Origin of the sequence: Xanthomarina gelatinilytica, from assembly GCF_000348685.1 — a bacterium.
GTDB lineage: Bacteria > Bacteroidota > Bacteroidia > Flavobacteriales > Flavobacteriaceae > Xanthomarina > Xanthomarina gelatinilytica.
Window position 1 is genome coordinate 1 of record NZ_ANLA01000018.1, and the last position, 50,827, is coordinate 50,827.

34 protein-coding genes and 1 pseudogene are annotated in these 50,827 nt (G+C 36.9%); 15 read left to right on the forward strand and 20 right to left on the reverse strand.

Annotation, left to right across the window (positions count from 1 at the left end; genetic code table 11):
* The 3 genes from D778_RS11265 to D778_RS11275 form a co-directional block, all read left to right on the forward strand.
* Positions 1–5,544 (forward strand): HYR domain-containing protein (locus D778_RS11265; RefSeq protein WP_040492287.1); only part of this gene is annotated, 5,544 nt, incomplete at its 5' end.
* 911 nt (positions 5,545–6,455) lie between these two features.
* Entirely contained in the window at positions 6,456–7,262 is an 807-nt protein-coding gene (locus D778_RS11270; RefSeq protein ID WP_040492289.1) for a hypothetical protein, read from the forward strand.
* Positions 7,263–7,506: 244 nt separating this feature from the next.
* Positions 7,507–8,850 (forward strand): dicarboxylate/amino acid:cation symporter, encoded by a 1,344-nt coding sequence (locus D778_RS11275; RefSeq protein ID WP_007650756.1) that lies wholly within the window; start codon positions 7,507–7,509, stop codon positions 8,848–8,850.
* Between the two features lie 97 nt (positions 8,851–8,947).
* On the opposite strand, the gene D778_RS11280 is transcribed toward D778_RS11275, so the two are convergent.
* Positions 8,948–11,170, reverse strand: a complete 2,223-nt coding sequence (locus D778_RS11280; RefSeq protein WP_007650757.1) for an FUSC family protein — start codon at positions 11,168–11,170, stop codon at positions 8,948–8,950.
* A gap of 167 nt (positions 11,171–11,337) precedes the next feature.
* On the opposite strand from D778_RS11280, the gene D778_RS11285 reads away from it, so the two are divergent.
* Positions 11,338–12,114 (forward strand): YoaK family protein, encoded by a 777-nt coding sequence (locus D778_RS11285; RefSeq protein WP_007650759.1) that lies wholly within the window; start codon positions 11,338–11,340, stop codon positions 12,112–12,114.
* 90 nt (positions 12,115–12,204) lie between these two features.
* Positions 12,205–13,413 (forward strand): M24 family metallopeptidase, encoded by a 1,209-nt coding sequence (locus D778_RS11290; RefSeq protein ID WP_007650765.1) that lies wholly within the window; start codon positions 12,205–12,207, stop codon positions 13,411–13,413.
* Between the two features lie 38 nt (positions 13,414–13,451).
* Here the strand turns inward: D778_RS11290 and D778_RS11295 are convergent, their stop codons facing one another.
* From D778_RS11295 to mnmE, 13 genes are all read right to left on the reverse strand, one after another.
* A complete protein-coding gene (locus tag D778_RS11295; protein WP_007650767.1) occupies positions 13,452–17,117 on the reverse strand; it encodes a metallophosphoesterase in 3,666 nt (1,221 codons plus the stop codon).
* Positions 17,118–17,132: 15 nt separating this feature from the next.
* Positions 17,133–19,472 (reverse strand): hypothetical protein, encoded by a 2,340-nt coding sequence (locus tag D778_RS11300; protein ID WP_040492291.1) that lies wholly within the window; start codon positions 19,470–19,472, stop codon positions 17,133–17,135.
* Between the two features lie 20 nt (positions 19,473–19,492).
* Positions 19,493–20,659: a Pycsar system effector family protein gene (locus D778_RS11305; protein ID WP_007650776.1), complete on the reverse strand. Its 1,167-nt coding sequence runs from the start codon at positions 20,657–20,659 to the stop codon at positions 19,493–19,495.
* A gap of 243 nt (positions 20,660–20,902) precedes the next feature.
* Positions 20,903–21,382 carry a heavy-metal-associated domain-containing protein gene (locus tag D778_RS11310; RefSeq protein WP_007650778.1) on the reverse strand — a complete coding sequence of 160 codons (480 nt, stop codon included), beginning with the start codon at positions 21,380–21,382 and terminating at the stop codon, positions 20,903–20,905.
* A gap of 35 nt (positions 21,383–21,417) precedes the next feature.
* On the reverse strand, positions 21,418–23,187 hold the full coding sequence (locus tag D778_RS11315) for an efflux RND transporter periplasmic adaptor subunit (protein ID WP_007650779.1): 1,770 nt from the start codon (positions 23,185–23,187) through the stop codon (positions 21,418–21,420).
* Entirely contained in the window at positions 23,177–23,659 is a 483-nt protein-coding gene (locus tag D778_RS11320; RefSeq protein ID WP_007650782.1) for a DUF305 domain-containing protein, read from the reverse strand. Before D778_RS11320 ends, D778_RS11315 begins: the two co-directional genes overlap by 11 nt.
* Before the next feature lie 18 nt (positions 23,660–23,677).
* Entirely contained in the window at positions 23,678–26,194 is a 2,517-nt protein-coding gene (locus D778_RS11325; RefSeq protein ID WP_040492292.1) for a heavy metal translocating P-type ATPase, read from the reverse strand.
* A gap of 2 nt (positions 26,195–26,196) precedes the next feature.
* A complete protein-coding gene (locus tag D778_RS11330; RefSeq protein WP_007650787.1) occupies positions 26,197–27,423 on the reverse strand; it encodes a permease in 1,227 nt (408 codons plus the stop codon).
* A 2-nt stretch (positions 27,424–27,425) separates the two neighbouring features.
* Positions 27,426–28,721, reverse strand: a complete 1,296-nt coding sequence (locus D778_RS11335; RefSeq protein ID WP_007650788.1) for a TolC family protein — start codon at positions 28,719–28,721, stop codon at positions 27,426–27,428.
* Position 28,722: 1 nt separating this feature from the next.
* Positions 28,723–29,076, reverse strand: a complete 354-nt coding sequence (locus D778_RS11340) for a four helix bundle protein (protein WP_007650789.1) — start codon at positions 29,074–29,076, stop codon at positions 28,723–28,725.
* Between the two features lie 12 nt (positions 29,077–29,088).
* Complete coding sequence (locus D778_RS11345; RefSeq protein WP_007650790.1) at positions 29,089–32,904, reverse strand: efflux RND transporter permease subunit; 3,816 nt, start codon at positions 32,902–32,904, stop codon at positions 29,089–29,091.
* A gap of 107 nt (positions 32,905–33,011) precedes the next feature.
* Complete coding sequence (locus D778_RS11350) at positions 33,012–33,425, reverse strand: HYC_CC_PP family protein (protein WP_040492293.1); 414 nt, start codon at positions 33,423–33,425, stop codon at positions 33,012–33,014.
* A 68-nt stretch (positions 33,426–33,493) separates the two neighbouring features.
* On the reverse strand, positions 33,494–34,882 hold the full coding sequence (gene mnmE / locus D778_RS11355) for a tRNA uridine-5-carboxymethylaminomethyl(34) synthesis GTPase MnmE (RefSeq protein WP_007650791.1): 1,389 nt from the start codon (positions 34,880–34,882) through the stop codon (positions 33,494–33,496).
* A gap of 118 nt (positions 34,883–35,000) precedes the next feature.
* Between mnmE and D778_RS11360 the strand changes: the two genes are divergently transcribed.
* The gene (locus D778_RS11360; protein ID WP_007650792.1) at positions 35,001–36,128 is read left to right on the forward strand and encodes a TlpA disulfide reductase family protein; all 1,128 of its coding nucleotides are present in this window, start codon (positions 35,001–35,003) and stop codon (positions 36,126–36,128) included.
* Between the two features lie 56 nt (positions 36,129–36,184).
* On the opposite strand, the gene D778_RS11365 is transcribed toward D778_RS11360, so the two are convergent.
* Positions 36,185–36,835, reverse strand: coding sequence for a rhomboid family intramembrane serine protease (locus tag D778_RS11365; protein ID WP_007650793.1), 651 nt, complete (start codon positions 36,833–36,835; stop codon positions 36,185–36,187).
* Between the two features lie 62 nt (positions 36,836–36,897).
* Between D778_RS11365 and D778_RS11370 the strand changes: the two genes are divergently transcribed.
* Positions 36,898–37,788 (forward strand): lysophospholipid acyltransferase family protein, encoded by an 891-nt coding sequence (locus D778_RS11370; protein ID WP_007650794.1) that lies wholly within the window; start codon positions 36,898–36,900, stop codon positions 37,786–37,788.
* Positions 37,789–37,834: 46 nt separating this feature from the next.
* On the opposite strand, the gene glmM is transcribed toward D778_RS11370, so the two are convergent.
* Positions 37,835–39,217: a phosphoglucosamine mutase gene (gene glmM / locus D778_RS11375; RefSeq protein WP_007650795.1), complete on the reverse strand. Its 1,383-nt coding sequence runs from the start codon at positions 39,215–39,217 to the stop codon at positions 37,835–37,837.
* 87 nt (positions 39,218–39,304) lie between these two features.
* On the opposite strand from glmM, the gene D778_RS11380 reads away from it, so the two are divergent.
* The 3 genes from D778_RS11380 to D778_RS11390 all read left to right on the forward strand — a co-directional run bounded on the left by D778_RS11380 (position 39,305) and on the right by D778_RS11390 (position 42,498).
* Positions 39,305–39,913: an acyl carrier protein phosphodiesterase gene (locus tag D778_RS11380; RefSeq protein ID WP_007650796.1), complete on the forward strand. Its 609-nt coding sequence runs from the start codon at positions 39,305–39,307 to the stop codon at positions 39,911–39,913.
* On the forward strand, positions 39,910–41,637 hold the full coding sequence (gene ggt / locus D778_RS11385) for a gamma-glutamyltransferase (protein WP_007650797.1): 1,728 nt from the start codon (positions 39,910–39,912) through the stop codon (positions 41,635–41,637). The genes D778_RS11380 and ggt overlap by 4 nt, the downstream gene beginning before the upstream one ends.
* Positions 41,638–41,781: 144 nt before the next feature.
* Positions 41,782–42,498 carry a hypothetical protein gene (locus tag D778_RS11390; RefSeq protein ID WP_007650798.1) on the forward strand — a complete coding sequence of 239 codons (717 nt, stop codon included), beginning with the start codon at positions 41,782–41,784 and terminating at the stop codon, positions 42,496–42,498.
* 89 nt (positions 42,499–42,587) lie between these two features.
* On the opposite strand, the gene D778_RS11395 is transcribed toward D778_RS11390, so the two are convergent.
* From D778_RS11395 to D778_RS11410, 3 genes are all read right to left on the reverse strand, one after another.
* Positions 42,588–43,112 carry a hypothetical protein gene (locus D778_RS11395; RefSeq protein ID WP_040492306.1) on the reverse strand — a complete coding sequence of 175 codons (525 nt, stop codon included), beginning with the start codon at positions 43,110–43,112 and terminating at the stop codon, positions 42,588–42,590.
* Between the two features lie 116 nt (positions 43,113–43,228).
* Entirely contained in the window at positions 43,229–43,696 is a 468-nt protein-coding gene (locus tag D778_RS11400; protein ID WP_155949949.1) for a hypothetical protein, read from the reverse strand.
* Positions 43,697–44,212: 516 nt separating this feature from the next.
* Positions 44,213–45,007 carry a cation efflux transmembrane domain-containing protein gene (locus D778_RS11410; RefSeq protein ID WP_007650804.1) on the reverse strand — a complete coding sequence of 265 codons (795 nt, stop codon included), beginning with the start codon at positions 45,005–45,007 and terminating at the stop codon, positions 44,213–44,215.
* A gap of 373 nt (positions 45,008–45,380) precedes the next feature.
* Here D778_RS11410 and D778_RS11415 point away from each other — a divergent pair, with 373 nt between their 5' ends.
* From D778_RS11415 to D778_RS14825, 5 genes and pseudogenes are all read left to right on the forward strand, one after another.
* Entirely contained in the window at positions 45,381–45,824 is a 444-nt protein-coding gene (locus D778_RS11415; protein ID WP_040492296.1) for a MarR family winged helix-turn-helix transcriptional regulator, read from the forward strand.
* Positions 45,821–47,203, forward strand: coding sequence for a TolC family protein (locus tag D778_RS11420; protein WP_007650807.1), 1,383 nt, complete (start codon positions 45,821–45,823; stop codon positions 47,201–47,203). The genes D778_RS11415 and D778_RS11420 overlap by 4 nt, the downstream gene beginning before the upstream one ends.
* A 13-nt stretch (positions 47,204–47,216) precedes the next feature.
* Positions 47,217–48,173, forward strand: a complete 957-nt coding sequence (locus D778_RS11425) for an HlyD family secretion protein (RefSeq protein ID WP_007650808.1) — start codon at positions 47,217–47,219, stop codon at positions 48,171–48,173.
* A gap of 7 nt (positions 48,174–48,180) precedes the next feature.
* The gene (locus D778_RS11430; RefSeq protein WP_007650809.1) at positions 48,181–49,341 is read left to right on the forward strand and encodes an ABC transporter permease; all 1,161 of its coding nucleotides are present in this window, start codon (positions 48,181–48,183) and stop codon (positions 49,339–49,341) included.
* Positions 49,342–49,714: 373 nt separating this feature from the next.
* Positions 49,715–49,996, forward strand: a pseudogene (locus tag D778_RS14825) (transposase); the annotation flags it as partial.
* A gap of 103 nt (positions 49,997–50,099) precedes the next feature.
* On the opposite strand, the gene D778_RS11440 reads toward D778_RS14825, so the two are convergent.
* The gene (locus D778_RS11440; RefSeq protein ID WP_007650812.1) at positions 50,100–50,783 is read right to left on the reverse strand and encodes a toxin-antitoxin system YwqK family antitoxin; all 684 of its coding nucleotides are present in this window, start codon (positions 50,781–50,783) and stop codon (positions 50,100–50,102) included.
* Between the last annotated feature and the right edge of the window lie 44 nt (positions 50,784–50,827).

Sequence of the window (50,827 nt, forward strand, 5' to 3'; positions counted from 1 at the left end):
ACCATAACCTGTCCTGCTGATATTACCCTAAGCAACGATGCTGGTCAATGTGATGCGATTGTAACTTGGACGGCGCCTACCGGTGCTGATAACTGTGCTGGTGCTGTGGTAACCAGTTCGCACAATCCTGGGGATACCTTCCCGATTGGGACAACTACCGTAACCTATACCATTACGGATGCGGCTGGCTTAACAGCTTCTTGTTCCTTTGACGTGACCGTAAACGATACTGAAAATCCAACCATAACCTGTCCTGCTGATATTACGGTAAACAACGATGCTGGGCAATGTGATGCGGTCGTTACCTGGACGGCGCCTACGGGTGCTGACAACTGTGCTGGTGCTGTGGTAACCAGTTCGCACAATCCTGGGGACACCTTCCCGATTGGGACAACTACCGTAACCTATACCATTACGGATGCGGCTGGCTTAACAGCTTCTTGTTCCTTTGACGTGACCGTAAACGATACTGAAAATCCAACCATTGCTTGTCCTGGAGATCAAAATGTAATATTTGATACTAATTGTGAGTTTTCACTACAAGATTATACTGCTTTAACATCCACATCTGATAATTGTGACAATAACATAACCGTAACCCAAAGCCCTGAACCTGGAGCGCTTATTACTGGGGTTGTAACTGTTACTTTAACAGCAACTGACGATGCAAATAATTCTAGCACTTGTACCTTTGATGTTATTCCTTCTGATAATGAAGTTCCTACTGCACAATGTCAATACATTACAGTGGTATTAAGTGCTACTGGCAGTTATACTATTAGTGCATCAGATATAGATAATAGTTCATATGATAATTGTGGCGTGGCTTCAATAAGCGTATCTCCTGATACATTTGATTGTAATGATATAGGTGATAATCAAGTGACATTGACCGTTACCGATGTGAATGGACTTACTTCACAGTGTACTGCAATAGTAACTGTTCAAGATAATACAGCGCCTAACATAACTAACTGTGGCAATATTACCATTGGTCCTTTAACCTTAGATGATGTAACTGGTGAAATAAGTGTAACCCAAGCTCAAATTGATGCCGCTTATACGGCAACTGATGCCTGTGGAATTGCTTCTGCAACGCTATCACAAACCACTTTTGGATGTAATGATATTGGAACAAATAATGATGTTAATTTAACAATAACCGACATAAATGGTAACTCAAGTACTTGCTATGGCATAACGGTTATCATTGAAGCACCAACTATAGATGGTGGAACCATTGAAGGCTATATAGATGTACCTAATCCAGATCCTGCGAGTGACATTATTGAATATTCTTATTGCCTTTATGATGAAAATGGTAATATCACGCAGCAAGATGTTGTTTTTAATTTAACAATTGATCCTGCATTAAATTTTATTGGATGGGAAGTTGCAACTCAAGATCCAAGCACCCAAATATGGAGTTGGACACCTTATTCAATAAATCCATCAAATCCATTACAACTAATTTTACCTGATATTGATGAATCTTTATTGGTAAGAGCTGTCATTCAATCTGGTACTTGTATTGCTTACTCTGCTGAAGCTGTTTTAATAGTTCTGCCTCCTGAAGAACCACCAATTATTATAAATGTTTCCAGTGACAACAGTTGTTCACCACCTGAGTACACTATCGTTGCAGAAAGTTTTTTTGAATATTACGGACAATTCGGAGAAGGAGGCCTCTTCAATCAAGCAAACCTTAATAATTTAGGCTGGCTTGTTGATGGTGTGGCTGTAATGTCTGCTGGTGGAAACAATACTTCACAGTCAACTTGGAGAGAAGTATCTCAATTAACGCCACTTGCAGGCATTTATCATTATCCTCAAGAAGGCTCTAAATTTGGTACTGTATATGGCCCAACCGATTCCGCATTAGAAACACCTATTTTTAATACTGTTGGCATGACTGCTGCAGAAGCTCAAGTAGAATTTTATCAAGCTTTCTTTTTATGTGATGGGGCAAGTGCTGTTATAGAATTATCTTTGGACGGCGGTCAAAATTATTCGGAAACTTTAGCAACCTATACAGGAACTACTGATACAGGCCTTGAAATATTTCGTCCTAGTGGGAATCAGAATAATTGCGATAGTTACAAAATAAGACAAGATGGTTACGAATTCGTTACATTAGATTTATCGTCCTATCTAGGCGAACCTAACTTAAGACTTAGATTCTCTTATTTTGGAATAACTGCAGGGTCTTGTAATGTAACAGTTAACGATGTCGATAATGTTATTCCTAATAACTTACCATGTGGTACTGGTATCACCAAAACAGTATCTAGTTCTTGGGCTATTGATGGCTTAAGAGTCCCTTACGACCCTATTGATACAGAATTAGAATGGACTGATGAAAATGGAAATGTTGTAGCCACTGGTGAAACTGTAACAGTTTCTCCAGTTACTCCAGGAACCCAAGAATATGGGGTCACCGCTTTAGTCGATCAATGCAGAGTAGCAGGAGATGAAGGTACAGAGTTTGTAACACTAGATTATAGTTTAGCATATGCTGGTCAAGATTTCACTCCAACGTCTGACACATGTGGTCAATCAAGTATTGATCTCAAAGCCTATGACAACACTATTAGAGCCAATGAGAATTTAGCATATTGGAACAATATAATGCCTGATAAACCTGGCAGCCCAGGAACTCCATTGTTTACTGCACCTCCTCTTGATGATAATGGTACGCCTGGAGATAATTCGGATGATACTTATCCAACGAATTATCCAGGAACTGGTATGACAGGCTCTTGGAGTTGGACTGCAGTATTACAGGAATGTGCTACTTTTACACCTACCTTTACAAGTAACACAGATCCTAGAGCAACCTTTACCGCGCCACCAGGTGTATATAATTTAACATGGACACTCCAAAATGGCTGTTCTGATACTGTACAAGTAACAATTAACAGTTGCACTAATTTAGATTTTGATGGCATCAATGATTATGTAACTTTTAAAAACAATTATAACTTAAACAGTAATTTTAGTATTGAAGCTTGGATTAAACCAAATGCCATTTCTGGAACTATATTCTCAAGAAAAGATAATACAGTAAGTACTGCTGGTTACGATCTAAGTTTATCAGGTGGAAGTTTAGTATTTAATTTTGGTTCTGGTTCCATTTCAACTGGAAATATTATTAATACAAGCAGATGGTTTCATGTTGCTGTAACTTTTGATGGTTCTTATAAATTATATGTTGATGGCGTACTTAAAAATACCGTTTCAGGTAGTGCCCCTCAAACTACGCCAAATAATATTGAAGCAATTCTTGGAGCCATAGACCAATCCCCACAAGAACAACCTGTTAATTATTATTCAGGATGGATAGACGAATTTAGGGTATGGAATAGAGCTTTAAACCAACAGCATATTCGACAGATGATGAATCAAGAGATTAAAGAGTTAGGTGGTAATGTAGGCGGCGAGGTAATTCCTACTAAAATTTATGGTGTAGATACCAATCAAGATGGTACCGAAGAAGATTTACTGACTTGGGCACATTTAGACGGATATTATCGTATGGCTGTGGATTGTGGTTATTTAACGGCTTATAAAGGAGTAAGTGGTAGACTTCGAAATATTACTTCACAACAAACAGAAAATGCACCTATTCCATACACAACAAAACAAAACGGAGATTGGGACAATATTAACACCTGGTCTGAAAGTGTTTGGCACATACCAAACAGTACAGAGCATGGAACAAAAATAGATTGGAATATTGTAAGAACAGCACACAATATTTCGTCTGGAGATAAAGATATAACCGTTTTAGGTTTACTGGTTGACACCAATGAGTTCAGTATAGAAGATCCAAATACGCCATTAAACGAAAACAATGAGGGACAAATGCTCTGGGTAACAAAATATTTAAAACTCGATGGAAAATTAGATCTTGTAGGAGAATCTCAATTAGTTCAAAAACGCTATAATACCATACAATTTGAAGATAGTGCTTTTGACAACACTAGCACAGGTTACATAGAACGAGACCAACAAGGTACATCAAATCCCTTTAATTACAACTATTGGAGTTCTCCAGTAGCACCAAATAACGCAGCTCTAGATAACAGTAATAGTTATTCTATTGGTAGTGTCTTAAGAGATGGCACCATAACTGTTCAAAACCCTATAAACAGATTTATTGCTTGGACTGGAAACTATACAGCTTCCGCCAGTAATCCTGCTCAAATTAGCAATCGTTGGCTCTATGCTTATATCAATAACCCTTCAAATGATTATTATTCTTGGGAATACATAAGTAATACAGGAACCATTCCAATTGGCTTAGGTTTCACAATGAAAGGTAGCGGTAACGCAACTGCAAATCAAAACTATGTGTTTTTAGGTAAACCAAACAACGGAACCATCTCTTCCCCTATTGGTGCCTTACAACAATCTTTGGTTGGAAACCCATACCCTTCTGCAATAGATTCAAAAGAGTTTATTTTAGACAATGGCCCTTCAGGAACAAATAGTATTACTGGAACTTTATACTTCTGGGAACATTATACCTCTAATGCAACACATATCACCGAACTATATGAAGGTGGCTATGCTGCTTTAAATTTTACAGGTGGTGTTGGAGCTGTACAACATCCAGATTTAATTATCAGCAATAATGGAACAAAAATTCCTGAAAGATATATTCCAGTTGGACAAGGTTTCTTTGTAGAAGCTAGTACAACTAATGCTCAAGTGACATTCAAAAATAGCCAAAGAATTTATAAAACAGAAGCCTACACAACAGATTCTTATGAAGGTTCTGTATTTATTAGAACCTCATCAGATAACAATGAGAATGCTACTGAAGAAATTACAATTAAACGACTCCGACTTGAATTTATTTCTCCTGAAGGAGCACTAAGACCCTTGCTATTGGGTTTTGTTCCAAACGGTACAGCTACAGATGGCGTAGATTGGGCATACGATGGTAAGAATAATGATGAGTCAACCATTAGCGATTTATCTTGGATGATAAGTGATGAGAAATATGTCATTCAAGGTGTTGGTGAATTCGATGTAACTAAACAGTATCCTTTAGGTTTATTCCTTAAATCTAAAGGCAATATAAACATTAGTTTAACTGATTTAGAAAACTTTGAAACACCTATAAATGTATTTATTTATGATAGTTTACTAGATACCTATACACAAATTAACGATACCGATTTTAATTTAGATATGGATGCAGGTGATTACTTAAACAGATTCTACCTAACATTCCAATCTGAAACCTTAACGGTAAATGAAGATGAAATCTTAGATCAATTTTTAATAAACTATTTAAACAATTCAAACGAAATATTTATAAAAGTACCAAACAACATGACTGTTAAACAAGTATTTTTAATTCAAATCCTCGGCCAAACTGTAAATTCATGGGAAATTACTGATGCACATGCTTATCTGTCATTACCTGTAATAAGAATCCCTGTTAAAGGTATAACAGAAGGAACATACATTGTTAAAATTGTAACAAAAGACAATAAAGCTATTAACAAAAAAGTCATTATCATGCAAAACTAAATGGCTTGATGAATCAAACAAATCCCCATAGACTATGTCATGGGGATTTTTTTATGTCTATTTATAAAACAGCAACTGCATAGCTTAAGTATGGCTCAAGTTTAGATGGTGCATGAGAGTGACTAGCCCTAAAAAAACCATACAGATTAATAAATAAATCCTTATAAAATTTTAAAACCATTTCTTAATCCTTAAATGACTATACAGTTATTTTAAAATTTGCCACTTTATAATATGGACTGTGTTAAAGCTCCCCTCTTCAGATGAAGAGGGGTGGACAGACAAAGTCTGGACGGGGAGTTTGATTTTATCATTTAAAAACCAATAAAAAAACGAATTAAAAAGAAGAGACGCTATATACTAAAATCTAGATAAATAGAAGTGACCCGTCCTAAAACAGCCATACAGGTTAATAAATAAATCCTGATATAATTATACAACGCTTTTTCTTAATCCTAAAATGACTATACAGTTATTTTAAAATTTGCCACTTTATAATATGGACTGTGTTATAGCTCCCCTCTTCAGATGAAGAGGGGTGGACAGACAAAGTCTGGACGGGGAGTTTGATTTTATCATTTAAAAACCAATAAAAAAACGAATTCAAAAGAAGAGACGCTATATACTAAAATCTAAATAAATAGAAGTTTCTTATAGCTTTCCTATGGCTTTCCCATGGCTTTCCTATGGCTTTCCTATGGCTTTCCTATGGATACTCCATGGATAGTGTATGGATAGTGTATGAAGCCCAGCGTTTTTTCCTACAAAAATCAATTTTTTGAAGTTTCAAAGCTCAAAATTTATAAAATATCATGTATTTCATCGATTTTTTTAGTATTTCGTAGATTAATTTCAATATTTTACTATATTAGCTATCCCAAATCATATCCATTCATTTAAACCCAAATAAAATGAATAAATTAACCTACTTATGCCTCATGGTGTTGCTTTGTAGCTTTTCTGCAAATGCGACATCACATTCAACAAATACTACAGAATCTTATGCTTTTAACGACATACAACGTGTAAGAATAGATTTTACCATGCCAAATGGCTATGTGCGTCATTTACTTTTAGCCTTTACCCCAAATAATGCTGCAACCGATGGTGTGGATTATGGTTATGACGCTTTAAACATCGATAATTTTCCAGATGATTTAAATTGGATGATTGAACATCAGCGTTATGTGATTCAAGGGGTTGGCGCCTTTAACGATACCAAACAGTATCCCTTAGGCATGTTTATCACAAACCCTGGAGAGATTGCCATAGCTTTGGATACTTTGGAAAATTTTGATACTGATATCAATGTTTTCCTATATGATGCTTTACACAACACCTACACTTTGTTAAATGAAATTGATTTTCAAGAAACCGTTACTGCCGGAACTCACTTGGATCGTTATTTCATCGCTTTTAAAAATAACACAAACGGAAGTATCATTAACCAAGCAACTACCTTGCTTTCCATTGAGGACATGGCAACCCAGGAAACATCTATTTCTTTTTTAAGACAATCTAAAGAGATTTATATATATTCCAACCAAAACATTGACAAATTAGAAGTATATAATTTATTGGGAAAACGTATTTTTAGCCAAGAAGGTATTCACTTAAAAACATTAAGGTTACCAAGCCATTTCACCAACGAAAAGTATGGCATCGTGAGAGTGTACACCCAACAAAGTGCCACAAATAAAAAACTGATCCTGAACTAACTCTAAAGATACCCAAATTGGTATGTAACTGCATTTTAAAAAGGATAATCCTATTTGGATTATCCTTTTTTTTTGTTCAAGAACGATTTTCTTTAAAATAAACACAAAAGATAGGATTGCTTGTTTATATGGTTTTGTGTTGCCAAGACTGACCAATATCATTGATATAACAATTGCTTACTACTACTTTTGAACTCATATTGGACAGTTTTAAAACAACCAACCCTAATAAACTTCAATTTTCATGGAATTTAGACCATTAACTGCTTTATCGGTACATTTAGAAAGTTTAATAAAAGGACGTTTATGGCTTCAGGTAATTGTTGGCTTACTTTTTGGTGCTGCACTTGGACTGTTATTAAACCCTTCCACTGGGTTGGTCTCTGAACGTGTAGGTTCTTGGTTGGCAAATTGGCTGGAGTTACCAGGACAAATCTTTATGCGATTGATACAAATGGTAATGATTCCATTGATATTTGCCTCCATTATTTCGGGGATTGTAAGCAACACCTCAGACAATTTAAAAACTTTTGGCCTACGCTTATTTCTGTATTTCGTTTTTACAACTACAGTGGCCATAATCATTGGGCTTTCCTTAACGCTTCTCATGAAACCTGGAGAATATGTACTGTCCCTAGGCGGTTTTCCCGAAAGTAACGAAAAACAGATCCTCCCAACTGAACAGGCAAATCTTATAGATAATATTCCCATGGCCATTTCCAATCTCATTCCCAACAATCCGTTGGAATCTATTTTAATGGGTGAAATGCTGGGAGTGGTTATTTTTACCATCATCATTGGGATAGCCATCACCCAACTTAAGGATGTAACTGCGCAACCTATCATCCGGTTTACGGAAGCCATTCAAAAAATATGCATGATAGTTGTTTCCTGGGCCATGAAATTGGTTCCTTATGCTGTATTTGGGCTTATGGGAGCATTATTGTCCAGAATCGGCATCGGAATTTTTCTCGGACTTGGTTATTATATGTCGGTTGTGATTATTGGCTTACTTATTTTAATGTCCTTTTACCTCCTATTGGTCTTATTTGTTGGTAAAAAAAATCCGTTTAAATTCTTAAAAGCCATTAAAGAACCTCAATTATTGGCGTTTTCTACCGCCAGCTCAGCTGCAGTCATGCCTGTATCCATGAAAACTGCTGAAGAAAACCTTAAAATCCCTTCAAACATCAGCGATTTCGTCATTCCTATTGGTGCTACCATCAATATGGATGGAACTGCCCTATTCCAATGTGTAACTACCTTGTTTATGGCCCAAGCTTATGGTATAGAACTTTCATTAATAAATTTAATATTGATGACTGCTACAGTTATTGCAGCGTCCATAGGAACACCTGCCATACCTGGTGGTGGTGTCATTATATTGGCCACAGTCCTGCAAAGTGCTGGTATTCCTGCTGATGGATTGATAGTGATTATTGGTATCGATCGTATTTTAGGGATGTTTAGAACTGTTGTAAACGTAACTGGAGACCTAACAGCTTGTCTGGTTTTTAACAGGTTCTATGGAAACATCAAGCCTCTGGATACCATGGACCCTAAATTACAACCCTTGGCAAGCACTTAAGGAGAGGGTTTAAAATGTGTTTTAAATTAATTTCCAAGACTTGTGGACGAAAGGACTGTAAAAATGATGTTACCATTAAAACCAAGCCATCATAAGCTTAATTAATTTTAATGGAACTGGTTATTTTCAACATGTTTCTACTTATGGCATAAAGCCATTGAAGCTGCTCCCAAACCAAATGGAATTCTTGATATTGTCTTTCCAAATGCTTATCTTTTGGATTTAAAAAAATCATATCGTTTATAAGTTGTTCATTTTCAGAAAGTGCTTTTTGTACCAAGTGAGCAAGTTCTTCAGGAACCTCCTTTTGTAATGTTTTTAATACCAGGCTTAAATAATTATCTATTTTATGGGTAGCTTCCTTAAACATCTCTGATGCTTCGGTTGTTGGATGGTTTTGAATGTAGGTACTCAAGGAAGCCAAAGACGACAAAAACGTATGGTTCAATTCTACCAACTCATAAATTTTATCCAAATGTTTTTGTTTAGATTTTGGTTCTTGAGCCATTCGTTGAAAAGCTGAATTTAAATTGGACGTTTCCAAAAAAGCTGTTTTCCTGGCTACTTTATAACTGGTTGGAACCTGACCTTTTTGTTCATAATACAAGCCTATCTCATTTAAAAAATCCTTGTTTGCCTGGACACTCATTTCAATAGTTTCATGGATATCTAGAAAACTCCATGCTGGCCACAAAAACAACATTGCAACATAGGATAATGCTGCTCCCAAAACCGTATCTATAATTCGGTATTGAATAACTGTTGAAATATCAGGCTCTATAATCCCGTAAATAAAAACCACACTCAAGGTTATAAACGTTGCAGAAGCTTTGTAATTCCTTTGAACCATGGAAAAAGCAATGATTAAAGACCCTATTCCCAACACAGCATAGAGATATGGATTTTGAATAAGTAAAACCATTCCTGCAGCCACAGCGCCTCCTATTAGGGTTCCAATTATCCTGTCTTTGGAACGAACTTTGGTAAGTCCGTAACTAGGACGCATAATCACGATAATGGTCAAAAGTATCCAATACGGATTTTGAAAAGCGAAAACATGACCCAATATGTAACCCAAAACTACAGTGACAGCCAATCGCAAGGAATGTTTAAAGATATTGGACTTAAAACTCAAGTTCCTTAACAGGATATTCAAACTGTAATCTTGAGATACAATAAAACGCTTGGATTCATTGGAATCTATAAAGTCTTTGGTATCCATATTTGGATTGCCTAAAAGCCATTTTATCCGTTTGATTTTTAAGAATTGCCTTTTTTGATATTCCAAATAGTTTTGAAGTATTAAAAAGCCCTCATAATCTGACTTGTTATTGGAGTTTTTTAGGGCTTCCACTTCTTGTTCCAACCTCTCTAGGTACAAAATCAATTGTTTATTGTTAGGTAATTGCCTTTTATTGTACCTTGTTTTTGAAATAGACTTTAATTGCTTGGCAACTTCAAAAATAAAATCCTGGAAACTTTTAACATAGTTAGGATGATACTTTAAAAACACATCCATTTTATCATAGTTTACCGGATTTGCAATGGCAGCTTCCAATATTTCTACAAGCTGAACAAAAACCAATAATCGCTTCCCTTTATAATGCGATAGCCCTGATTTTTTTCTGGACTGAATTAAAATCTCCCGTAATGTAGCATGTCGTTCTACCAGTTCGGCCTGTAAATCCAACAGCTTGGCCTGTAATTCGTCCCTGTTAGGCTGAGGACCAACCAGTTTGCCTCTGGTTTCAAGAAATGCTGCTGTAAGAAGAAAGGTCTCTGCCAAAATCTCTTCGGTGTGCGCTTTCGGATTGATAAAATACCAGATCACCACCAACAACAAATACCACAGCCCACCTAAGCCAATTAAAAATGCATATTCATACATTTCCAAGGTCTCGCTTATATGGGCAAAACTCAATACCAAAGCCAACAAACCAGAAAAACTGATCAACGAAGCCCTAAATCCATACACTGAAATAAAAGCAATGCTAAAAGTTAAAAATCCAAGCACAGGTATTATCAACCATGTTTGGTAATGTAGGTAGCCTCCCAAAAAACTCACTATCATAATCAATAAAGCCGAAAGCAAAATACCGTTTATTTTGTGTGTCAATTTTCCACTAACATGACTTGGAGAACACCAAAAAGCACCAAAACCAATGGCCAAACCTATTTCCAATTGATTGAAAACCAAACCAAAAACTATAGGCAATGTAATGGCTATCCCAATAAGAACAGCTTTTGAGAAATCGTTGCTTTTTAAAAACTGGAAGAGTTCTTTAATGTTTGTTGAAATAATTTGACTGATTGGCTCCAAAGTAATTTATTAAGCCTCAAAGGTACAATTTAGCAACCAAACTGAACACTTTTTACAGTTCATATACCTTTAGGGATTATCTGAACAAAAGCATAAAAAAGTGAGTTTAATCGCAATCATGACTTGTGTTTTTATGTACTTTAGCATGACACAATAATACAAATGGCATGTTTAGACATCAAGGAAAAAGCAGAACATTAAAACACAATATCCATCTGGCAACGATTTTGTCTTTTGTTGCTGGTTTGGTTAATGTTACTGGCTTTTTATCTTTTAAACAGCTTACAACAAACGTAACAGGGCACTTTGCCCTTTTTGTTAACGATGTGTCCCATTTCGAATTCTGGAAAGGCACCATATACTTTTTATATATCTTTTCATTTTTATTTGGTTCGTTCACCTCGGCTTTTTTGTTGGAAAAATTTAACGAGACCAAAAAACTGAATGTTTTTGCGCTTCCAACCCTCATGGAATCCCTTATTTTGATAAGCATAGCCCTTTTAAGTCATGTTACTGGCTTACTAAATCCAGATCTAGTGGTTTGCATGTTGTTATTTTCCATGGGACTGCAAAATTCTTATGTAACAAAAATTTCAAATGCTGTGGTTAGAACCACGCATTTAACCGGATTGTTTACAGATTTGGGCATAGAGCTGTCACAATTACTTTTTCCTATAACAAAACTAAAAAGAAACAGTATTAAAGCTACCATTAAATTACGAGTGTACATAATTGGATTTTTCTTTTTAGGAGGCTTGGCAGGTGGCTTTTTCTTCTCTACAATGAATTTAAAATTGAATACCTTACTCATTGGAGCCGCCATTCTTTTACTGAGCCTGTTTTACGACGATTTTAGGTTTTGGTATTTAACCTCTAAAAGAAGGCATGTTAAAAAACAGCACTGTCAAAAAGGGCCTCCTAAGCAAGCGAAAAAAATTAAATAAAATATTGACTGAGGTTTCTTGCTTTTATACTTTAGGTATTTGTAAATTTACTTAAGTTTTTAAACCCAATATTTTAATATCTTATCCAGTATGAACAGTAACAGATCCTATGGCATTGGTGGTAGTACAGCCGAAACAGAACTTTCCAAATTAAGTGAACCAAGCGTTAAGCCTGCACCTATTAATTCCTTAGAATTTCAAAACAGATTGGATAAAGCCTGTCACGCGCTAAAGACAAAAGGCCTAGATGCCTTGTACATTAATGCTGGAACCAATTTGTATTATTTTACTAACACCACATGGAATCCATCAGAACGTATGGTTGGTGCCTTACTTTTTGCTAACGGACAACTAAAATACATTGTTCCAGAATTTGAAATTGGGACTTTTAACGATTATAAAGGCATGGATGGGGAACTTATTGCTTGGGCAGAGCATGAGTCTCCAGTTCAAAAAATATCAGAACATGTTACAGAAGGCATACGATTGGCTGTTGATGATTCAACAGCATTTACAATGGTTTCCCGTTTTCAAGAGCATAAAAAATTTAGAATTAGCAGTGCCGAAGAGTTTATTAGGAACATTAGAATGCTTAAAAGTGAAGCTGAAATTGCGCAAATTCAATATGCCATGGATTTAACCATGCAAGTGCACCAAGCCACAGCTAGGATTTTATCTCCTGGTATCAGGACTACCGAAGTAGAGGATTTTATCCATAAAGCCCATCAAAAATTAGGTGTTGCCAGTGGATCTTACTTCTGTATTGTGTTGTTTGGCAAGGATTCCAGTTTTCCCCATGGCGTAAAAACCCCAAAACCTCTTGAAGAAAACGATATGGTTTTGGTAGATACAGGAGCCAGATACAATGGCTACCTTTCAGACATTACCAGGACCTATATTTATGGCGATGCCACACAGAAGCAACAAAACATTTGGGCTAAGGAAAAGGCTGCACAGTTAGCGGCCTTTAAGGCTGCTCAATTAGGCAATCCTTGTGGGTATATTGATGACCAAGTGCGCGTTCAATTGGAAAAAGACGGACTAGGTCCAGATTATGCGCTTCCAGGTTTACCACACAGAACAGGGCATGGCATAGGATTGGATATTCATGAACATCCTTATATCTTGAGAGGAAACGATATTTTGCTCCAAACAGGCATGACTTTTAGCATTGAGCCCATGATAGTGGTTCCTGATGAATTTGGAGTGCGATTGGAAGACCATATTTACATGACCAATAAAGGTCCTAAATGGTTTACTCAACCAGCACATAGTATTGAGAACCCTTTTGGTGTTTAAAAAAAAACAAAGTAGTCTCTTTAGTGTTGGCATTTTATTTAGAAACCAAATCCCAAACCAAATGCTACCCGAACACCATCAGTAGAATGAAAGGCTCCAATATTTGCAGACAAGACCTCTATGGCATTAATAAAGAAACCTCCTCCATAGGTATTATGCCATTTTTTTGAACTGTCATTTTCCAGCCAAACCCTACCATAGTCAAAACTCCCATATATTCCCATTCTTATGGGAATGACAGGTGTTTTGATACGACTGAAACTATAACGTAAATCGGTGTTTTGGTAAAGGGAGTTTTTTGCTGTAAAACGTTGGTTCCTAAAACCACGAAGACCATCTTCCCCTCCTATGGATGCTGCCTGATAAAATTCATATCCATTTCCAAAATTAATATGGGTTTTTACTTTTGATGCCAAAACCAAACGGCCTGAAGGGTTCAATTTTCTTGCTATTCCCAACTCTGTAATAAGATAACCAAAGTTGCGATTGCTCACTTCCAAATTATCTTTAAAACCTGCTTCCAAAGAAAAGAGCAATCCATTGGTTGGGTAGGCCTTACTATCGGAATTGGAATAATCAAATCTGGCATTAAGCCCTATAAAGTGCTCTTCATCAAACAAATATTCCGGAAGTATATCAGTATTGGATACATAGCGGTTATCTGCATCATGGATTTCATTCACTTCATAACTCAATCCAAATTGAATGATGCTTCCTCGTTTGGAATTCCAGATCAATTGTGGACTAATGGTAAACATTCTGGTTTTAACACGATTGTAATCCATTCCAAATTCTTCATCAAAATTTTTGGTTTCATTTCCATAACCAAAGAAATTAATGCTGTAATTTGGACTCTGAAAGTGTGATTGTAAGCCAAAATTCAAATTACCAACCACATTGGCAAACTCGCCTTTGTAATTTAACTCATAACCATGGGTTGCAAAATAATAGGCTCCTTTTATTTGGTGCTGCGATGTAAACGGATTGCGTTCAAATCCGTAAACTGTATAAGTATTGATGAACCCAAGTTTTAGTCCATCGTCTGGGTTGGCTCCCAAAAGAGGCAAAATTTGATTGGTGTTGTTCCTTATTTTTCTATAATCAAATACATTGGTGTTATAATCATCTGTTAATTTAATTCTAGCTTTTGTTGCTTGGGATAAATTGTTGTTTTTCGATTTGTAATCGTATATCACAATGTTTTTACCATGTGTTACTTTATAATCGTCGTTGTTTTGTCCCCCAATCAGACGAATTTTAATTTTGGACACCTGTCCTTGCACGTCAAAACTATCATCATCATCCAAACCGTAAATCCAAATTTCCTTGGTTGCATTTGCTTGGTAGATTTTATGATGAAATCGGTCCTTAATGGTGTCGTCCTTTTTTCGATACATGGACACTTCCACAGTTCCTTTATCCAATGCTTTTACAAGAATATAATCATCTTTATTGGTGGCTGTTAAAACAGCATGTTTGCGAATAAGTTTAAGGTACCTATCAGCTATTTGTTGTAGGTTTTTACGTCTTTGCTTTAAAATGCCTTTAATGGTTACAAGGGTATTGGCATCTACTTCCTTTGGCATGGAATTAAAAGCCTCATCAATGACCTCATCTGTTATTTGGGATTGAATTGCCTGTACTTGCTCATCCCAATCAGATGAATTGGAATTTGTTATAAATGCAACATCCAAAGGAAACACAGACACATTAAAGCCTTTCACATCTTTTAAATCTGGTTCGTATTTCCTAAACTTTCTGGCTGCTGGAATAAGTGCCACGCCTGCTCCAAACAAAAATCCATCGGACATTTTAGAAAAAGCCAAATCCCTATCCCGAGGCAAAGGCTTATAAACTGTTTTATTGTCTTCCTCAAAAACCATCCAACGCCATTGGTCTTGATGTCTGTCGGCATCTCCTATGAGCATATCAAACAAACGCGCTTTTATAAATTCTTGTTCATCGATCACCTTGGATTCGTCACTAAGCACCTCTGCCAGCATATCGACGGTATTTACTATCTCTCCCGTAAAATTCCCAGTGGCCAATTCTAAATGCCCATCAGAAGCATGTTCTTCTAAAAGATACAGCTCGTCTCCAAAATCCTCATTATACAAACCTAAAGCATCCTGCTTGGGGATGTAGTACAGTTTAGGGTTTAAATGCGATAAATTAATGGCATCTGATAAGGTGGCTAGTGTAAAAGGCGCGTAAGGGTGTGCTCCTGTAAAAACATCTTCTATCAAACCTTCGGAAGCTGTATTTTTAAATTGTCCTTCAACATATTGATCTTTAAATATAGCGGCTTGCAAAAATTGATCTGCTTGTTTTTTCATGGCACGCATCACATAACGTTTTCCATCTGATGCCTGCAAATGCAAGGTTTTGGACTGTGTACCTCCTCCTTTTCTAATAGGTTTTAATCCACCCATCAACGTATCTAAATAAACCACTTTTGCCGAAATAGCTTGGCTGTAATCCGCTCGATACCTTTCTCCCCAAAGAAATTTATAGAAGCCTGATTTATCGGTTTCGTTTAACGAATAAATGGAAGCACTAATGGAATCCAAATCAATTTTTGGATAAGTGGTTTTACCTATGGTTTTGGGTTTTATAATTTGTTTGTAGAACTCGACTTGTTGGGTGTTTGAATTTACAAACTGTACATCTACTGCCTTTTCTTTGCTAATATTCAACAAGGCATAACCTGGAACTGCATGTCCATAATTATTGGAATTACGCATTCTAACGGGTGTTGTTTTAGAACCAGCACCACTTATTACCTGAACCACATTATCAAATTCCAGGTATTGTAAGCTATGTTCATGCCCTGAAAGGAAAATAACCTGTTCGTTTTGTTGAGCTACAGCTATGAGATTTTTTCTTAATTCGTTATAAAACTGATTTGACAAATCGGCATTGACAATACCACTTGTGGATCTAATTACATTTTTTATGGTCCCTAAAATAGGTACAGGACTCAAGTGCTCCTTAGCATCATACCTTCCATTGTGAGGGCCTTCGCTATGCATGGGATGATGAATGGCTACCAAAGTAATTTTTCCTCGGGCCTTTTTTATTTCGCTTCTAAATTCGTCCAGAAAATCTTCCCTGGTTTTTATGTCGCAATCTTCATTCATGGTAGGATGCCTATTCCAATTGGTAATGTACCAATGAGAATCCACTATCAGCAAAACGGTATCTTCGTTTAATTTTACTTTTTCAATAGGACAGCCATTTTCCGGTTGAAACGTGTTTTTGCCCAAAGCCTCTTCCACCATTTTTTCTTGTAGTTTTAAACCTTTTAATCCACTGTACCAATCGTGGTTTCCTGGAATAAAATACACCTGACCAGGAAAGGTTTTGGCAACATGTAATTGAAGGTTTAAGGCTGTTTTGGCATCTTGAATCGCTTTGTCTCCTTCTAAGGGAATGCCTTTTGGATAAATATTATCCCCCAAAAATAAAAGCAAGTCGTTTTTGTCTGCTTGATTAAATTGCTTTTCAAGACTGGTTAAGGCTTTAGGAGCCGTTCCGTCTGGGTTTGGCATTCCTGCATCTCCTATTAAAAAAACATTGGTGGTTTCTTGATCTATACCAACAAGTTGGTTTTGCTTGACATTAGGGTTATATGGCTTGTAGGTAGCACAACTGCTAACAATCCATCCCATTAACAGTAAACTTCCAAAAATGCTTTTTGTCATAGTTGATACTTGCTTTTAAACCGTTTCTATATCCTCTAAGGTGAAGATACTGGATACTTTTTGTAAGTCTTTATTTAAATCCACGCGAATGGCCTTGAGACCACTGGCTCCTTGAAGTTCTTCCAGTTCCACGATTTCCATATGTTTACCAACATAGTTTTTGGCTTGCAGGAATTGAAAATAGGCTACATATTCACGTTCTATAGCTGTACTTGAATAAACCACACACAGTTTATGAGGTTGGGTTAAACGTTCGTTGGTGTTTTTAATATGCGCTTTATCTATACGCTTTTTTATCATTTCATAACGCACATTATAGGCGCCATCCACATCAAATTGTTTTTCGTCAATTCGGTAACGAATCGTTATGGGAACATCATAAGCCAATATCAAAGAAGCAACTTCCAGTTGTAGGGGAAATTCTTTTTGTTTTTCATAATACATGGCTTCCATCTCGCAAGTTACCTGAAGCTGCCATAAACGCAAATTGTACAGAACCGTTGGATGATATTTTAAATGTTTGGTAATGGATTGCCCAACATATAAATTGTGCTCGATGCCATCTGTATTGAATTTTTCAAAATAATGTGGAAAAATCTCTTGAGCTTTTGCTTGTTGTTTTTCCAAGAATGCCGACAAAGCCTTATTGCCCATGTTAATGGTCTCATCGTAGGCCTTTCTGGCGTCGTAAAGGCTATTGGTAGTCTTGTCTATAGCTTGAAGAAACGCCATTAAATCCTTTTTATTTTTGGATTGACTTTGAAAATGTTCAAACAAAGGTATGAGTTGTTTTTGAAAAAACTGATTGATTTCCTGTTCTGAATTGGTATGGAAATGTTCCTTTATTTCAAATAAATAATTGTCTATTTGAAAAATCAATTGCTCGTAAAACGGCAAATTAATATTGGTTCTATCTATAAGGATCTGTTTGCTTACTTCCAATTGTTTGGTTAAATCCAATTGGATTGCCTCGTTTCTGGCATGCGATGAACTCACCACATCCACTTGACCAAATAGGGGAATGACATCTTTAAATACAATTTCATGAAAAACCGGATTTTCCCCAAAGTTTCTTTCCTGAATATACTGTCTGGCTTCTTCCTCAAAACGCCATTGAACTGATGGATGAATGGCTGTACATTCTTGTTGTATTACAGCACTAATTTCGTTTTGATATTCTGAAAACGTGCGTCTGGAATAACTTAAAATAAATGGCATAATGGTATCTAACTTTACCATGTTAATGGCATTTAACTGGTTTGGCTTAAATGCTGCCAATTCCACAATAAAACCCAATTCCCCATTAATGGGAATAGGAATTAAAGCCACACTTTTCAAGCCTCTTTCCAATAAAATTTTACTTAACCTGTTCCCTTTGGTTTGTTTGTGATAGGTTTCAACATTTGCAATAATGGACGGTTTACAGTCTTTAAACAATTCGTTGTTGATATGGGAGCAGGCGTATTTTCCAACAGACATATGTTCATCTGGCAATAGGGTAAGCATATCAAAATTCTTGTCAAAAGGTGGCGTAATCATGTTTTCTAACACGCTATAACTTCCAACTTGTAAATCTGGAATATTGAAGATGCGCCTAATGTCCTGAAGAAGGTGTTGAAAACTTTCTGTGTTGGGTTCAATTAAGTGCGTTTTAAAATCGTCTATTCGTTCATCTAAAGAGGTGTCAATGAGCGTAACCAATCCAAAACCTTCAATGGTCCAAGAGTTTTTGGGGAAATACTTTTCCCAAATTTCAAATTTATCGGCATGGCTCAATAATTCATCCAATATGTCTGGAGTAATGTCTATGGCGTTCTTGTTGGGATAGATATCAATAAAATCGGCATTAAAAACAACACGATAGCGCTTTCTGTCTCCATTTTTATCTATAACAGACAAGGTTTTTGGTCTTTCAAAATCTACTTGATATTTGTAATACACATTAAGTATAATGGCATAGATAAACAAATCGAAAGAGTCTTCATAGTCCTTGTACAGATCATGAAAAATATTGTTGTCTGTTTTTGCATTGTTAATGATATTTTGCAGTCTGGTGCTGCAATAAATCACATCGTTGGTATAGGGTGTTACAGCTGCTTTTATTTCGTTTTGCGTTAAAGCTGTTGGAAATATAAACGACATGACTTGATCTAGTATGTCTTTGTGTTTAAAAAAATCTTCTTTTGAGTCTGTGCCTAACGTTAAAACAGGATGTGCATCAAACAATTCCAAAGCTTGTTTAGCTTGAGTTTGCACACTGGAGTTGTTGGAGGAACTTATCAAGTCTTCAAACTTTTCCTTCAACAAACGCAAAGACATAATAACTTTAAAAGGTCCTGTATTTTTTATTCTCATTAGCCTGTTTGTATTTTGTGTTACACAGAAAAATATACATAATAACTATAAATAAATGCTGCTGCCGAAATAATGATCCCAAACATAAAAACGGTATAGGTAATCCGTAACAACTTATATTTTCTGTTAAGTACGAGACCTAAATAATACAAATCCTTAGTAAGCGAATTGTATAAGGTTTCTTCGTTTTCCATTAAATAGTCGATTCCCCATTCAAAATCTTGCAAACTCATTTTTTGAAAGTTCCCAAAAAATAGAATGTTGGTTTTCTTTTCTTTGATCATCTCCTTGGTGATGGCCACATTGGATATTTTTGGTCGTGTGGACAAAACGGACAATACCACTGAAGCTACGCTAAACAACATTAATATTAAAGTTGGATATACTAAAAATAAATTAGACGGACTATCCAGTTTTGGGATTAAGTTGGACAGGGCAACCGAAATAATAATGGCATTTACCGATAGTAAAATATTGGCTTTGGTATCGGCAATGGCACTTAGTTCTATATGGTTTTTTAATTGAACCCGAAACATGGTCTCTATACCTCTACCAAATCTTGAACTTTTATCTTTTTTCTTTTCTTTGGCCAACAGTTTATCTATTTTTTTCTGAACTTCCAATTGGTTGATCTCTTTTTTAGGTTGCCACAATTGTTTTGCAGAATTGGAATAAAACGAGTGGTTTTTAAGAAACACCAAATTTTGTTGCAACCATTCTATTTCAGAAATATGCTTATGGTTTTTGGCATTTATTTCTTTCATTAAATTACCCGAAATCTCTATAAAATTTTCTGAAGCGATATGACCACAATCGGCATCTTTAATAATTGCTTCTAATTTATGTTTGGGCTTAAACTCACTTTTAGTGGCCAAAATCAATTGTTCCACTAGGCTTAACAAGTCTTCAGGCACCTCTTGTTGCTTTAAAAAAGAAATGGCTATTGTTACACTCTCTTCTTCGTGACCTTGATCTGTATAGATATAGCCTACATCATGAAACCAAGCTGCAAGCTTTAAAGCCATGGTTTCTTGTTCTGTACAAGCTTCCAGGCTTGCCAATTCTTCAATATTGGCTACCACACGTCTGGTATGAATGGCATTATGGTAATAATTTGTAGCTGCCAGCTGTTTGTTTAACAGGTCTACGACGTAGGTTTCCACTTGGAGTAATAGCGCTTCTTTCATATTACAAATTTACAAGGTTTGGTATTTAAAAACACAATGTCTGTCATCTTTTAAGGTTTTATTTGACAAAGCGTTCCCTAAAATACTATAAATAGGAATGATATAAAATAACAGTCCAAATTTGTTTTTCTGTGCATCAAACTTATTAGACGAAACAAACTCTGAAAACTTATGATAATTTAAAAATAACAGTAAAAAAAAAGAACTCTTACAAGTCCTTTTTTTTCTGTAATTGATTGTTAATTAATGAACCTCTGCTTTTATTTCACCTGACTGGTTCATCATCATGCTGTGATCGTATTTACAACAGTCTGGTAGATTTTTGTAGGCTTCTTCACTTCCAGTAACCTTTTCGGTATCATAACCAGATGCAGCTATGGCATGGTGAATAGCCATAACATCGGTTTTGGTGTCATCAAAAGACACATCTATTTTCTTTTTATCCACATCCCAAGTGGCTTTGGCAACTCCTTCAACGCCATTGGCAGCTTTTTCTATGGTTTTTTTGCACATGCCACAATTTCCCCTTACACCAAAAGATACATCTGTAAATGCCATGTCTTTACTCATTTCGGTGCTTGGTGTTGTTGTTTCTTGTTTCGCTTCATTTTTACAGGCCGTTACACCTAATACCGCAATTACAGCGACACTTAAAATTGCTTTTTTACTCACGTTGATTGCATTATTGTTTTTGTGTTCCTGGTTTTTGTTTAAAAAATTCATTGTTTTAAAATTTAATTGTTATTATTTGTCTTTACTTAATCTATTACTTGTTTGACTTCGCCACAGGTGAGCATGGCTTCACCAAAATAAGGATTGATTACCTTTTTTTCTTTGCTTAACCAATACGCACCTTGGTTGTTATCTGCCATAGGACAAAATTGAAGATAGGCCGTTTCATTGATGCCAAATACTTCCAGGGCTTTTGTTAATTTTGCTGATAACTGTTTAAAGAAGTCTCTTTGTGAAGGTATGCTTGAAGCTTTAGAAATTGAAACAGCCGATGTTCTCAAGTCGTTTTCCAATGCCATCCATTGCTTGTGTGCTTCACCCTTTAAAAGTTCCATATCTATTTCAGATAAATGGCTTAGGAAATTATTTGAAGCTGTTACAACACGTTTGGAATCTTCCTTAACCAAAGCATCTTTTAAAGCAATATAATCATTAAAAACAAGACTTAATTGTGCTTGAAAGTCCCCTGACACTTCCATACGTTCATGTATATTAACCTGTTTGCTGTCTGTATTGGAAGCATGGTCTCCCGAATGTTCTTGGTGACCTGTCATTGTTTTGTTTCCCTCCTTATTCATCATGGATTTTTTACCTTGCAATTGTGCTGCAGCATCCACAGTAAAAGTTCCATGAGTCACTATCTCATTTCCAACAAACACGCCATCCACAACTTCATAAGTGTCTCCTATTTTATTACCTAAAACCACTTCCTGCATTTCAAAAACAGGTTGGTTTGGCTGGGTTTTTAAATACACTACAGATCGTTTACCAGTCCATAACACAGCAGATGCAGGAATTGTCAATACATCCTCATTTTTCTTTAAACCACCTTCAATGCTGGCAGTAACAAACATGCCTGGTTTAAATTTAAGATCCTTATTATCTAGTACCACACGGAGAGTTACGGTTCTTGTCTGGGTATTTAATACTGGGTTTATAAAATCTACTGTTCCTGTGAATTCTTTATTGGGATAGGCTTTGGCAGTAACAATTACCTGCTGTCCTCTTTTTAATAAATCAATCTGATTTTCATACACATCAAAATTGGCCCATACCGAATTGAGGTTGGCTATCTTTAAAAGAGGTTCTCCTTGTTTAACATAATCGCCTTGTGCCACCAATTTTTCAGTAACCGTTCCAGAAACAGTAGCATAAACAGACACGTTTTCTTGTACTTTACCAGTGGTTTCAATGTGATTGATTTGACTTTCAGATAGTTTCCATAATTTCAACTTATTCCTAACTGCTTGATATAATTCGGGTTGTGAATTTTTTATTGACGCTGCTGTTATCAATTCTTGTTGTGCTGCATACAGTTCTGGTGAATAAATGCTTGCCAATAACTGACCTTTAGAAACCGTTTCGCCTGTAGCGCTCACGTACAATTGTTCTATTCTACCTGAAACATAACTTACCTGAACGGCATTGGCCTTTTCATTTTCAGCAATTTTACCTGATAATGTCAAAACATTACCTTCTACGTTGCCTTTACCAATAATACTGGTTTGAATATTGGCCAAGGCCATGGCATTATCTGTTAACTTAAACTGGTTTGCCAACAAACCATCACTTCCTGTTTCGGCAGGAATTAAATCCATACCACAAATAGGGCAATCACCTGGTTCTGGCTGCATAATTTGTGGATGCATGGAACAGGTCCACATTTGATTGGTTTCTGCAACAGCTTCGTGATTATGGTCTGTTTCATTTTTTGAAGAACCACCAAATAATACCCAACCCAAAAGTATGCCTGCCGCTAGCAAACCTATGTATATAACTATTTTATTATTTTTCATTTTCCAATCGTTTAATCATGGCTTTCATTTGCTCAATTTCCTTACGTTGTGCTTCAATAATTTCATTAGCCAACTTCTTCACCTCTGGGTCTTGAATTGCTGCTCGTTCACTGGTTAAAATAGCAATGGAATGATGTGGTATCATGGCTTTCATCCAAAGGACATCTCCAATTATTGGCGCTTGCATCCTTACCAATCCCAATGCACTTATAAATAGTATGAAACTACCTGCCAATATGGCGAGGTTCTTTTTTTTATCGTTATACATGTTACGCATAAAAAACCACATGATAACTGCCATAGTTGAAATACCAAGACACGTCATATAGAATCGTGTTAAGCTAAACCATACATGGTCTATGGCATAGGTGTTTAGATACATGGTGACGTACATGGCCACAAATGAGCAAGCCAACATGATAAAGAAGGTTTTGTAATTTCCTTTATTTAAGTGTTCTTTTGAATTTTCCATTTTAATTTGTTTTAAAAGTTAAATATTAACTGTTCTTAATCGCAGTGCATTGGCAATAACCGACACCGAACTAAAGCTCATGGCCAAAGCAGCAATCATGGGCGACAGCAATATTCCGAAAACCGGAAATAAAACACCTGCAGCCACTGGCACTCCCAAGGTGTTATAAATCAATGCGAAAAATAAATTTTGTTTGATGTTTTTCATTACAGCATGACTTAGGTTTTTGGCTTTTACAATGCCGTGTAAATCGCCTTTAACCAAGGTTATCATAGCGCTTTCAATAGCCACATCGGTTCCTGTTCCCATGGCAATACCAACATCACTTTTTGCCAATGCTGGTGCATCGTTAATGCCATCTCCAGCCATAGCAACCACTTTACCTTGTTGTTGCAGTTTCTCTACTTCTTTGAGCTTGTCCTCTGGCAGCATACTGGCTTTAAAATCTGCCAGATTTAATTCTGTTGCCACGGCTTGTGCAGTATCGTGATTATCTCCTGTAAGCATAATGACTGCTATCCCTTTATCCTGAAGGGTTTTAATAGCCTTGGCGCTGGTTGTTTTTATTTTATCGCCAATCACCACATAACCAACTACAACTGTATCAATTGCCAAATACGAAACCGTTTTGCCTTGTTTTTGATAGGTTTTTGCCTCATTCTCCATTTCTGAAGAAATTTTAGCGTTGGCATGCTGCATCATTTCTGGGTTTCCTAAGGCTATGGGTTTTCCATTTACTTGTCCTTCCACTCCTTTACCTGTAACAGCACTAAAGTTTTCAGATTTTAATATTTCTGTTTTCTTTTCTTTACCATATTTTACGGTAGCCTCAGCCAGTGGATGTTCTGAATTACTATTTAACGACACAATATATTGCAGTACCTCAGCTTCGGTAAAACCTGCCTTGCCAGCAGGCAGGTCATCTCCAAAAGCACCTATTTTTTCAACCGTTGGTTTGCCTTCGGTAATGGTTCCTGTTTTATCAATGATTAAAGTGTCCACCTTGTCCATTTTTTCCAGTGCTTCGGCATTTTTAATAAGCACGCCATTTTGCGCACCTCTACCCACTCCTACCATCACAGACATTGGTGTGGCTAATCCTAAAGCACACGGACAGGCAATAATTAGCACTGCAATGGCATTTACAAAGGCGTACACATAAACAGGTTCTGGACCCCAAAGTGCCCAAACTATAAAAGTTAACACTGAAATAATCACCACAGCAGGCACAAAATACCCAGATACTTTATCGGCTAAATTTTGAATAGGCGCACGACTTCTGCTGGCATCGTTCACCATGTGGATAATTTGGGAAAGCAAAGTGTCGCTCCCAATTTTTTCGGCTTTCATCAAGAACACTTGATTCCCGTTTATGGTCCCACTGCTTACTTTATCATTAACCGACTTGTTTACGGGAATGGGTTCTCCTGTAATCATGGATTCGTCAATGGTGGTTTCACCTTCGGTAATCGAACCATCCACAGGAATTTTATCACCTGGTCTTACTTTTAGGATATCTCCTAATTCAATGTGATCGATACTCACTTCCACATCTTCACCATCCACTACCTTTATGGCTTTGTTTGGCGCCAATTTTAACAGTTCCTTTACTGCCGAATTGGTTTTGCTATGAGCTCGCGCTTCCAACAATTGCCCTAATAATACGAGTGTTAAAATTACTGTCGCTGCTTCAAAATAGACGTGCACTGCACCAGATTCCGATAAGAACTGCTCTGGAAACACCTCTGGAAAGAACATGCCAAACACGCTAAACAACCAAGCGACACCTGCTCCAATCCCAATAAGGGTGAACATGTTTAAGTTCCAAGTTTTGATACTTCTATATGCACGTTCAAAAAACATCCATGTGGCATAAAATACCACTGGAATGGACAATACAAATTGAATCCAGTTCCAGTTTTTTTGATGCATGATTTCAAATAGTGGATTGTTGGCAAGCATTTCACTCATGGCAATGATGAAAATGGGCAATGTGAATATGGATGCAATCCAGAATTTCTTTAATAGCTTTTTATAAGTTTTCTCTTCAGAAGACAAATCTGCTTGCATGGGTACCAAATCCATATCGCAAATAGGACATGAACCTGCTTCATCTTTTACTACTTCGGGATGCATGGGACAGGTCCATTGCTCGGATTGGGTTGACGATAAATTCTGTTCCTCAACCAAATCCATACCACAAACCGGACAATCGCCTGGTTTGTCATACGTTTTATCACCTTCACAATGCATGGGACAATAAAAGGTGCCTGTGCCTTTACCTTTGGGTGTTTTTACTTTTTTATCTTGAGTTGGTTTTTCGTCAAGCTTATGTATACTGTATCTGTCACCATCATTTTTTAAGGCTTCTTGAAAAGTTTCTAAAGGAATATGTGATGCCATTTCGATTGTCGCTTCTGCTTTTTCTAAATCGACTGTTGCTTTTGAAACACCTTTTACTTTAGAAAGTGTTTCTTCTACGTGAGTACGACAACCATTGCAGGTCATTCCGTGTATGTGATATGTGTGTGTCATAATTACTGAATAAAAAATTTAACAATTAAACCTCCTGCCAGCCAAACATAGCAGAAGAAAGCAGCATATTTTAAAATAGATTCAAGTAGTTTGCTTTTGGGTGCCATTTCGCTCATATTATGCTCTACATCTTTCTTTTTAAAAAACCCTAAATAAACCAAATATGCTGAAATAGCTAAAAAAGCGAGGTTTAAAAAGAATGTGTAATCTAATTTAAAATATTCACTGTCTTGAATCTTAACTTGTGATGGATCTGGTAAGATTTGAAACAAATCAAACGCATAGTGCAATGCCAGAGACGTCCCTATTAAAGCTGTAAAAAGCAAAAACAGAATGAACAACGACATTTTCCATCCATAATAACGTGCATTGATTCGCAATACTGGAAAAACCACTAAATCGCTAAATATAAAAGCCATGACGCCAGCAAAACTGACTCCTTTTCCAAATAATAACGCAGCCAAAGGAATGTTCCCCATGGACCCGATAAACGTTAAAAAAGCTGCAATAGGCCCTACAATGATATGTTCCAAAATCTCAAAAAAAGTAAAATCGGTATTTCCATTGCCACTATTGATAAAGAGCGTTTGAAAGAACGAATCTGGCACAAAAGCGGCCACTATACCTGCAATGGTAAACCCAACTGTTACATCTTTCCATACCATCTGCCATTCCATCTTGTACTTTTTGGCAACTCGTGCCCAACTATTCTCACTTTGGATTTGTTGTTTCCAATCCTTTTTATCCATGCTCTCATCATCACTTTCACTTTCAAGGTTCTTTCTGGCTTTTGCTATTAATTTTTTAGGATTGATTACACGTATAAGAATCCAACATATAACAATCAATAAAATTCCTCCAACATATTCGCCAACTACAAATTGCCAACCCAGAAAAATGGAAATAATTATTCCCAACTCAATCACCAAATTGGTTGAGGCCAATAAAAAGGCCATGGAAGACACAAAACTTGCCCCTTTTTTAAAGATCGATTTTGCAGAAGCCAATGCAGCAAAACTGCACGAACTACTGATGAAACCAAAAAACGTTCCCAAAAGCACACTCTTGCCTTCATCCTTTCCCATGGTTTTTTGCATACGTTTTTCTGTGACAAAAATTTGGATCATACTACTAATAATATACCCTAAAATAAATGCCCAAAGCGCCATCCAGAAAAACCCTGTGCTTGTGTAAGCAGCTTCAGCCCATTGTTTTAAAAAATTGTCCATAATCAGTTTGTTAAATAATTAATAATCGCTGTTTGAACATAGTAGGTTTTAATGGCTTCTATTTGATTCTTTTGAAACTTTAGTTGCAACTCTTGAATGTCTAAAACATCATTAAAATCTATTGTACCTGTTTCATAGTTTTTAATTAATATATTCTCTGCATCTTTGGCTTGTTTTAGGTTTTTCTCTTGAGTAACAAACTTAATTCGCGATTGATTTCGTTGCGAAATGGCTTTTGATAATTCCGATTTCAACATATTCAGTCGTTGCTCTTTTTGCGATTGGATTTCTTGTTTTCGTAATTCGTTTTGTTTGGTTTGAGAGCTATATTTTTTATTGAAAATAGGTATGGAAACCGATAGCATGGGCATGACCATATCTTTATAGGAACTGGTAATCATTGGACTGTTGTCTTGACTGATATATTCCACACCAAAACCAAGCATCGGAGCACTTTCTTTTTGATTTAACAATTCGGATTGCTCTACCGATTGATACAACTTATCAAATTTGAACAACTCTGGGTTTACTTCCAAACTTTCATAACCATTAAAACTATCATCTTCTGGAATTCCCATGGAAGAAACAACTGATACCGCTTCATCATGGTCCCGATTCATCAAACTATTCAAAGCAGCTTGTATGCCTTTATATTGCTGAATCAAAATATCTTTTTCCTGTTGTAGTTCATTTTGTCTTATCTGCAATCGTAACACATCCACAGCTGATGCTTTACCTACTTCTAAAGAAGTGAGCGCTAGCTTTTCGTAAGATTGTAATAGCGCAATGTTTTTGTCCAAAACATCCTGTTTGGCTTTAATTTCATAGAGTTGATAATAGAATTGCGATACAGAAAGTACCAGTTTTCGTTTTGCTATCGTAATTTCAATGTACTGCGCATCTGCCATGGACGTTGCATAATTTTCTCTTGCCGTTATGGTGCCAAACCAAGGTAGCATTTGCATAACGGAAACTCGAAAACGTTCCATAGGCATTTCCATTTCTGGTTTTATGGCCATAACCCCCAAATTGAATTCGGTATTAGGCAAACTGTTAACCTCATTCACTTTTTCAGAAGCAATACCATACTGTAATTCAAACTTTTGAATTTCCGGATTGTTTGCAAGGGCAAATTCTGTTAATTTTTGTAAACTCTGACTGCTTGCAAAGTGAAAAATGAAAAATGCAAAGCTAAAAATAATGACACTTTGGAAATGAAAAGTGAAAAGTGAAAAGTGAAAAATTCTACTTTCATTTTTCTTCTTCAACCTTTGTTTGTATTCTTCAAGTAAATTCATATTATAGTTTTGATTTTGTTGTTTTAACCGAACTCACAAGCATCGCAACCAATTCTTTGTTTAATTTGAAATGACTTTTATGTGCTTCTTCTGTTATATAATTTGTGTCTTTTAACAAATCTAACCAGTACAAAGTTTCATTAGCCTCTTTTAATGAAATACTCATTTTATTTATAAAGTCTGCTTTACTTTGAGCAAATTCAGCTTCGCGAATTAATGCTCCAACAGCAGTTCCACTTCTTAAAAGTTGTTTACTTAAAACATATTCCTTTTTATCATTTACTAATGATTGAGACAGTTTTACAATCAAGATTGCGAATGCATGACTCTTTTCTTTTAAAATATTTTTATTCATAACTTTTCACTTTTAGTTTTTCATTTTATACTCCGCTCTCCAGCTGTATAAAACTGGAACTACAAATAAGGTTATTAAGGCTATGAGCATGCCTCCAAAACTTGGGATAGCCATGGGGATCATGATGTCGCTTCCCCGTCCTGTGGAGGTCAATACTGGCAATAAAGCCAGAATGGTAGTTGCAGTGGTCATCAAACAAGGTCTGATTCGTTTTTCTCCAGCCTCCACAATGGATGCTCTAATTTCTTTCTTGTTTTTGGGTGCATTTCTTCGGAAGGTTTGGGTTAAATAAGTTGCCATGACCACACCATCATCGGTTGCAATTCCGAAGAGCGCAATAAACCCAACCCAAACTGCTACACTTAAATTAATGGGATGCATTTGGAACAAATCACGAAGATTTTCCCCAATGAAATTAAAGTTTAAAAACCAATTTTGACCATACAACCAAATCATGATAAAACCTCCTGCAAATGCGACTGCAATACCTGTAAATACCATCAAGGAAGTCCCAACCGAACGGAATTGGAAATACAGAATTAAGAAAATGATTGCCAAGGCTAATGGCACAACAACCGATAAGGTTTTTTCTGCACGTAATTGGTTTTCATACGTTCCAGTAAACTGATAATTAATGCCTTTTGGAACTATCAATTCACCAGAATCTATCTTTTCTTGAATTAATGCTTGTGCATTTTCAACAACAGTTACCTCAGCAAAGCCATCCCTTTTATCGAACAACACATAACCCACCAAAAAGGTATCTTCACTTTTAATCACTTGTGGCCCTTGCTCATAACGTATGCTTGCCAATTCGTTTAAAGGAACAGGATTGCCTTTTTCAACAGGTATATAAATTTGTTCCAAATCAGTTGGATTGGCTCGTAATTCCCTTGGGTATCTCACACGAACACCATAACGCTCCCTACCTTCAACCGTTTGGGTCAACACCATACCACCAACGGCTACTTTCAACACATCTTGCACCTCTTCAATGGTAATGCCGTAACGTGCAATCTTCTCTCTATCAATATCTATAAGCAAATACGGTTTACCAACAATACGGTCTGCAAAAACAGCTTCTTCTTTAACCCCTTCTGCTTCCTTGATAATGTTTTCCAATTGTACGCCGAACGCTTCAATTTGTTTTAAATCCTGACCTTTTACTTTTATTCCCATTGGTGCTCGCATTCCTGTTTGAAGCATGACCAATCGGGTTTCAATAGGTTGTAATTTTGGTGCTGAAGTAACACCTGGTAATTTGGTTACTCTTACAATTTCATTCCAAATATCGTCAGGTGATTTGATTTCCGGTCGCCAGTTACGGTAGAATTCACCATTCTTGTCTTCAATTAGTTGAGACCTTTCAACGAAGCCTGTACTGAGCGAAGTAGAAGTGCTCAAGGTGACATTATCCGAATTATTTGGATTAGCTATAAATCGTCCATCCTTTAACTCAAATAAACCGTCATCATTCACTTTGTAGCGTTGTCTTTCACCATTCTCATTTAGCATATATTCTGATTTGTACTGAATGATATTCTCATACATGGATAATGGTGCTGGGTCTAAAGCCGATTCGGTTCTTCCTGCTTTACCAACAACGGTTTCAATTTCTGGAATACTGGCCACAGCCATATCCAATTGTTGCAAAACGCGTTTATTTTCTTCCACACCAGCATGAGGCATGGAGGTAGGCATCAATAAAAATGAGCCTTCATTTAAGGATGGCATAAACTCTTTGCCAGTATTGTTCATAATGAAAAATCCTGCGATGACAATCGCTGTTGGAACAGATAAAAACAATAATTTGTTATTTAAACACCATCTTAAAATACGTGTGTAGTATGAAATGAACAATGAGAAAACACCTAATAAACCAAAGCAAATCACACTTACAAATATCAGGTTCCAAAAAATACTTTTATCAACTCCCAATGGTCGCCAATACTCGGCCAACAGGAATACTATCGCAGATCCAGAAATAATGATGTTGACAAGATTAGTTAGTTTGTCAGTTATTTTATTTTGAAGATTGAGAAGTGCTATAGTTCCAAAAGCTATCAGTATTAACCCTAACCAATAACCGTATACTATTGCTATAATACCAAAAGCTATTAAAGCGCCATTTAAAATAGTTTTAAAACTGGTTTTAATACGTTTTCTTCGGAATAAAAAAGCTGCAAAGGGTGGGATTAAAAATAAAGCCACAATTATTGATGCTGTTAGGGCAAAGGTTTTTGTAAAGGCCAATGGTCTAAATAGTTTGCCTTCGGCACCAATCATGGTAAACACAGGAATGAAACTGATAATAGTAGTCATGACTGCTGTTACAATGGCTCCAGAGACTTCTGCTGTGGCGTTATAAACGATTTGGTTTATGGAACGTTTGTTATTCTTAACAGCGTGAAGAATCTCATCCTGAGATTTAGCTTCGCTGAACTCACGTTTCTCGTTGCTCGTACCTCTCTCTGTCGGAAGGACATTTTCGTTTTCATCTAAATGCCGAATGATGTTTTCAGAAAGAATAACACCTACATCGACCATAGTACCAATAGCAATAGCGATACCTGATAAAGCAACAATATTAGCATCAACACCAAAGAGCTTCATGGCTATAAACACCATTAATACCGCTACAGGCAACAATCCTGAAATTAACACTGAGGCTCGAAGGTTAAAGACCATAACAATAATCACCAGAATGGTAATCAATATTTCTAATGTCAAGGCTTCGTTAAGGGTTCCTAAAGTTTCTTGGATGAGTTCTGTTCTATCGTAAAATGGGACAATGGTAACTTGCGATGTTCTTCCATCTGCCAAGGTTTTGGAAGGCAACCCAGCACTTATTTCATTTATTTTTTCTTTAACGTTATTAATTACCTCTAGCGGATTTGCACCATAACGCGCCACAACCACAGCTCCTACAACTTCTGCCCCTTCCTTATCCAAGATGCCTCTTCGGGCTGCTGGACCAAGCGACACTTTACCAATATCTTTAATTCGGATGGAAGTAAAATCCTTTGAAGTGACCACAGCATTTTCAATATCTGATATCGATTTTACATAACCCAATCCACGCACTAAATATTCTGCTTGATTAATCTCTAATGTTTGTGCTCCAATGTCTTTGTTGCTCTCCTTTACTGCCTTTACCACTTGGTTTAATCCAATACGGTATTGACGCATCAACTCTGGATTGACATCTATTTGATATTCCTGAACATAACCTCCTATGGAAGCCACTTCAGACACACCACTTGCAGATGACAATGCATATTTTACATAGTAATCTTGAATACTTCGCAATTCATGTAAATCCCAGCCACCTGTAACGGTTCCGTTATTATCACGACCTTCCAAAGTATACCAGAAAATTTGTCCGAGTCCAGTAGCATCTGGTCCCAAGGCTGGATTGACTCCTTCTGGCAACAAACCATTTGGTAGGGAGTTGAGTTTTTCTAGAATACGACTTCTACTCCAGTAAAATTCTACATCTTCTTCAAAAATGATATAGATACTTGAAAAACCGAACATGGACGAGCTTCTAATGGTTTTTACTCCAGGAATCCCTAACAAGGATGTGGTTAATGGATAGGTAATTTGATCTTCTATATCTTGTGGCGAACGACCATCCCATTTAGTAAAGACGATTTGTTGGTTTTCCCCTATATCTGGAATAGCATCCACAGCAACTGGGTCTTTGGGCAAAAAGCCAGTCTGCCAATTAAAAGGCGCGTTTACCGTTCCCCAGCCCACAAAAAGAAGGAGCAAAAGAACAGCTACAAGTTTGTTTTCTATTAAAAATTTGATGCTTTTATTGAGCATGAGTTTTGATAATTAAACAGTTAGACATTGGCGTATAGAAAACACCGAATACAAAAAATCATCCTAATGAATTGAATCACTGGATAATACAGTCTATTGTTTAAAAATCAAATTAAGTAAGTCTCGTCAAGTTTGAAGATCTCTTTGGCGACGAGGGGTGGTTTATATGCTTCGAAAGACGTTTTCTTTTTATCAACACTTTCAAAAAGGTTGATATAGCTGTATACAAATGAAGCTATAAAAACTTGTTGCTCAATCGTGATTTGCTCCGCATGAAGTTGTAATTCATCTTGACCGTCTACAACAACCTGCTCATCACTACAACAGTTCTTTTTAGTAACAGAACAACCTTCCGTTAACGGGTTCTCCATTTCCATACCACAAGTTTTAACTTGTTGGAAAATAGCTGTATCCATTAATGTATCTCCACAAAAATGCATATCAATAGTAAATGACATTGTAGAGAATAACACTACAATCGCCATGGACAAAGACACTATTTTATGGATTAGTTGTTTCATATAAGTAGCAAAGATAGTGAATTTTAATATTACTTGATTTTGTTTAACAGTAATTTAGATAATATGGGTTATTTCCCGATGCAAAAATTTGCAAATATATTTCCCAATAGCTCATCATTGGTTACATTGCCTGTTATAAGACCAAATTGGTAAAGCGCTTCGCGTATGTCTATGGCCAACAAATCTCCAGATATACCAGTCTCCAAACCGTACTTTACCTTTTGCATTTCTTCAAAGGCCTTTAAAAGCGCATCGTAATGCCTGGTATTGGTTACAATGGTTTCATTATTTCTCAAAGCTCCTGTGTTTATAAGCTTTAAAAGGGAGTTTGTTAATGGTTCCACACCAAAGCCTGTTTTGGCAGATAACAATTGGATTTCTGGGATTTCGGCCTGCATCTCAGCAATAAGCGTGTCTGCTACTTGGTCTATTTTATTGGCTATAACTATAAGTGGCTTTAAGGGGTATTTATTTTTTATTTTTTCCAATTCAACCTTAAATTTTGAACCTTGAACCTTGAATTGGGTGGCATCAAACAAATAAATGACCACTTGGGCTTGATCTATTTTTTCAAAGGTTTTCTTAATCCCAATACTTTCTACCACATCTTTGGTGTCCCTAATTCCGGCAGTGTCAATAAACCTAAAACCTATACCTCCTATGGATATTTCATCTTCTATGGTATCCCTTGTGGTTCCTGCAACATCAGATACAATGGCTCTTTCTTCATTTAACAAGGCATTCAACAAAGTGGATTTTCCCACATTGGGTTCTCCCACAATAGCAACAGGAATCCCATTCTTGATGACGTTTCCTACAGCAAAACTATCAATCAATCGTTTTAAAACAAATGTAATACGTTCTACCAAGTCTTTAAATTGGGTCCTGTCTGCAAACTCCACATCTTCTTCTGCAAAATCGAGTTCCAACTCAATCAAAGACGCAAAATTTAAAAGCTCTTCTCGTAGTTTGGCTATCTCCCCAGAAAAACCTCCTCGCATTTGCTGCATGGCAATTTGATGTGACGCTTCGTTGTCACTGGCTATCAAATCGGCTACAGCTTCAGCTTGGCTCAAATCCAGTTTTCCATTTAAAAAAGCCCTTAAGGTAAATTCACCTGCATCTGCCATTCGGCAACCATGCCTTAAAAACAATTGGATAATTTCTTGTTGGATATACACAGAACCATGGCAGCTTATTTCCACCACGTCTTCGCCAGTATAGGATTGAGGGTTTTTAAACAAAGACACCAAAACTTCATCTATGGTTCGGTTTCCATCCATAATATGCCCTAAATGGATTGTATGGGTTTGCTGTGTTGTTAAATCTTTCCCATGGATGGATTTAAACAATTTGGAACTAATAGCAATGGCATCTTTTCCAGATAGCCTTATTACAGCAATAGCACCTGCTCCAGAAGCTGTTGCCAAGGCAATAATGGTATCGTCTTGTGTCATCCTACAAAAATACTAAAATACCAATACAAACACAGGACTTTTTATTAAGCTATTCTTAACAAGTTTAATTTGTTAAACCTATTATATTTGCAAAAAATATTTTTAAACAAATCTTATTATGTTACGAAACTTTATCCCCTTTTTTTTAATTCTATTGACTCTTAATTCCTGTAAAGAGGAACAATCCCACAACGGATTTATAATAAATGGTAAAATTGATGGCCCAAGTAAAAATTACAAGGCCAAACTAATTAGTTTCAATAACAACAAAGAAGTGATATTGGATTCCACCACAGTAGTGGATGGAGCGTTAACATTGAAAGGAACCGTTGAATCTCCAGATCTGTATTATTTAGCCATTGATGGTCTTGCTGGATTTATGCCTATTATGGTAGAGAATGAAAAAATGGAGGTTACCTTGTACAAAGATAGTTTACAAAAATCTGTTGTAAAGGGAAGTGAAGAAAATGATCTTTTGAAAATATATCAAGACGACTCTGAAGCATTAAAAATGAAAAATGCCCAATTTGGACAAAGGTATAGAACGGCACAAACAAATGGCGACACCCTGAAAATGGAAGAAATCAAATCTGAGTTTAACAAACTCATGGAAGAAACCAATGCCAGACACATTCAGTTAATAAAAGACAATACCCATTTGGTTACAAGTGCCGCCATACTTGGAAATATTCTTATGGCAAAAGGAATAAGCAAAGCGGATGCTGAAAACATTTTCAATACCCTCTCAAAAGAAGTCATTGACAGTAAATTTGGAAAAACCATTGATGAGATCCTCTCCAAGGCTTCAACCGAAGTTGGCAATGTAGCGCCAGATTTCTCTGCTCCAAATCCAAATGGCAAACTCATTACTTTATCTGATATTAAGGGTAAAGTTACCATTATTGATTTTTGGGCAGCTTGGTGTGGTCCTTGTAGAAAAGAAAACCCAAATGTGGTTAAAGTATATGAAAAATATCACGATAAAGGTCTTGAGATCATTGGAGTTTCTTTGGATGGGACTCCAAACCAAAAAGATCCCAAAGCTGCTTGGATGGATGCCATTGAAAAAGACAACTTAACTTGGCATCAAGTGTCCAATCTTAGTTATTTTAACGATCCAATCGCTAAACTTTATAGCATTCAAGCCATTCCTGCCACCTACATTTTAGATAGTGAAGGCGTTATCGTGGCAAAAAACTTAAGAGGTGATGCCTTGGAAGCTAAAATAGCCGAGCTTCTGGATTAAAAATATGTTTCGTTATTACAAGAAAGCCTTTCATTGTTTGAAAGGCTTTTTTGTTTTTATAGTTTACCTAATTTTTTCAATACAAACAACAACACAATAGGGATTGCCAATAACACTATCATCAACAAATGCTCTTTAAACAACCAAGAAGCTAGAATTAAGGTAATTGCATACCCACCTATGGCACCTCCAAAGTGGGCATCGTGGCCAATATTTCCCAATTGGTTTTTCATTCCATAAATGGAATACAGCAAATATCCTATACCAAAAACATATGCTGGAATTGGAATTGGAATAAAAAATAAATACAAGCTCATGTCTGGCCTAAGCAAAATAGCCGAATATAAGATGCCCGTTACGGCTCCACTGGCTCCCACAGCACTGTAATGGTATTCGTTTTTGTGAAAATAAAATGACAGCAAACTTCCCAACAACAAACTTCCTATGTAAACTATCAAAAAATACAAGGTTCCTAAATAGCCTACAACAATATCTGCAAATATGTAAAGTGTGAACATATTAAAAAACAAATGGGTCATGTCCACATGTAAAAATCCACAACTGAACATTCTAAACTGCTCTCCCCTTAGAATGCTTCCCACATGAAACTTGTATTTTTCAAAAAAGGAAAAATCGTTAAACCCTTTTAAAGAGATAATAACATTCGCTGCTATAACCACTATTAACACCACACTTAAATTGCCCATAGATTCTAATCGTTATTTTTTAAATATAACATATATTTGTTCTGCAAATCTAAAATTAATTCATGCAATTTCTTGCTTACATTCTAATTTATCCATTTTTGTGGCTTATTTCCATATTACCATTTAGGTTGCTCTATCTTTTTTCTGATGGCATTTACATACTTATCTATCACATTATAGGCTATAGAAAAAAAACCGTTAAAGAAAATCTGCATTTGGTTTTTCCGGATAAATCCAACAAAGAAATTAAAACCATTACCAAGACCTTTTATCATCATTTATGCGATATGATAGTGGAATCCATTAAATCAATGACCATTTCTGAAGCCGAAATGAAAAAAAGATTTGTAATTAAAAATGTAGATCAAATTCTAGAACTGGAGAAAGAAAACAAAAGCATTGTGTTAATGTGTGGTCATTATGCCAGTTGGGAATGGATTTTTATTCTTCAAAGACACATAAACCATAAAGGTTATGCTATTTACAAACGTTTGGCAAACAAATATTTTGATGCTTTGGTAAAACGTATCAGGGCCAAATACAACAGTTATTTAATTACAACCAAAGAAACCTTTACGGTATTGATGGCCGCTAAAAAGAAAGGCGAATTGACCATTAATGGTTTTGCTGCAGACCAATCCCCTAAGCATGACAAGGCATTTCATTGGCAGGAATTCATGAACATTAAAGTCCCTGTACATACAGGAGCTGAATTGTTGGCCAAGAAACTGGACATGGCTGTGGTGTTCCTAAAAGTGAAAAAATTAAAACGTGGCTATTATGAAGCTACAATCGAAACAATTACCAAAACTCCCAGGGAATATAAAGATTATGACATAACCGATATTTTCCTAAAACGTCTTGAAGCCCAAATTTATGAAGCCCCTGAATATTATTTATGGACCCACAAACGTTGGAAACACAGGGATAAAGTACCTGAAAACTTTAGGTAAGCTATTTGTTGGTAAGTTTTACATGGCTTAAAAAAAACCAAACAACCTAAGAAACACTCCTAATCTCATCCATGATTCTATCGGCCAATGCATCTGCTTCTTGTTGTGTTGGTGCTTCAGTATAAACCCGAATAATAGGTTCTGTGTTGCTTTTTCTTAAATGTACCCAACTGTTTGCAAAATCTATTTTAACACCATCAATGGTTGTTAAGGTTTCGTGGGCATATTTGGTTTCCATTTGTTTTAAAATGGCATCGACATCCAAATCCGGGGTCAGCTCTATTTTCTTTTTGCTCATAAAATAACTTGGATAACTGGCTCGTAACGCACTTACATTCATGCGCTTTTCAGCCAGCAAACTTAAAAACAAAGCCACGCCAACCAACGCATCCCTTCCATAATGTGATTCTGGATATATAATTCCACCATTTCCTTCGCCACCAATAACGGCATGGGTCTCTTTCATTAGGGCTACCACGTTCACTTCACCAACAGCACTGGCTTGGTAAGAACCACCATGCTTTTCGGTGATGTCTTTTAGGGCTCTGGTGGAACTCATGTTGCTAACTGTATTTCCTGGGGTTTTGCTCAATACATAATCGGCACAAGCCACCAGTGTATATTCTTCGCCAAACATCTCGCCTTTTTCGTCTATAAACGCCAATCGGTCCACATCTGGATCAACCACTATTCCTAAATCGGCTTTTTCTTTCACCACAGCCTGAGACAAGTCGGTAAGATGTTCTTTTAAAGGCTCTGGATTATGGGGAAAATGCCCCGTGGGTTCGCAATAGAGTTTTACCACATGTACGCCCAACCGTTCCAACAATAGCGGGATGGCTATACCTCCTGTTGAGTTTACACCATCTACAACCACTTTAAAACCAGCTTCTTCTATGGTTTTTTGGTTAACCAGTTCCAGATTTAAAACAGCGTCTATATGCAAATCTATATAGGCTTGGTTTTTTGTTATTTTTCCTAAGTTATCCACATCAGAAAAGATCATGCTGTTGCTTTCTGCAATCTCCAAAATTTTGGCACCTTCAGCTCCACTTAAAAATTCCCCTTTGGCATTTAAGAGTTTTAATGCATTCCATTGTTTGGGGTTGTGGCTTGCCGTAAGAATGATGCCTCCATCGGCATGTTCCATAGGTACGGCTATTTCAACCGTTGGTGTGGTAGACAACCCTAAGTCTATGACATGGATGCCCAATCCCACAAGTGTATTCATGACCAAATTCTGTATCATTTCGCCAGAAATCCTAGCATCGCGTCCAACCACAACCCTGTAATGTTCCTTGTTACGTTGTTGTTTTATCCACATACCATAAGCCGAAGCAAAAATAACAGCATCAATGGGTGTTAAATTATCTCCTACTTCGCCTCCAATGGTTCCTCGAATTCCTGATATAGATTTAATTAATGTCATAAATAGTTTGTTTGTTTTCAACAAATATACAACTACAAATTGTAAATCAAATCGTAAAACCTCGCGAGTAATTTGTAAATTCACAAAATGAATTTTTTAGCTCACATTTATTTATCTGGAACCAACGACCTAATTACCATAGGCAATTTTATGGCAGATGGCATTAGAGGGAAAAAATATAAAACTTACCCCAAAGACATCCAAATTGGGATTCTTTTGCATCGGGAAATAGACACGTTTACGGATGCACATCCTATAGTGAGACAAAGCACCAAACGACTTCATGAGAATTATGGCCACTTTAGTGGTGTGATAGTGGATATTCTTTACGACCATTTTTTGGCAAAAAACTGGATGGTATATTCTAACATTCCCTTGGATGTGTATGTGAATCATTTTTATGAGACGTTACAAGCCCATTTTGACATTTTACCTCCTAGGATTAAAAAAATGTTACCGTTTATGATAGCCGATAACTGGTTGTACAATTATGCGCATATTGAAGGCATACAACGTGTGTTGGATGGTATGAACAGACGTACCAAATATGTGTCTGGTATGAACCATGCCACTGTGGAGCTAAAAAAATATTACAATGAGTTTGAAGACGAATTCACGCAGTTCTTTACTGAACTGATAGCGTTTGCCAATTTAAAAAGAGAAGAGATAACACATAAAATATATAGCCACACATGAAAAAGCATTTTCTTATACTTTGTGCTTTAAGCTGTTTCATTTCATGCAAGAAGCCCCTTGAAACAAAACCGGTAACACGAGGCCTTATAGCTAAAAATGCCATGGTGGTATCTGCCAGGGAGGAGGCTTCCAAAATTGGTAGCGACATCCTTAAAAAGGGCGGCAATGTATTTGATGCCATGATGGCCACAGAAATGGCATTGGCCGTTTGTTACCCTTACGCTGGAAACTTAGGTGGTGGTGGTTTTATGGTTTACAGATTGCATACTGGCGAAACTGGTGCCTTGGATTTTAGGGAGAAAGCCCCTTTGGCTGCTACCAAAAACATGTATTTGGATGCCAATGGAACCCTTATTGAGAACAAAAGCCTAATTGGGGAATTATCTGTGGGTGTGCCTGGTACGGTTGCCGGTATCTTTGAGGCGCATAAAAGGTTTGGATTGCTAACTGTAAGGGAGGTTTTGCAACCTGTAATTGATTTGGCCAACAATGGGTTTGTAATCACGGAAAAGCAGCAGTCCAGGTTTGAGCGTTACGATAGCATTTTTAGGGCCGTAAATGGTAAGGAAATATTGTTTTCCAAACATTTAAAAGCTGGCGACACCTTAAAGAACATGCCTCTTGCCAAAACATTGGAACGATTGGTTTTACATGGTAAGGATGAATTTTACACTGGGGAAACAGCCAAGCAATTGGTTGCTTATTTAGCTGAAAAGGGAAGCATCATTACCATGGAAGATCTTTCCAAATACCAAGCCAAATGGAGAGAACCCATTCGGTTTAGGTATAAAGACCTTCATATTATTTCCATGTCGCCTCCATCCAGTGGTGGTATTTGTTTGGCGCAGATCATGAAGCAAATTGAACCTTTTCCTTTAAAGGACTACGGTCACAACTCCTTAAAAGCCATTCAGGTGATTACAGAAGCTGAACGAAGAACCTATGCAGACAGAAGCTACTTTTTAGGCGATCCAGATTTTGTAAACATCCCAACAGATTCGTTGTTAAACGATAACTATCTTAAAAAGCGCATGAGCGATTTTTCATTTGAGAAAGCCACTCCTTCAAGGTCTATCTCTCATGGGGTTTTTGAAGGTTTTGACATGGCCATTAAACAAAGTTTAACAGCAACGGAAAGTACAGAAACCACCCACTACTCCATTGTTGACAGCTATGGCAATGCCATTGCTGTTACAACCACGCTTAACAGTGGTTATGGTTCTAAATTATATGTAGATGATTTGGGCTTCTTTTTAAACAATGAAATGGACGACTTTAGCAGTAAACCGGGTGTCCCGAATGTGTATGGTTTGATTGGGGCCGAAGCCAATAGCATTGCTCCGGAAAAACGCATGTTAAGCGCGATGACACCTACCATTGTTGAAAAAAACGGAAAACTGCTTATGACCGTTGGGACTCCTGGTGGCTCTACCATTATTACCTCGGTGTTGCAAACCATTTTAAATGTGGTGACGTTTGATATGGGCATGCAGGAGGCTGTAAATGCCCCGCGTTTTCACCACCAATGGTTGCCGGATTATATTAGGATGGAACCAAACTCCTTTGAGGATGGTTTGATCGAGCAGTTAGAGGCTAAGGGTTATAGCATTAACGAGACCCATTCTCCCATTATTGGGATTGTGGATGGGATTTTGATGCTTGAAGATGGCACCCTGGAAGGTGGTGCTGATAAACGTGGCGATGATACTGCCGTAGGTTTTTAAAGGGTTTTTAGGCAGCTGTAACCTTGTTTAAAGCCATGGCTTTTATGGAATATTGAAAACTGTTAAGGAATCTGTGTTTTATTTTGTAAATTGGTTCTTCTTAATTTTTTAGAAAAAAGAGTAACTACAAACAATCCCATTCATGTGAAGACAAAAAAACTCATTAAGATAATTTTAGGCGTAGTTATCTTTTTAACCTTACCCAACTTGCTTTTTTTTGGTTTTGTATATTTTAAATACCACGAAGACCTTCCTGTTGGTATCCAAGGGGAGCAGGCCGATGCCTTGGCTTATAAAATGTTGGAGAGCTTGAACCACGAAGCTTACAAAAACACCAATTACCTGGAATGGACCTTTAAAAAGAGACATCATTTTGAATGGCAGAAGGACAAAAATACCTGTGTGGTTTATTGGAAAGAGTATAAAGTGGAACTGGATTTAAACACTATTTCCAATAGTAAAACCTATGTTCATGGTTTTAGGGTGCAGGACGACCAAGAAACCGAATTGATAGAGACTGCGCTGAACTATTTTAACAACGATTCTTTTTGGTTGGTAGCGCCATACAAGGTTTTTGACCCTGGCACCATAAGAAGCTTGGTGACCACCAAGCAGGGCGAAGAGGCTTTGTTGGTAACTTATACCTCTGGGGGTTCTACACCAGGGGATTCGTATTTGTGGCAATTGAAGCCCAACGGCAAACCTAAGGGTTTTAGGATGTGGGTTGACATTTTGCCCATTGGTGGACTTGAGGCTTCTTGGTCCAATTGGACCACGACCGAAAGTGGGGCGCAGCTCCCCACTTTTCATAAAATGTTGCTTTTTGGCATGGAAATAGACAACATTATTGGTAGAAACTAATGGCCCTTCCTGTGGTTTTGTTAATGTAAGGCTGGGGTTTTGTGCTTTGTGTTTTTACTTTACAACCCGACCTTTGAACCACTGCTGAGTTAGGAACTTCTTTGCCCAACAAACTGCTGTTCTTTCAACTTAAACAAGACATTAAAGGTGGTTAGGCTTCCGTAGCTTCTGGTGATGTATTGCTGTAAGTCTATTTTTTCCTGTTCGCTTAGGCTGCTGGAGTTTATTTTCTGTTCCATGACACGTAGCCTGTCCCTAACCATGGTTATTTTATGAAAGAAGGTATCAATGGGCACTTCGCTGGCTTTTAGATTGGTATCGCCTGGTTCCAAGATTAGTTTGCCCCCTTTCCATTTGTCTGCTATATGTACTACTTCTGTAACATCGCTCCATCTTTTTAAGATTTGCACCAAACTGCTTTCCACTTCGGCAAAACTTACGGTATCTACATCGTCTTCGGCTGCTTCTATGATTTCAAATTGGGAATTGATGTCTATGGTTTCTAAACCGGATTCGATAAATGTGACCCAATAGTGCTTTGAGGTGACGTTGGTTACCACGCCTTTTCCATATTGAGGGTGGTTTATCCTGGAGCTTATTCCTAATATTTTCATGGTTTTGTTTTTTTTTGGTTCCATGTGCATGGAACTGTTTGTTATTGATTTTACCTTTTAGTTAAACCCCTGCCTGCGCTTTGGGTTGGGTTGCCTGAAAGGATTGCACAAGTATATTAAATTTTTTTATTGTATAAAAAGTGTCTGTGGCAAAAGCTGAGGCTGGTTATGTGATGTTTGATGACTGAAATGTTTTGGCCCATAACTTTAGGAACATGGTCAATAACTCCAGGAACATGATCAATAACTCCAGGAACATGGTCGATAACTCTAGGAACATGGTCAATAACTCCAGGAACATGGTCAATAACTCCAGGAACATGGTCGATAACTCTAGGAACATGGTCAATAACTCCAGGAACATGGTCAATAACTCCAGGAACATGGTCAATAACTCTAGGAACATGGTCGATAACTCCAGGAACATGGTCGATAACTCTAGGAACATGGTCAATAACTCCAGGAACATGGTCAATAACTCCAGGAAAATGGTCAATAACTCCAGGAACATGGTCAATAACTCTAGGAACATGGTCGATCACTGGGCTGTACCACTCAATCACTCTGCTGTACCGCTCAATCACTGAAGTGTACCGCTTAATCACTGGGCTGTACCACTCAATCACTGGGCTGTACCACTCAATCACTGGACTGTACCACTCAATCACTGGACTGTACCACTTAATCACTGGGCTGTACCACTCAATCACTGAGCTGTACCATTTAATCACTGAAGTGTACCGCTCCATCACTGAAGTCCAACGCTCCATCACTGAAGTCCAACGGGCAATCACTGAACTACGACAGGCAATCACTGGGCTACGACAGGCAATCACTGAGCTACGACAGGCAATCACTGGGCTACGACAGGCAATCACTGGGTTACGACAGGCAATCACTGGGCTACGACAGGCAATCACTGGGCTACGACAGGCAATCACTGGGCTACGACAGGCAATCACTGAAGTGAGGTAGTTACTCTTTAGTTGCTAACTCTAGGGAACAAAGAAGCCACTTAAAACGGCTTATATGGAATCAACTTATGCAAAATTAAAGGCTTGTGCAACGGTTACCGGTGTTGTAAGTAGTGCTTTTTTAGTTCACTTACTTAATTTCAAAATCCGAAATGCTCCTTGAATTACCAATGCAAAAACAATTGTTCCGATAATCAAATCAGGTTTATTAGAACTCAAATAATGCACTAAAATTCCTGCAATAATTACTCCCAAATTGATAATCACGTCATTCGAAGTGAAAATCATACTCGCTTTCATATGTGCTTCTTCTTTGCTCTTTGACTTTTGCAAAATATAAAGACAAATTCCGTTTGCAATAAGTGCAAAAAGCGAAACTATAATCATTGTTGAAAAATCGGGAAGTTTCTCGTTTCCGAAAAATCTTCTCAAGACTTCTACAAATCCAATAATCGCAAGTATTATTTGAAAATATCCAGCAAGTTTGGCAATCCGTTTTTTCTTTATTACTGTTCCGCCAACCGCAAACAAACTAATTCCGTACACAAAACTGTCCGCAAGCATATCTAAACTATCGGCAACAAGTCCTATAGATTTTGAGATAATTCCTGTTGTCATTTCAATAATGAAAAAAGCAAAATTTATGGCAAGTACAGACCAAAGTAGTTTTTTCTGATTTTCGTTTTCTTTAAATTCCGTTTGGTCGGTTTGTTCCGTTGAGATTTTTTTTCCACCTAAATTCAATTCGATAACGGACTTTTCGATTTGGTCAATTTCTCCGCTGTGAAAAACGGTCAATTTTCGATTCGGAATATCAAAGTCCAAATTCGCAATGCTTGAAATTCCGTCCAATTTCATTCGGATAAGATTTTCCTCTGAAGGACAATCCATTTTGGTAATTTCAAATATTGTTTTATTCACTTGGTTTCTGGGTTTTTCGGCATTACTTACAACGGTTCGGGGCTTTGCGAGGGAGAGGGTTAGAAAGCACAAACTTTCAATTTAGCACCAACGTAGCAAAACCATTTTTTTATTTGCTAATTTACACTTTTCAAGCAAATAAAAAATGGTTTTTGCGGAATAGAAGCACAAAAGTTGAATTTAGCACTTAACCCGCTCTCTTGCAAAACCCTTGTTAGTGGCTGTGGCTTTTTGTTTACTCTTTATTTGATATATTTATCTATAAATCAAAAGATTAAAAAACTTTTGCATTTTCTCGAAATGTTAATTTTTTCAAAAAATATTTTCAGTATAAAAATATTTTTTAATTTTGTTGTTATAACAACAATTGTTTATGCAATCAATTTTAGAATATCAGGATTTTTACAGTCTGCTTACGGGCAGGACACCACAGGCATTTAATCGTGTTTTGAATAAGAATTTCAGACAGAACGGAGTAGAATTAACCAAGGAACAATGGTCTATTTTGGCTGTTTTGTGGGAAAATGACGGTTGTTCGCAACAGCATTTGGCAGATAAGAGCTTTCGGGATAGACCAAGCGTAACCCGTTTGATTGACAATATGGAAAAAGACGGTTTGGTCAAGCGAAAACCCGATGTAAACGACAGAAGGTCTAATTTGATTTTTCTGACAAAAAAAGGGAAGCAAATACAGGAAAAAGTTATGAATCTTGTCAAAGCTACCGTAGAAGAATCTATTAAAGGTATCAGTGTGGAAAATATATTGACAGTAAAAGAAGTGTTCCATAAAATATATCAAAATTTAGAGGTAAAATGAAAATTAAAAAATTACTGCCTATACTTGTCTGTTTTTTGGCTTTTGAAGGAAAGGCTCAAATTGATGTGAGTTCGTCTTTGCAGGAAGCAATTCAGGAAGCAATCGACAAAAACGCATCTATCCGAAACAAAGATTTGGAAGTGGAAAAAATCAGTACGGAAAAGAAAAGCGTTTGGAACAAATACATTCCGAAAGTAGAGGGTTCGGCAAATTATATGTATTTCGATACGAAAATAACGCTCGATTTACCAACAGGGAACATTCCGGTTATCAATCAGTCGGTTTTTGACGGAAAGCAATCGTTTGACAGTTACGGAAACGTACTGATGGGAAGCCTGATGGCAAAAACGGTTTTGTTCAGTGGCTTTCAAATCGAAAACGGAGCAAAGGCTTTGGAGCAAAAACGAATCGGAACGGCTTATCTTTCTGAGGCTGAAAAAGAAAATTTAATTAAAGAAGTGATTTATTCGTTTGACCAGGTCCATTTGCTGAACGAAGTCGAAAAATTACTGAATGACAGCGAAAAACGCTTGGCTACAGAAACCAAAAGAGTAGAAAGAGCTATCGAAGAAGGACTTGCCATTCCGTATGACAGGGACAAAATCAAATTGGCGAATCTCGAATTACAATCAAAAAAAATAGAACTTCAGGGAAAACGAAAAGTTCTTTACCAAAAGATAAATTACCTTACGGGATATTCAGAAAACCAAATCAATGAAGTGGAATATTTACTTGTTCCTTATGTGATTTCGGAAGATTTATCGGTTGAGAACAAACAGGAGCTTAAGGCTTTGGAATCGTTCAAAAAAGCATCGGATTATATGATTAAGAAAGAAAAAGGGAGTTATCTTCCTGTTTTTGGAGCATTCGGAGGTGTTACTTATACGAGCCTTTTTGACGCTACGATGATTACTCCCGAAATTCCAATGGTCAATTCCCGACTTTACGGAAGAATGAACGAATTTACGATGAGTCCGAATTGGATGGTAGGGCTTTCGATGAAATGGGAAATTTTCAGCGGATTTGAACGTAAGCACAAAATCCACGAAGCCAAGATAAATGCGGAACAGGTGCAAAATCAATTAGACGATACCAAGGAGAAATTTGCTTTGCTTTTGGAAAATAACCTGGCGAATTACAGGATTCAGAATAAGAAATACCAAATTGGTCTGGAACAGGAAAAAGTAGCTTCAAACAATCTGAATATGGCTGTAAGGCAATATCAGGAAGGGCTTATCAACATTTCTGAAAGATTGGAAGCAGAAAACGATTTGTTTAAAGCATCAACCAATAAAATTCAGATTTTAGTGGAGCAAAGGCTGTCCGCTTTAGAAACACTTTCCGTAACAGGAGAATTAACCAAAACCATTTTAAACTAACTTATTAAAAGCGATGAAAAAGATATATTTATTATTAGTTACAGTGATTTCCGTTATCGGTTGCAGTAAGCCGAAAACCGAGGTTATTCAGGGAAAAATCGAACGAGAGCAAATCGGAATCGTATCGAAAATTCCCGGAAAAATCATTGAAATCCGTATTCAGGAAGGAGATTTTGTGAGAAAAGGCGATACGCTTGCTATTTTGGACATTCCCGAAGTCGATGCCAAAAAAAGTCAGGCAGAGGGTGCTGTTCAGTCGGCAAAAGCCCAATATGATATGACTTTGAAAGGAGCTACGGACAATCAGCTCAAACAGCTAGAAGCCAAACAAAAAGCACTCAAAGAACAGTACGAACTGGCTCAAAAATCCATTAACCGATTGTCAAATATGCTTAAAGATTCGTTGGTTTCCCAACAGATGTATGATGAGGCTTTCGCTAAATATCAGGGGGCTCAATCGCAGTATCTGGCTGTTCAGGCTGAAATTTCGGACGTGAAATACGGAGCAAGAATCGAACAGCAAAAAATGGCATTGGGACAGCAGGAAAGGGCTTTGGGAGCTTTACAGGAAGTTTCGGTTGCGGATTCCGAGCGGTATATCATTGCTCCGCAGGATATGACGGTAGAGTCCATTACGCTTAAAGCAGGGGAGCTGGCACTTCCCGGTTATACCTTGATTAGCGGAACGATTTCGGAATCGACTTATTTCCGTTTTACGATTCCCGAAAGCCGACTTTCAAAGGTTCAGAAAGGACAGGAAGTAACCGTCAATATAGTCTATAACAAAAGTCAGGTTAAGGGAAAAATAACTTCGGTTAAGGCTTTGGGAGCTTATGCAAACATCGCAACGGCTTATCCCGATTACGAAATTCAGGAGAGTCTTTTTGAGATAAAAATCAGTCCGATTGATGTAGAACAAGCTAAAGATTTGTTTACGAAAACTACGGTTACTTTAGAACTGTTAAAATAAAAATCAAATGAAAAACTTTTTTTTGCTTATAAAAAGGGAATTCCGGTTGTTTTGGGATAACAGTGTGCTTCGGTTGCTTTTTATCGGGGCTCCGATTATGTACGGAATACTTTTAGGCTTTGTTTATCAGAAAGGAAAAGTTACCGATTTGCCTGTTGTGGTGGTTGATGAAGACCAAAGTCAGATGAGCCGAAAAGCCATCGAAATGATGAATGACAACGAGGTTCTGAATGTGGCTTTTATCCGATACGACCAAAACGATTTGGCCAAAATCGTAGCTGAAAACGATAACATTCCTGCGGTTGTGATTATTCCGAAAGATTTTGAGAAACAGGTAATGACCAAAAAATATCCCGAAGTGCTTACCATTGTAAATACTTCGAATGTTTTAACAGCCAATTATGCTTCGACAGCCATTCAGATTTGTTTAGGAACACTTAAAGCGGGAGTTCAGATTGAAGCTCTTAAAAAACAAGGAATGCCTGAAAGTGTGGCAATGTCGCAATATGAGCCGTTCAAAACCACATTTATTAAAAAATACAACCGAAGCACGAACTATATGTACTTTTTGTGGCCTGGCATTTTGGCAACGGTTTTACAACAGGTTTTGCTGTTAGGCTTGGCTTTGTCCTTTGCTTCGGAATATGAAAACGGAACGTTCAGAACATTGGTTTCGGAAAACAAATCACTACTTAAAATAATGGCAGTTAAGATAATTCCGTATCTGATAATGAGCTTTGGAATATGGATTTTGTATTATCTGTTTACGTTTTGGTTCAGGATTCCGTTTTATGAAAATCTAGGTGCTTTGACCTTTGTAGCGGGAATTTTCGTGTTGTCGGTATGCTTTATCGGGATATTAGTAAGCATATTGATTCCGAGTCAGCTCAAAGCAACCGAAATTCTTATGGTTATCGCCACTCCGAGCTTTATTTTGAGTGGATTTACGTGGCCGCTTTCGCAAATGCCCGATTGGGTTGTGGCTGTTGCAAACGTGATTCCGCTTACACATTTCTTACAGGCATTCAGAATTTTGCTGATAGAAGAAGGAACGTTGTCCCAATGTTCGGGTGCAATTTGGGCTATGATTTGGATTGGACTTGTTTGTGCGGTTTTGTCTTATGTAGCTTTGTATTTTAAAAGGAAAAAGGTGTTGAAGCAAGGTTGAATTTTGTACTGTAAAAAAATCCTGTGTGGTAGATTTTTATTATTTTTTTCTGTGTCAGGTTGTTATTTTTCAGCCGTTTAATTTCAGGGGTACGGTTGTTCTGCCATTGCCACTAACGTTGAGAATATGAGGCGTTGCCCTCACAAACCTTAATATAATGAATGAACAATTAAAATTAGTATAAACTTAAAAAAGACCACATAAGCAATGCCTTATATACATTGTGCCTGTTGCACAACTATTCAAATATAGTTTAAAATTTCAAGAATTGCCTGAAAGTTCTTATTTTTAGGAATGCAAGGAAAAAAAGAGTATCAAGAGAAATTATTCAACAGTTTTCAGTTAAGTGTTCGGGTACCGGAACACAATTTCACAGGGATCTTTTATGAAAGCCAGGCGACAAAGTACGGTAGAACCTGTATTTGGGACCCTCACCCAGTTTATGGGATTAAGAAAAGTGAATACCATAGGTATCAAGCAGGCCAATAAATGCATGCATCTCTCGGCAATGGCTTACAACCTTAAAAAGTATCTCAAGTTTATCCAAAAACGCACAAAAAGTGGGGCGGCAAGTCTACGCTTCGTTTTTTACCGTTTTAAGGCTGTTATAAACGTCATTTTAAGCCCATATCATCAACTTCAATTTACATTGTAACAGCTAGTAAAAAATAACAAACGCCCTTAAAATGGGCGTTTTTGTGTCATGTTTTTATAAAATCATGGGGTTGTGCAACGGTTACCGGTGTTGTGTGTAGTTTTTAATACATTATAGAATCTAATGGTTTTCCTAAATTATAATTCACAGTTTTTTCCAATTTTCCTGATTTATTGAAGTACTTAAATGTTCCATTATAGTAACCGTTTTTTGCTATTCCTTCAATTTTTTTATTTCCGTTTTTATAGTAAACAGTTACTTGACCATTGTGTTGGTCATTTACTTTAGTTGATATTTCTTCTAATTCTCCACTTTCATAATATCGTTTAATGTTAGCCGTGTTTTCATTATAAGTTAGTTCAGCCTCTATTTTTCCATTTGGATAGTAATTAATTTGTGTTCCATTTTTTTTCATGGATATAGTATCTAAATCAAAAAATTGTAGTAGTCTCAATTGACCATTTTCATAATAACTTTTACAACTGTCAATTAGCTCGCCATTCCAATATTCTCTTTCAGATTCCACATTTTTGTTTTTAAAGTATTTTACCATTGAGCCGTGAAATATGCCATCTTTAAGATTGTTTTTTTCTTCCAGATTTCCGTTTTCATAGTAATGTAACGATTCTCCATTGTGTTTACCATTAATAATGTTTACAGTACTTTTTAGATTTCCATTTTCCCAAAAATCTTCCCTCATGCCATTTAAGGTGTCGTTAACGTATTCTACAGTCTGCTTAATTGTTTTCCCATCTTTATAGTAGAATTTCCATTTGCCTTGATACATGTTGTAGGCTTCCCCTTTTTAGGACACCTCAAAGTTCGATAAAT

What these genes read in the sequence shown, in the direction of transcription:
- D778_RS11270 (WP_040492289.1), top strand. Translation starts at nt 6,456, where the DNA reads ATGAATAAATTAACCTACTTATGCCTCATGGTGTTGCTTTGTAGCTTT.
- D778_RS11275 (WP_007650756.1), top strand. Translation starts at nt 7,507, where the DNA reads ATGGAATTTAGACCATTAACTGCTTTATCGGTACATTTAGAAAGTTTA.
- D778_RS11285 (WP_007650759.1), top strand. Translation starts at nt 11,338, where the DNA reads ATGTTTAGACATCAAGGAAAAAGCAGAACATTAAAACACAATATCCAT.
- D778_RS11290 (WP_007650765.1), top strand. Translation starts at nt 12,205, where the DNA reads ATGAACAGTAACAGATCCTATGGCATTGGTGGTAGTACAGCCGAAACA.
- D778_RS11295 (WP_007650767.1), bottom strand. Translation starts at nt 17,117, where the DNA reads ATGACAAAAAGCATTTTTGGAAGTTTACTGTTAATGGGATGGATTGTT.
- D778_RS11300 (WP_040492291.1), bottom strand. Translation starts at nt 19,472, where the DNA reads ATGAGAATAAAAAATACAGGACCTTTTAAAGTTATTATGTCTTTGCGT.
- D778_RS11305 (WP_007650776.1), bottom strand. Translation starts at nt 20,659, where the DNA reads ATGAAAGAAGCGCTATTACTCCAAGTGGAAACCTACGTCGTAGACCTG.
- D778_RS11310 (WP_007650778.1), bottom strand. Translation starts at nt 21,382, where the DNA reads ATGAATTTTTTAAACAAAAACCAGGAACACAAAAACAATAATGCAATC.
- D778_RS11315 (WP_007650779.1), bottom strand. Translation starts at nt 23,187, where the DNA reads ATGAAAAATAATAAAATAGTTATATACATAGGTTTGCTAGCGGCAGGC.
- D778_RS11320 (WP_007650782.1), bottom strand. Translation starts at nt 23,659, where the DNA reads ATGGAAAATTCAAAAGAACACTTAAATAAAGGAAATTACAAAACCTTC.
- D778_RS11325 (WP_040492292.1), bottom strand. Translation starts at nt 26,194, where the DNA reads ATGACACACACATATCACATACACGGAATGACCTGCAATGGTTGTCGT.
- D778_RS11330 (WP_007650787.1), bottom strand. Translation starts at nt 27,423, where the DNA reads ATGGACAATTTTTTAAAACAATGGGCTGAAGCTGCTTACACAAGCACA.
- D778_RS11335 (WP_007650788.1), bottom strand. Translation starts at nt 28,721, where the DNA reads ATGAATTTACTTGAAGAATACAAACAAAGGTTGAAGAAGAAAAATGAA.
- D778_RS11340 (WP_007650789.1), bottom strand. Translation starts at nt 29,076, where the DNA reads ATGAATAAAAATATTTTAAAAGAAAAGAGTCATGCATTCGCAATCTTG.
- D778_RS11345 (WP_007650790.1), bottom strand. Translation starts at nt 32,904, where the DNA reads ATGCTCAATAAAAGCATCAAATTTTTAATAGAAAACAAACTTGTAGCT.
- D778_RS11350 (WP_040492293.1), bottom strand. Translation starts at nt 33,425, where the DNA reads ATGAAACAACTAATCCATAAAATAGTGTCTTTGTCCATGGCGATTGTA.
- mnmE (WP_007650791.1), bottom strand. Translation starts at nt 34,882, where the DNA reads ATGACACAAGACGATACCATTATTGCCTTGGCAACAGCTTCTGGAGCA.
- D778_RS11360 (WP_007650792.1), top strand. Translation starts at nt 35,001, where the DNA reads ATGTTACGAAACTTTATCCCCTTTTTTTTAATTCTATTGACTCTTAAT.
- D778_RS11365 (WP_007650793.1), bottom strand. Translation starts at nt 36,835, where the DNA reads ATGGGCAATTTAAGTGTGGTGTTAATAGTGGTTATAGCAGCGAATGTT.
- D778_RS11370 (WP_007650794.1), top strand. Translation starts at nt 36,898, where the DNA reads ATGCAATTTCTTGCTTACATTCTAATTTATCCATTTTTGTGGCTTATT.
- glmM (WP_007650795.1), bottom strand. Translation starts at nt 39,217, where the DNA reads ATGACATTAATTAAATCTATATCAGGAATTCGAGGAACCATTGGAGGC.
- D778_RS11380 (WP_007650796.1), top strand. Translation starts at nt 39,305, where the DNA reads ATGAATTTTTTAGCTCACATTTATTTATCTGGAACCAACGACCTAATT.
- ggt (WP_007650797.1), top strand. Translation starts at nt 39,910, where the DNA reads ATGAAAAAGCATTTTCTTATACTTTGTGCTTTAAGCTGTTTCATTTCA.
- D778_RS11395 (WP_040492306.1), bottom strand. Translation starts at nt 43,112, where the DNA reads ATGAAAATATTAGGAATAAGCTCCAGGATAAACCACCCTCAATATGGA.
- D778_RS11415 (WP_040492296.1), top strand. Translation starts at nt 45,381, where the DNA reads ATGCAATCAATTTTAGAATATCAGGATTTTTACAGTCTGCTTACGGGC.
- D778_RS11420 (WP_007650807.1), top strand. Translation starts at nt 45,821, where the DNA reads ATGAAAATTAAAAAATTACTGCCTATACTTGTCTGTTTTTTGGCTTTT.
- D778_RS11425 (WP_007650808.1), top strand. Translation starts at nt 47,217, where the DNA reads ATGAAAAAGATATATTTATTATTAGTTACAGTGATTTCCGTTATCGGT.
- D778_RS11430 (WP_007650809.1), top strand. Translation starts at nt 48,181, where the DNA reads ATGAAAAACTTTTTTTTGCTTATAAAAAGGGAATTCCGGTTGTTTTGG.
- D778_RS11440 (WP_007650812.1), bottom strand. Translation starts at nt 50,783, where the DNA reads ATGTATCAAGGCAAATGGAAATTCTACTATAAAGATGGGAAAACAATT.